The organism is Pseudomonas sp. B7 (assembly GCF_016735645.1).
Lineage (GTDB): Bacteria > Pseudomonadota > Gammaproteobacteria > Pseudomonadales > Pseudomonadaceae > Aquipseudomonas > Aquipseudomonas glycinae.
The window spans coordinates 343,914-400,887 of the sequence record NZ_JAERRE010000004.1; the positions used below are offsets into that span (position 1 = coordinate 343,914).

Here is a 56,974-nt window from a genome sequence, read left to right on the forward strand (position 1 = left end):
TTATGAAGGCTGGCAGCGCGTGCAGCCATGGCTGCTGCCACTGGCGCTGTTTGCATTGTGGCAACTGGCGGTCGACCAGCAATGGATCGATGCCAACATTCTGGTCAGCCCGTGGGTGGTGCTTGAGGCGACGAAAAACGGATTGCTCGACGGCACGTTGATTTCGGGCATGGCCCTGAGCCTGGGCCGCACCCTCGGCGGCTTGTTGATTGGCGGTGGCCTCGGCCTCGGGCTGGGTTTGTTGCTGGGTCTGTCGCGTACCAGCGAACGCGTGCTCGGCCCGACCCTCGCCGCCCTGCGCCAGATCGCGATTTTCGCCTGGGTGCCGCTGCTCACCGCGTGGTTCGGTCTGGGCGAACTGGCGAAATGGGTGTTCGTCGCCCTGGCCGCTTTCTTTCCGTTGTTTGTCGCGACCCAACGCAGCGTCGTCAACCTCTCGCCGCAACTCAACGAAGCCGCGCAGGTGCTGCGCCTGAGCCTCGCCCAACGCCTGCGCCGACTGGTGCTGCCGGGGGCCGCGCCGGGGATTTTCGCCGGCCTGCGCCTGAGCCTGATCTACGCCTGGCTCGGCACCATCGGCGCCGAATACTTCATGCCGTCCAACGGCGGCATCGGCAGCCAGATGATCGGCGCCCAACAACTGCTGCGCATGGACCTGATCATGGCCGGGATGCTGCTGGTCGGCCTCACCGGCGCCCTGCTCAACCTCATTGGCCAACGCCTGGAAATCCGCGCCACCCGCTGGAGACACGCATGAACGCACCGATTGTCAGCTTCAACCATGTAGGCAAATCCTTCGACGTCGACGGCTTCGAACTGGAGGCGATTCGCGAATTCAACCTCGACATTGCAGAAGGCGAATTCGTCGCCATCGTCGGCTCCAGCGGCTGCGGCAAATCCACCCTGCTGCGCTTGCTGGTCGGCCTCGATACGCAGTTTCGCGGGCAGATCAGCGTCGATGGCAAAGCCGTCAGCGGCATCGGCGGCGAGCGCGGCATCGTATTTCAGGAGCACCGTTTGTTCCCGTGGCTGACGGTGGCCGACAACATCGGCCTGGGCCTGGTCAACGAGCCGCTGGCGGCCTCCGAAAAGCAGCAACGCGTCAACGATTTCATCGAACTGGTGGGCCTGCGCGACTTCACCCGCGCCTACCCGCATCAACTCTCCGGCGGCATGGCCCAGCGCGTGGCGATTGCTCGCGGACTGGTAGCGAGCCCACGAATTCTGTTGCTCGACGAACCCTTCGGCGCCCTCGACGCGCTGACCCGCCAGCAGATGCAGGACGAACTGCTGGCGATCCGCGAGCGGGCAAAGATCACCACGATTCTGGTCACCCACGATGTCGAGGAAGCGATTTTCCTCGCCGACCGCGTGGTGGTGATGGAACCGCGTCCCGGCCGGATCAAGCAGGTGGTGGACATCGCCCTGCCCCATCCGCGCCAGCGCAGCAGTTTCGACTTCCATCAGCTGCGCGAAGAACTGCTGCACGAGCTGACCAGTGACGATCATTACCAACCGAGCGCACCGGTACAGATCCGCGATCTGCCGCTGTCGTTCATTGCCTGCTGAACAGGAGCCTGTCGATGCCACAACGTCCCAACTTTCTGGTGATTCTGGCCGATGACCTCGGCTTCTCCGACATCGGCGCGTTCGGCGGCGAAATCACCACGCCGAACCTCGATGCCCTGGCCAACAATGGCCTGCGCCTGACCGATTTTCACACTGCACCAACCTGCTCGCCGACCCGCTCGATGCTGCTCACCGGCACCGATCACCACATCGCCGGCATCGGCACCATGGCCGAAACCCTGACCCCGGAGCTGATCGGCAAACCGGGTTACGAAGGCTATCTCAACGATCGTGTCGTCGCGTTGCCGGAGTTGCTGCGCGAGGCCGGTTACCAGACCTTGATGAGCGGCAAATGGCACTTGGGCCTGACTGCCGAACTGGCGCCCCACGCCCGTGGTTTCGAGCGCTCGTTCTCGCTGCTGCCCGGCGCGGCCAACCACTACGGATTCGAACCGACCTACGATGAACACACGCCCGGCCTGCTGAAATCCACCCCGGCGCTGTACATCGAGGACGACAGGTTCATCGACGAATTGCCCAAGGATTTCTATTCCTCCGACGCTTTCGGCGACAAGCTGTTGCAGTACCTCAAGGAGCGCGACCAGAGCCGGCCGTTCTTCGCCTATCTGCCGTTTTCCGCGCCGCACTGGCCGTTGCAGGCGCCCGCCGACATCGTCGAAAAATATCGCGGCCGCTACGACGCGGGGCCGGAAGTGCTGCGCCTCGAGCGTCTGGAAAAACTCAAGTCACTGGGCCTGATCGAGCCGGATGTCGAACCGCATCCACTGATCCAGCTGACCGCGCAATGGGACGCGCTGAGCGATGAACAAAAACGGATTTCCGCCCGGGCGATGGAGGTCTACGCGGCGATGGTCGAGCGTATGGACTGGAACATCGGGCGCGTCGTCGATTACCTGCGCCAGCAGGGCCAGCTCGACAACACCTTCATCCTGTTCATGTCCGACAACGGTGCCGAAGGCGCGCTGCTGGAAGCCTTCCCGAAATTCGGTCCGGAGCTGGTGACCTACCTGAGCCAGCACTACGACAACAGCCTCGACAACATCGGCCGCGCCAATTCCTACGTCTGGTACGGGCCGAACTGGGCGCAGGTGGCGACCGCGCCGTCACGCCTGTTCAAGGCGTTCACCACCGAGGGCGGGATTCGCGTTCCGGCGCTGCTGCACTATCCGCAACTGCCGCTGAAGGGACAGATCAGCCATGGTTTCGGCACGGTGATGGACATCACGCCGACTATCCTCGATCTGGCCGGCGTGCGCCATCCCGGCAAGCAGTGGCACGGCAAACCGGTGGCGCCGTTGCGTGGTAAATCGTGGCTGGGTTTCCTGTCCGGCGAGACGGCGCAGGTGCATGACGAACACACCGTTACCGGTTGGGAATTGTTCGGGCGCCGGGCGATTCGGCAGGGTCAGTGGAAGGCGGTGTGGATCCCCGGGCCAGTGGGGCCGGCGACCTGGCAGCTTTACGACCTGGGGAGTGATCCGGGGGAGATTCATGACCTGGCGTCGAGTCAGCCGCAGAAGCTTGAAGCGCTGATCGAGCATTGGCAGCGGTATGTGGAGGAGACCGGGGTGATCTTGAGTGAGTCGCCGTTTCAGCCGGATTGAGATTTAGCTCAAGAGCTGCCCTCATCGGAACGCCGCCCGCCCAGCCCTCTCCCGGAGGGAGAGGGCTGGGGTGTTCCGCGTTATACATCGACCTGAAATACCGAGTCGATTATGGATTCGGCACATCAAGATCACGTCGGCGTACTTCCCCAATATCCCCCAATCAGTCCCCTCTCCCCCGGGAGAGGGTTAGGGTGAGGGCTGGATCTCCAGCCGAAAACACAAAGTCAGTTCACCTCGATCGCCTTACCCGCCAACCCTTCATTTTCCTTGCGAACAAACCTGTTCGCCCGCCCGAACGTCCCGAAATCGTTGAACCGAACCCCCATCTCCCGCATCACCTTGTGCGCCACCGGCACCGTCAGCTGGCGAATGTAAAACGGCTCCTTCACCACAAAATGATGAATCCCGTGACTGCTGCCGAAGTTGAAGCAGAACGCCTGCAACGGCCACAGCCACCACGGATTCAGCACCTGACATTGCTGAAGCACATTGCCCGGCTCCACATCCCCGTAGTAATGCATGTTCGAACTGATGAAGTGCAGGCAAAACGTGCGTAACACGTTCGGGCCAATGATCACCACGGCGGCGATATCGATCACTTGCATCACCGACAACGTGGTCGCCGACCATTCAATCGGCGAGCCCATCAGGTAGGCGATCCCGTTGGCGGCATGGAACCCGAGAAACACATACCACGCGCCCCAATGCACCAGTGCCAGCGGCGCGTAGACCTTCAGCGTGCGTTTGATGATGCTGAACTTGTGCGCCCAGGTCTTGGCCCGCAGCATGCGGATGAACGCTGACATCACGTTGTCGCCGACCATCAGCAACCGCGCGAAACCCCAAGGCTCGCCATTGGTGATCGCCCGTTCTTCCATGTCGGTTTCGGTACCAGACACCTTGTGATGATTGAGGTGCAGATGGCGGCGGATCCACGGATTGATCGTGCTCGGCCGCGCCAGCCACACCAGGCCCATCATCAGGTTGTGCGGCACCCGCTGTTTGCGGAAATACATGCTGTGGATAAGGTCGTGCTCAAGCTCATGGGTCAGCGAAGCGAAAAACGCGTTGAGCAACAGACACGCCCACCACGCCATGTGCCCGGTGACGTAGAGCGCCGCTGAACCGATCATTCCGGCCAGGGCAAACACCAGAATCCCCGCGCCGAGGGCGTCCTGATGGTTGAGAATCGGGTAGCGCTCGCGCAGCTCGACGCCTTTGGCCAGCACCACTTCGCGAATATGCGCTGATCGCTGGGCAGCATTGTGTCGCTGGGGACTTGCAGAAGTACGGTCCATGCTTCCATCCTCTGGTTATTGATGTTCGTATCCTGCCCCGCGCAGGGTCCGGACGCGGTAGCCGAGAACGCCAACCTGTTGACCGGAAGCGCCAACCAGCATGAAGGAACCGACTTCTCTCGCCAGCTGGACCCGTGCCCTGCGCAAGCAACTCGACGCGCTGGGGCTGGACAGCACTGCCCTGTGCCAGCAGGCCGGGCTCGATCCGCAATTGATGGACGACCCGAATGCCCGCTATCCGTTGTCCGCGACCACACGCCTGTGGGAAATCGCGGTGCAGGTCAGCGGCGATCCGGCGATTGGTTTGCGAGTGTCGCGGTTCGTCAGCCCCACGACGTTTCACGCGTTGGGCTATGCGTTGGTGGCCAGCGGCAGCCTGCGGGAAGTGTTCGAGCGGATCGTGCGTTATCACCAGGTGGTCAGCGACGCGCTGGAACTGGAGCTGACCCGCACCGAGGACCGCTACCGGTTTCACCTGAAAATCCCGGTCGGCAATCCGGCACCCGCCTTCGAAGCCATCGACGCGTTTGCCGCGATCTATGTGCGCACCTGCCGCAATCGCCTCGGCCGCGACTACGCGCCACTGGCGGTGTACCTGCGCCGCCCGGAACCGGCCGATGCGCATCAATGGCACAAGGTGTTCCGCTCGCCGGTGCACTTTTCCGCCGAAGAAGACCGCATCGAATTCGCCCTCGCCGACTTCGACAGCCACCTCGACGACGCCAACCCGGAACTGGCCGAGCACAACGAAGCGGTGCTCAAACGCACCCTCGCCCAGCTCAAGCCGCTGACCTGGGAGCGCAAGGTACGCGACGCCATCGAAGAACAACTGCCCGAAGGCGAACCCAGCGCCGAACGCATCGCCCAGGCCCTGCACTTGAGCCTGCGCAGCCTGCAACGGCACCTGGCGGACGAGGGTTGTCGCTTCGACACCCTGCTGAATGAAAGCCGCGAGAATCTCGCACTGCTGCACCTGCGCGATCCGCAATGCTCGCTGAGCGAGGTCAGTTATCTGTTGGGATTTGCCGACACCAGCAGCTTCAGCCGCGCGTTCAAACGCTGGACCGGGATGACGCCGGGGCAGTTTCGGGATCAGTTGCGCTGAGCGCAAATGGGTCGCTCAACCCTTGGTCAGACTGCGTTCAATCCCGGACTCCCACTGCTCGATCATTGCCGTACCCACCTCGGCGAATGACTGATGGGTTCGGCAATGCTCGAGCATTTCCGCCATCGCCGTCTGCATGCCATGAACAACCTGCTGCAGTAGTTCATTGCACCGGCCTTCAGTGAGATTGCACGCCGTACGGCCGAAGCGGATGAGCGCCTTCTGCTTGGGCCATGCCTTCGACCCGCCCAGCAGCAAGGCCAGGCTGTCGTTCCTGATGTAAACCGATGTGGTGATGATGTCGTAAGCCGGGGCCAGCCGGATCGAAGCCTGCGCACCGCAATGGTCATACAGCACACCGAAGTTCTTCAGGTGCGCATCGCCGTTTTTCAGTCCCGCTGACAGCGCCACGATCTTGAAAAAAGCCTCCAGCGCCTGACTCAACAGCGCAGGCGAAACAAAGGCCTTGATCTGTCGGGCAGCGCCTTCGTAAGAACCATCGTATTTGGCTCTGGAAGGCCAGCCGTTGAGTACGCAAAAGTCCTCGAAACCCAGATAGCCGTGCTCAATCAGGTCAAAACGCTCGACCACCAAAAACTTGCCCTGCTCACTCAATTCAAACTTTGGCACTTCAAGTCCGCTAAGCGCTGCGGCGCGCATACAGAAGTACTCGTTGGTCGCCAGCTCGGGAAACTCTTCGGGACGGAAGGCTTTGACCAGATGTGTGGAGCCTCGGTGAGTCAGGCGATCAACTGCTGCCGCACTGTCGCGCACCAGAACTTTGGGCTGCACGCCCGAAACCCCGGAGTATTGGCCGTACTTCTGTAGCAAATCATCGAACAATCCCTGGGCACCGTCATGCACCAAAAGCTCGGCCAATGATGTTTCGGGCTGACGCTCGGTTGCCGACTCGCTGGTAATCGCCAGCCGTCCCAACTGATGCGGTCCGACGATAGCGAGCAAGGCGAAATCATCAAAACCGCGCACTGCTTTACTGAAGCGTCGAACCAGTTCATCGCGCAGCGCGCCTTCCGGCAGATTCATTTCGAAGACGGGATGAATGCCCCGCTCCCAGCCGTAGCTCTCCAGCCGGGTCGGCATTGTCAGCGACACTGCATTCTCGTCGATGGCGTCCTCGCGATAACTGAACACACTGTCCATGCCCGGCTGCCCTCGACCGAGCGTTCCGACCGGGCTATCAGCGACGGTGATGTGCAAGCGATCTGTCGGCTCAGTCATGGAAATTGACCTTCTGCAACGCGTCGAGTGTCGGACGTTGTGCTCTCACGGGAATCGCTGTCAGCTCATAGCCAAAGCCGTTGAGGATCGCCTCGACTTTGCGCAGACCAATTTCAGAAATCGTATTGTTTTCGATACCCGAAATGGTGGCGCGGCTCATGCCGTAACGTTGCGCCAACGCTTGCTGCGAGAGTTTTTGCGCTTTGCGCAGAGTTCTGATCAGTTCGCCCAACTGTTCCATGACACACCAGTGCATTATATGCAGTGCAATAAAGCGTAATTAAAAGTATACGCATCGTATTCGATGCCAATTCAGGGCAAGTCTAGCTCATATAAAACGGCATGTGCGGGTCGATTAGCGACGGGTTACAAATCCAAGCTCAAAAACCGTACCCGTTGCACCACTGCTGACCCGCACCTGCCCACCATGCAACCGCATGATCGACTGCACGATTGCCAGTCCCAATCCGCCTGAGTCTCCCGGCTCCGCGCGGGACGGGTCGACGCGGTAGAAGCGGTCGAACAGTTTGCCCAGATGCTCATACGCGATGACCGGGCCGAGGTTGTGGACTTGCAGCCAGCACAGGCCTGGTTCATCGCGTCGGCGCAGGCTGACGACCGAACCGGCATCGGCATGGCGTACGGCGTTGGCCAACAGGTTGCCCAAGGCGCGTTGCAGCAGTTGCTGATCCGCCAGCAATTCTCCGCTGAACGTGTTTTCCAGACGGATTCCGCGGTCGTCGGCCAGAGCTTCGAAGTAGTCGCACAACTCTTCGCCGATTTGGTGCAGTTTCAGCGTGCGCAGATCGAGCGCGCGTTCAGCCTGCTCTGCGCGAGCGAGAAACATCAGGTTCTCGGCCATGCGCTTGAGCCGTTCGAATTCTTCCATGTTCGACGCCAGCACTTCCTGATACTCGGTGCTGCTGCGCGGGTGATTCAGTGCCTGGCCATTGCTGGCGAGCAAGGTGTGCAGGGGCGTGCGGATTTCGTGGGCGAGGTCGGCGGAAAACTGTGAGAGGCGCTGGAAGCCGTCGTCCAGCCGTACGAGCATGCCGTTCAACGCGTGTACCGGCTCCAGCAATTCCGCCGGCGTGCCGGCGGTGGGAACGCGTTGGTCGAGGCTGCGCAGGTCGATGCCGCGCAGCGCTTCACTCAACTTGCGCAAAGGCCGCAAACCTCGGCGCAACAGCACCAGGCCCAGCGTGAAGGCGAGCACGGCACCCAGTCCGACGGCCAGATACAAGCGCAGGCGATAGCTGCCGAGCATCTGCTCGCGTTCGCTCAAGATCTTGCCGGCGATCACGGTCAGCGCTTCACCGTTCGGCCCCTGGGCCTGACCTGACAACAGGGCCAACTCGACACCGTCCGCCGCCTGCCAGGTCAGCACATCGCGGCGTTGCGGCGGTTGATCCCGGGGGATGGCCTGTACCGGCGGCAGTGCGCGCTGGCGAGGGTTGATCGTGATCACATTCGAGCCGTCCGCGCGTTGCACCAGCAGCAGACTGTCGAGGTTGCCCAGCATGTTCTGGTACAGCCGTGGCCGCGCCTGCAAGGCGTCGAGGCTGTCGCTGTCGGCGAGCAGCGCGCGCACCTGTTCCAGACGGCCGAGCAAGGCCATGTCGTCGCGCCAGGCGATTTCCGAGGCCAGCGAGCGATACAGGAACACGCCAATCGCGCTGAGTACCAGCGCACAGACGACAGCGAACGCCAGGGCCAGGCGCCAGGCGATGGATCTAGCGCGCATCGTCGGGCGCTTCGAGTTGATAGCCGACCCCGCGCACGGTATGGATCAGCTTGGGCATGTACGGATCATCGACTTTCGAACGCAGCCGGCGCACCGCGACTTCGACCATGTTGGTGTCGCTGTCGAAATTCAGGTTCCACACTTGCGAAGCGATCAGCGTGCGCGACAACACCTCACCTTGGCGGCTGGCGAGCAGATGCAGCAGGGCGAATTCCTTGTTGGTCAGGGCAATGCGCTGGCCGCCACGGCTGACCCGGCGGCGCAGCACGTCGATTTCCAGGTCGGCGATGTTGTACGACTCGGCTTCACGCAGGGGGCCGCGCCGCAACAACGTGCGCACCCGCGCCAGCAATTCGGCGAAGGCGAACGGCTTGAGCAAATAGTCATCGGCCCCCAGTTCGAGGCCGCGCACGCGGTCTTCGATGGCGTCCTTCGCCGTCAGGAACAGCACCGGCGTGGCGCCGCGCTGGCGGATCAGCTGCAGCAGTTGCCAGCCGTTGAGGCCCGGCAGCATCACGTCGAGGATGATCAGGTCATATTCCTGCTGCTCAATAAAGTAGCGACCGTCGAGGCCATTCAGCGCCACGTCCACGGCAAAACCCGACTCTCCCAGCCCTTTGGCGATGAAGTTCGCGGTTTTGGCTTCATCTTCTACGACCAGCAAACGCATGGCACACCTCGATTGATCAGAGACACAGGCTAGGCGCCTTCGGCGACGTTGCCCATTACAAACTTGTAATCCGACTGACGAGGTTTCGACGGGGACCGGCGGATAAGGTGGTGGCCTTCGCTTTTGGAGCCTGCCCATGTCCGTCAAATACCTGCTTGCCAGCCTCGCGATCGGCCTCAGCGGCGCGGCGCACGCCACGCCTGAGCTGCCCCGTCACGCCGATCTCGATCTGAAAACCGCGCGGCTGCTGGCCGACGCGGCGCTGGAAAACTGCACCGCCACGGTGTCGGTGCTCGACCGTGGCGGCAACCTGCTGGTGACCTTGCGCGGCGACGGTATCGGCCCGCACAACACCGCCGCCAGCCAACGCAAGGCCTACACCGCGCTATCGACGAAATCCCCGACCCGATTGTTTGCCGAGCGCGCCCGCAACAACCCGGAAACCGCCAACCTCAACACCCTCGATGAGTTGCTGTTGCTCGGCGGCGGCATCCCTTTGTTTGCCGGGAAAGAACTTGTCGGCGCCATGGGCGTGGCCGGTTCCGGCGGTGGCGAACAGGACGAAACCTGCGCAATCAAGGCCGCCGAAATCGTCGGCCTGTCCATCAACCGTACTTGAACCGAGGAACATCACCATGACCCCACTGCGCATGACTTTCACCGCGCTTGGATTGAGCGCCTTTTCGAGCCTGGCGCTGGCCGCCGGCAACCCGCTGAGCGTACACGTACTCAATCTGGAAAACGGCCTGCCGTCGCCGGGCATCAACGTGACGCTGGAACGTCATGTCGGCCAGGACTGGCAGCCGCTGGCGCAGGGCACCACCAATGAACAGGGACGGATCGCCGAACTGTTCCCGGCGAACAAGCCGTTCGAGGCCGGTGAGTATCGGGTGGTGTTCAAGACTGGCGAGTACTTCGAGAAGGCGAAGCACGAGACGTTTTTTCCGGAGATTCCGGTGATCTTTAAAGTGAAGCAGACGGACCAGCACTATCACATTCCGCTGCTGCTCAGCCCTTATGGCTTCTCGACGTATCGCGGTTCGTAAAAACAACATCGCTCCCACAGGGAAACCCGTGTTCTTCAGAGGGTCGCCAGCGCGCGCAGTCGCACAGCGTCGAGGATTTCGATCTCGCCATAACTCAAGCCGATAATCCCCTGCCCCTGCAACTCCTTGAGGATCTGGTTGGTGGTCTGCCGCGACAGCGACAGCATCGACGCCAACTGCTCCTGAGGCAGTTGCAGCACGCGGCGCGGCGGGTCCAGTTCGCCATAGCCCTCGGCGATCATCAGCAAGCGATGAGCCAGACGTGCCGGGGCCGGCAGCAGGCTCAGCTGTTCGAGGTTGATGAAGGTCAGGCGCAGTTTGTGGCTCATCAGCAGAGCCAAGTGCCGCCAGTAAACGGGTCGCTCATCGAGCAGTTGCAGCAGTGTGGCCTGGGGAATGTTCAGCAGCGTGCAGGGCCCGACCGCGTAGGCATCGTGGGTGCGCGGCTGGCCGTCGAACAGGCAGATTTCGCCGAACCAGTGCGGCGCCTCCACCAGACTCAGCAACGCCTCCTTGCCCTGCTCGCTGACCGCGCCGATGCGCACTGCGCCATCGAGCACCGCGTACAGCCCGCACGGCGCATCACCGCGCTGGAACAGCCGCTGCCCCGCCGTCAGCCGCCGCTCCTTGGTTGCCGCCAGCAGACTATCCTGAAAGGACGAGGGCAGATGACTGAACCATTGCCCGGTCAGCAGGCGCTCGCGCCAGACCTTATCCATGCGTTCTCCGAAAGATTGTCGCCTGCCTGACAGAGCGAGCCGTGAACCCGGGGCATGATTCGATCACCCTACAGGAGGAACAACAATGAAAAGCCTCGTCGATCATTTGAGTCAATACGCCGCTTACCACCGTGACCCGCGCAACATCGCCAGCCACTTTATCGGGATTCCGCTGATTGTGGTGGCGGTGGCCGTGCTGTTGTCGCGACCGGAATGGTCGGTGGGCAGTTTGTGGATTTCCCCGGCGGTGATTGTTGCCCTTGCGTCGGCGTGGTTTTACCTGCGCCTGGAGCTGAAACTCGGGGTGTTGATGACCGTGTTGATGGGGCTGTCGGTCTGGGCCGGGCATGTACTGGCGCAGCAGAGCACCATGGTCTGGCTCAGCAGCGGTCTGGCGATGTTTGTGATTGGCTGGGTGATCCAGTTTGTCGGGCACCACTATGAAGGGCGCAAACCGGCGTTTGTCGATGACTTGAGCGGGTTGATTGTCGGGCCGCTGTTTGTGGTGGCCGAACTGGCGTTCCTGCTCGGGATGCGGCATGAGCTGAAAGAGCAGATCGAGGCGCGAGCGGGTGTGGTGCGGGTCAATCCGAATCGTGCGGCGGTCTGAACAACTGCCCGGCTCGATCGTTCCCACGCTCTGCGTGGGAATGCATACCGTGACGCTCCGCGTCACTGTGGACGCGGAGCGTCCATAGCGGCGTTCCCACGCAGAGCGTGGGAACGAGCGAGATCAAAGGCTGGCGACTTTCTGCCAGACCTTCGGCTTGAAGAACAACGTCTCCCCCTTGGCCAACCCGGTCAGGCTGTCGTGGTCTTTCACCACTTCCGCCTCGATCAGATCAGCCTGGCCCTCAACCTTCAACGTCACCCGCGTGGTCGCACCCAGCGGCCGGATATCGCGGACTTCGGCGGCGTGGTGATCCTCCAGTTCATGCCGCGACAGCGACACTTCGTGCGGGCGGAACAGCACGTGGTTGTCATCGCCCAGATGCAGACGGTTCGAATCGCCGAGGAAGTGATAGACGAAATCGCTGGCCGGGTTTTCGTAGACGTCGCCCGGTGAGCCGATCTGCTCGATCACGCCCTTGTTCATCACCACGATGCGGTCGGCCACTTCCATCGCTTCTTCCTGATCGTGGGTGACGAACACCGAGGTCAGGTTGATGTCTTCGTGCAGGCGCGCCAGCCAGCGGCGCAGCTCTTTACGCACCTTGGCGTCGAGGGCGCCGAACGGCTCGTCGAGCAGCAGCACTTTCGGCTCTACCGCCAGGGCACGGGCCAGGGCGATACGCTGACGCTGGCCGCCGGACAGTTGCTCCGGATAACGATCCGACAGCCAGTCCAGTTGCACCATGTTCAGCAGCTCGTGAACCTTGGTCGCGATCTGGCTTTCGTTCGGGCGCTGGTTTTTTGGTTTCATGCGCAGGCCGAACGCGACGTTGTCGAACACCGTCATGTGGCGGAACAGGGCGTAGTGCTGGAACACGAAACCGACGTTGCGATCCCGCACGTCGTGGCCGGACACATCTTCGCCGTGGAACACGATGTTGCCGTTATCCGGGGTTTCCAGACCGGCAATGATGCGCAGCAAGGTGGTCTTGCCGCAGCCGGACGGGCCGAGCAGCGCCACCAGTTCACCGCTGTGGATGTCCAGGCTGATGTTGTCCAGCGCCTTGAACGCATTGAAATTCTTGCTGACGTTACGCACTTCGATCGACATGAATTATTCCTCCGCGGCGCTGGCGCGCAGGCGGTTGATACGGTTTTCGCTCCACTGCTTGAGCAGCAGGATGAAGAGCGCCAGGATCAGCAACAGGCTCGCCACGGCGAACGCGGCCACGTGGTTGTATTCGTTGTAGAGGATCTCGACGTGCAGCGGCAAGGTGTTGGTCACCCCGCGAATGTGCCCGGAAACCACCGACACCGCACCGAACTCACCCATGGCCCGCGCAGTACACAGCACCACGCCATAGATCAGGCCCCATTTGATGTTGGGGACGGTCACATGCCAGAACATCTGCCAGCCATTGGCGCCGAGCAGGCGCGCGGCTTCCTCTTCCTGAGTGCCTTGTTCCTGCATCAGCGGGATCAGCTCACGGGCCACGAATGGCACGGTGACGAAGATCGTCGCCAGCACGATGCCCGGCAGGGCGAAGACGATCTGGATGTCGTGATCCTGCAGCCACGGCCCGAACAGGCCCTGGGCGCCGAACATCAACACGTAGACCAGACCGGCGATCACCGGCGATACCGAAAACGGCAGGTCGATCAGCGTCACCAGCATACTCTTGCCGCGGAACGAGTATTTGCTCACGCACCACGCGGCGCTGACACCGAACACCAGGTTCAGCGGCACCGACACCAGCACCGCAATCACGGTGAGTTTCAGCGCCGACAAGGCATCCGGTTCAAAGATCGCGGTGAAGAACGCGCCGAGACCATTCTTCAATCCCTGCGACACCACGATGAACAGCGGCAGCAGCAGAAACAGAAAGAAAATCAGCCAGCCGAGGCCGATCAGGATCCGCCGCGAAGTGGCGCTGCCACGGCGGGCGGCGTTGGCCGAGGACGCGGCCGCAATAGACGATTGGGACATGGTTCGCGCCTCCTTATGGGGTTTCGATGCGCCGCTGCAGCAAGTTGATCAGCAGCAACAGGACGAAGGAAACCACCAGCATCAATACGCCGATGGAGGTAGCGCCGGTGTAATCGTACTGGTCGAGCTTGACCATGATCAGCAGCGGCAGGATCTCGGTTTTCATCGGCATGTTGCCGGCGATGAAAATCACCGAACCGTACTCGCCAACGCCCCGGGCAAACGCCAGGGCAAAACCGGTCAACCAGGCCGGCAACAGCGCCGGCAGCAGGATGTGGCGGAACACCTGCAACGGTTTGGCACCCAGGCACGCCGCCGCTTCTTCGACTTCACGCGGGATGTCGGCCAGCACCGGCTGCACCGTGCGCACCACGAACGGCAGGGTCACGAAGGTCAGCGCCAACGTGATCCCGAGCGGGGTGTAGGCGATCTTGAAACCGAGGTCAGCGGCGAACTGCCCGACCAGCCCGGTCGGCGTGTACAGCGCCGTCAGGGCAATACCGGCCACCGCGGTCGGCAGGGCGAACGGCAGATCGATCATCGCGTCGATCACCTTGCGCCCCGGGAACGTGTAACGCACCAGCACCCACGCCAGCAGCGTGCCGATGATGCCGTTGATGATCGCGGCGCACAGCGCGGTGCCGAAGCTCAGCTTCAGTGCGGCGAGGACGCGGGGCGCGGAGATGATCGTCCAGAACTGATCCCAGGTGAGTTGGGCGGCGTGGACGAACATCGCCGCCAGCGGGATAAGCACAATCAGGCTGAGGTACACCAAGGTGTAGCCCAGCGTCAGCCCGAAGCCGGGTATGACGGGGGAGATACGACGCGACATAAAAGTCCTTGGTTTGAGAACGCACAAAGCCCCGACGGTTAAATCGGGGCTCGTTTATGACCTATTTCAGATTACTGCGCCTGATAGATCTGGTCGAACACGCCACCGTCGTTGAAGAATTTCGGCTGCGCGGTTTTCCAGCCGCCGAAGTCCTTGTCGATGGTCACCAGCTCCAGTTTAGGGAACTGCTGGGCGTACTTCGCCGCCACGTCCTTGTCACGCGGACGGTAGAAGTTCTTCGCCGCGATTTCCTGGCCGGCCGGGCTGTACAGGTGCTTGAGGTAGGCTTCGGCGATCTGCTCGTTGCCCTTCTTCTCGGCGTTCTTGTCGACCACCGCCACCGGTGGTTCGGCGAGGATCGACAGCGAAGGCACGACGATGTCGAACTTGTCCTTGCCGCCGTCTTCTTTCAGCGCCAGGAACGCTTCGTTTTCCCAGGCCAGCAACACGTCACCCTGACCGTTGTTGACGAAGGTGATGGTCGAGCCACGGGCGCCGGTGTCCAGAACCGGTACGTGTTTGAACAGGGTTTGTACATATTCCTTGGCTTTGGCTTCGTTGCCGCCATTGGCTTTCAGGCCGTAGGCCCACGCCGCGAGGAAGTTCCAGCGTGCACCGCCGGAGGTTTTCGGGTTCGGGGTGATCACCGAGACGTCGTTCTTGATCAGATCGCCCCAGTCCTTGATGCCTTTCGGGTTGCCCTTGCGCACCAGGAAAACGATGGTCGAAGTGTAAGGAGTGCTGGCGTCCGGCAGACGCTTCTGCCAGTCGGCCGGCAGGGTCTTGCCGAGCTTGGCGATTTCGTCGATGTCGCCGGCCAGGGCCAGAGTCACGACGTCAGCGCGCAGACCGTCGATCACCGCACGGCCCTGCTTGCCCGAACCGCCGTGGGATTGCTGGATTTTCACGGTGTCGCCGGCGTGCTCCGACTGCCAGTACTTCACGAATTCGGCGTTGTAATCCTGATACAGCTCGCGCGTCGGGTCATACGACACGTTGAGCAGTTCGTAATCCTTGGCAACCGCGGAACCGGCAAACACAGCGCTGGCCAGGGCGGCCAAAGCGTAACGGCGAATCGACGACATGGTGAAAGCTCCTGGAATTCTTGGTGGTGGCTTTTTCTTATGGATTGCTGGAATCGGGTTGCTCGTTCAACGACCGCAGCCTGTGGCAGCTTCTGCCAACAGCTCCCCGCAGGAGCTGCCGCAGACTACGAATCAGGCCGGTTTGTTACCCGGTTGCTGCAGACGGAATTTCTCTTTGCGTTCGATCTGGACCACTTGGGCGTTATGCACAGTGATTTCCACCGCGCCGAAACGCAGGTCGCGCAAGGCGCTCTGGATTTCGCGCAAGATGGTGCTTTCGTCCTGACCGTCAACGCTACGCAGGGATGCGCTCATGGTGCTGCTCCTTTGTATGGGATATGCCTGGCAGTGGGCGGCACTGCATTCGGCGTGGGAGCAATATAAGAGAGGCGCGGATATTCTTAAAAAGACTATTTAAGAATGTTTATATAACTGGAAAACATTATGTGATGCAGCAAGGGTTTGCGGCGGATTTGCCCGCCGGCAAACCCGCCGTACGCCCTCATCAACCGATCAAGGGCGCCCGGTTCCAGTCGATTTGCGCTTCCGGGACCGGCCGCCCAAACCAGTAGCCCTGCCCCAGATCACAGGCCTGGCCCAGCAGGAACGCCGCCTGTTCCACCTGCTCGATGCCCTCGGCATGCACCTGCATGCCCATGCTGCGGGCCAGGGCGATGATCACCCGGACGATCGCAGCGTCGTCCTCGTCCCACGGCAGGCCGGCGACGAAGCCCTGATCGATCTTGAGCTTCTGCACCGGCAGGCGCTTGAGCCGCAGCAACGACGAATAACCGGTGCCGAAGTCATCGATGGCCAGACGAATGCCCAGCTCGCGCAGCCGATGCATCTGCTCCAGCGCGACTTCCGGATCGTCCATCACCGCGCTTTCGGTGACCTCCAGTTCCAGATAAGCCGGATCCAGGCCAGTCTCGTGCAGCACCTGCGCAACCTGCTGATACAACTCGCGGCGAGCGAATAACCGCGAGGACACGTTGACCGCGACAAACGACAGCACCACCCCGGCCTGCTGCCATTGGCACATCTGCCGGCAGGCCTGCTGCATGACCCAGGCGTCGATCTCCGAGATCAGCCCGGTGCGCTCGGCAATCGGGATGAACTCCGCCGGCGACACCAGGCCCCGCTGCGGATGCTCCCAGCGCACCAGCGCCTCGACGCCGATCAGGCGACTGGTTTGCAGGTCGTGCACCGGTTGGTAGTAGACCCGCAGTTCCTGCTGCTCCAGCGCGCGGCGCAACTCGAAGGCGATTTCGACCCGCTGCTGGGCGTGAGCCGTGAGCTCTTCGGTGTACAGCGCGTAGCCATTGCGGCCGCTGCTCTTGGCCTTGAACAGCGCCGCATCGGCGTTGCGCAACAGCTGTTCGGCGCTCAGCGCATCGCTGGGAAACAGACTGATGCCGAGGCTGGCGTTGATGAACAGTTCATGGCCGTCGAGGCAGAACGGCTCCTTGAGCGCATCGAGAATACGCTGAGCCAGCGCTGCCGCCTGTGCCGGCTGTGGACAACTTTCCAGCAGAACCGCGAATTCATCGCCGCCCAGCCGCGCCAGGGTGATGCCCGGCCCGAACAACGCCTGCAAACGCGCGGCGACCGCCTTGAGCAAACGGTCACCGATAGTGTGGCCAAGACTGTCGTTGATCAGTTTGAAATGGTCCAGATCGATCATCAGCAGCGCGCAGCCGCGCTTGTGGGTCTGCGCCGATGCCAGCGCCTGTTCGGCGCGGTCGCTGAACAGCAGACGGTTGGGCAGGTCAGTCAGCGGATCGTGGTGGGCCAGGTGCTTGAGTTCGTGTTCGGAATCCTTGATTGCGCTGATGTCGGAAAACACCGCGACGTAATGGCTGAGCCGGTTGTCATCGTCACGAATGACCCGGATCGTCTGCCATTGCGGGTAGATTTCACCGCTCTTGCGCCGGTTCCAGATCTCGCCGCTCCATTCGTCCCGCGCCTGTAAAGAAGCGAACATCGCTTGATAGAACCCCGGCGGATGATGCCCGGACTTGAACAGGCTGGGCTGCTGGCCGATGACTTCATCGCGCTGATAACCGGTGATTTCCATGAACGCGCGATTGACGTGCACGATCAGCCCCTGCCGGTCCGTGACCAGCACGCCTTCGCGGGTGCAATCGAATACCGCAGCGGCCTGACGCAGGCGTTCGCGATCTGCCTGGCGTTCACGCAATCGGGCGCCGATGCCCAGGCATTCGAACAGCCGCGCCCGGGCCAGGAAGATCAACCCGGCGCTGAGCGCCACGAACAGGTAGCCGTTGATCAGTTGCCAGCGCAGCAACTCGTCAGAGCTATCGAAGAAACTGTTCAATAAATAACCAGTACCTTGCAGCCAGACCACGGCAAGGACCAGGTAAAGCAGCGCTGCACGCAAGGCATCGCGGTAAGTGGCAGACATTCGGCCGTCCATGTCCCTACAAAAATGTCGGGATTATAGGTCAAGAAACATCCAGCCATATCTTATCTGAAAGGGCGACTGGTTTTATCTGTGTGCTTGGTGATAATGCAACGGCTGTTTTTTCTTTATCGAGGGCCCTATAGCCTATGTGGTACGAAGGTTTTCTTGGCTTGTCGGCCTGGTCGCTGGTCGCCGTCACCCTGGTGATGACCCACGTGACGATCGTTGCCGTCACGGTCTACTTGCACCGCTACTCGGCCCATCGCTCCCTGGAGCTGAATGCCGGGCTGAAGCATTTCTTCCGTTTCTGGCTGTGGCTGACCACGGCGCAGAACACCCGCGAGTGGACTGCCATCCACCGCAAACACCACGCCAAATGCGAAACCGAAGACGACCCGCACAGCCCGGTCGTCAAGGGTCTGTCCACCGTCCTGTGCAAAGGCGCAGAGCTGTATCGCGAAGAAGCGCAGAACCCGGAAACCCTGCGCATCTACGGCAAGAACTGCCCCGAAGACTGGATCGAGCGCAACCTCTACAGCCGCTACCGGCTGCTGGGCGTGGCGATCATGGCCGTCGTCGACCTGCTGCTGTTCGGCACCATCGGCATCACCATCTGGGCGATCCAGATGATGTGGATCCCGGTCTGGGCGGCCGGTGTGGTCAACGGCCTCGGCCATGCCGTCGGCTACCGCAACTTCGAATGCCGCGACGCGGCGACCAATCTGGTGCCGTGGGGCATCCTGATCGGCGGCGAAGAGCTGCACAACAACCATCACACCTACCCCAACTCGGCCAAGCTGTCGGTCAAGAAGTGGGAGTTCGACCTCGGCTGGGCCTGGATCCAGGTCTTCAGCTTCCTGCGTCTGGCCAAGGTGCAACGGGTCGCCCCGATCGCCCACCGCGTCGAAGGCAAGGGCAGCCTGGACATGGACACCGCCATGGCGATCCTCAACAACCGCTTCCAGATCATGGCCCAGTACCGCAAGCTGGTGATCGGCCCGCTGGTCAAGCAGGAACTGGCCAAGGTCGATCATTCCGTACGCCACCAGTTCCACCGGGCCAAACGTCTGCTGTCGCGGGAAACCAGCCTGCTGGAAGATCGCCACCACGCGCGCATCCAGAGCATGCTCGAGCACAGTCAGGCGCTGAAGGTAATCTACGAGAAACGTCTGGCCCTGCAGCAGATCTGGGTCAAGACCAGCGCAAATGGCCACGACATGCTCGCCGCCATCAAGGAATGGGTACACGAGGCCGAGGCCAGCGGCATCCAGTCCCTGCGTGAATTCGCCGACCAGTTGAAAACCTACTCGCTACGCCCTGCCGCCGTCTGATGCCGTTGATCGGTGCGCCCGGTTCCCGTGCGCACCCTTCGGAACTTCACCCCCGATCCCCTATCTCAAAGACACTTCGCCACCCCCGGCGGGCTTTCCCGTGGCCGTTGTCGACTGATCGGCACGCCCTTTGAGATTCGTGTCGATGGTCAACAACAATCAAAAAGACTCATCCCCTCCCCAGTGGCCCGAGGCCGCGCAAACCCTGATGGCATTGATGCACGCCCAGGGCGAAGTCGCCCGACTGAGCGAACGCGAGCAGCTGTTCAGTTCGCTGCTGGTCAGCGTCAACGCCGTGCTTTGGGCCTTCAACTGGGAAACCCGTCAGGTGTTGTACGTCAGCCCCGCTTACGAGCGGATCTTCGGTCGTTCCGCCGGCCTGTTGCTGGCCGACTACAACCAGTGGCGCGACAGCATCTACCCGGATGATCTGGAATACGCCGAACGCAGCCTCGCCGAAGTGCTGCATAAAGGCGCCGTAGAAGACCGCGAATACCGGATCATCGCCGCCGACGGCCAGGTTCGCTGGATCAGTGACAAGTGCTTCATCAACCGTCAGGACGAACCAGGGCAACCGGTGATCATCGTCGGCATCGCCGAAGACATCACCGACAAGAAGCAGATGGAAACCGAGCTCCAGCGCCTGGCCACCACCGACGTGCTGACCCAGAGCAGCAATCGCCGGCACTTCTTCGAATGCGCCCACCGGGAATTTGAACAAGCCCGCCTGCAAGGCGCGCAAATGGCGTTCCTGCTGCTGGACATCGATGACTTCAAGGTGATCAACGACACCTACGGCCACCCCGAGGGCGACAATGTGCTGCAACGGATCGCCGAATGCGGTCGCGCCTCGCTACGTCGGGGCGACCTGTTCGGGCGGATTGGCGGTGAGGAATTTGCGGCGGTTTTCCCGGGCTGTGCGCCGGACATGGCGATGCAGGTGGCCGAACGGTTGCAACGGGAAATTCAGCGGCTGAGCTTCAATCACGCCGATCAGACCTTCGGCATCACCGTCAGCCAGGGCCTGACCAGCCTCACCCCGGAAGACGAAAGCCTCGACACCCTGTTCGCCCGCGCGGACGCAGCGATGTACGAGGCCAAACGGCAGGGCAAGAACCGGATCATTTCCGCCTGATTCCCGACCGGATGCGCAATCAAACCGCTATTTGCGCATCCGCATCAGCTCCGGCAGGCCGATCTTGAGCAACCGCGCCGTGCGGCTCTTCGCCAGCTCCTCAACGCCCTCATGCTCGGTCAGCCGCGCCATCTGCGCCGCCATGTTCATCACCAGCGCCTCGCGGGAATAGACCCCGCCACCGAGCTGGTAGACCGAGGCAATCAGCTCGCGCAGCTCCAGCGGCAACCGCCAGCGGGTGCGCAACGCCGAACCGTACGCCGCACCGAATTCCGCCAGCGCATCGCCGACTTCCTCCAGTTCATCCAGCTCACCGCCGGCCTGCTTCCACTCCTGCAGACAACGCAGCAACGCCAGATCGCCGAGGCGATGGAGCATCCCGGCGCAGTAGCAGCGCTCCTGATCCAGATCGAGCAGCCGCGCCAGCGTACGGGCGTACTCGGCGGTGTGCAGCGACAGGCCCCAATAGCGCTCGGCGTAATCCGCCAGGCATGGGTCGCTGAGCCGGGCGCTGCGTTTGAGTGCAAGGCCAAGAATCAGATTCATGCTCTGTCCGGTGCCCAGTCGATGCAGCGCCTGCGCCAGGGTCTGCACCGGCGCGCCATGGTGCTGGGCGGCGCTGTTGGCGGCGGCGATCAACACGGCGGTGATCTGCGGATCGGTGCGGATTTCCTCTTCCAGCAGCTTCAGGTCCAAGCCGTTGGGATTGAGGCTGCGCTTGACCGCCACCTGCACGTCGGTCATCAGCGGTGCGCCGTCGGCCTGCTCGCGGCGGCGTTCGAGGAACACCGAGAGGGTCATGCCTGGCGCCAGTGCAGGCACTTCACAGAATACTTCCTCGCCGGCATTGAGCAGCAGCCCTTGCAAACGCTCGGTCAGGCTTTCCATGTTCAGGGGTTTGGCCAGGTAGGCTGTCGGCGCCAGCGGCAAGGCTTCGCGCACGCTGGCGCTGTCGTTGCGACTGCTCATCAGAATGAACGGCAGCGGCGGGTTGCGTTTGCGCTGGCGCACGCTGCGCAACACGTTCAAGCCATCGACGCCGGGCAACTCCCAGTCGACGATCGCCAGGTCATAGGGCACTTCGCTGAGCAGCGTCATTGCCTCCTGGCCATCGGCGCACAGATCCAGCCGCGCGTCGCAACGCACATTCAGCAACACTTGTTTGAGCAGGTCACGAGACCACGGGTCGGCCTCGGCAATAAGGACTCTTGGTACAGCGGGTAAATCGACGGCCGTCATGCTCGCCCTCCCTTGCAATGCTTGAACCTTAGCCAATGCTGGCGTTTCGGTACAACCTGAAAACCGCGCAAGTGTTTCTCCAGGCATGAAAAAACCCGCCGAAGCGGGTTTTTTGTCGATCCGATCACACGGTGCTACGGATTACAGCTCCGAGAAGCACTCTTCGATGATCGCCAGGCCTTTGTCCAGTTGCTCGTCCGGCGAGGTCAGCGGTACCAGGACGCGCAGAACGTTGCCGTAGGTGCCGCAGGACAGCAGGATCAGGCCCTTGTCACGCGCCTTGGCCACGACAGCCGCGACGGCGGTCGGGTTTGGCTTGTGGCTGTCGCCGTTTTCGAACAGCTCGACTGCGATCATGGCGCCAAGGGCACGGACTTCGCCGATCACCGGGTACTTGGCCTGGATGGCCTTGAGGCCAGTGACCAGACGCTCGCCGACAGCCTTGCAGCGGTCCAGCAGTTTTTCTTCTTCGAACACTTCCATCACGGCCAGGGCCGCGGCGCAAGCGATCGGGCTACCGGCGTAGGTGCCGCCCAGGCCACCTGGCGCGATGGCGTCCATGTATTCGGCCTTGCCGCAGACACCGGCCAGCGGGAAGCCGCCAGCGATGGATTTGGCGAAAGTGGTCAGGTCGGCAGCAACGCCCATCTGTTCCATGGCGAAGAACGTGCCGGTACGGCCAGCGCCGGTCTGCACTTCGTCAGCGATCAGCAGGATGCCGTGCTGGTCGCACAGGGCACGCAGACGCTTCATGAATTCTTTCGGCGCGACGTAGAAACCACCTTCACCCTGCACAGGCTCGATGATGATCGCGGCGATGTCTTTCGGCTCGGCGTCGTTCTTGAAGATGCGCTCGATGGAAGCGATCGAGTCGTCGATGCTCACGCCGTGCAGTTCGTTCGGGTACAGCGCGCGGAAGATGCCGCCTGGCATCAGGCCCATGCCGGCCGAGTAAGGCACGACTTTACCGGTCAGGCCCAGGGTCATCATGGTGCGACCGTGGTAAGCGCCGGTGAAGGCGATCACGCCAGCGCGGCCAGTGGCGGCACGGGCGATCTTGACGGCGTTTTCAACGGCTTCGGAACCGGTGGTCACCAGCAGGGTTTTCTTGGCGAAGTCGCCCGGTACGCGAGCGTTGATTTTCTCGCACAGCTCGACGTACGGCTCGTAAGCCAGCACCTGGAAGCAGGTGTGGGTCAGCTTGTTCAGCTGCTCGGTCACGGCGGCGATGATTTTCGGGTGCACGTGGCCGGTGTTCAGTACGGCGATACCGCCGGCGAAGTCGATGAATTCACGACCTTCAACGTCGGTCACTGTCGCGTTCTTCGCGGACTCGGCGAAGATCGGGTGAATCTGGCCAACACCACGTGGAACAGCTGCGGTACGACGGGCCATCAGTTCAGCGTTAGTCTTGCTCATTACAGTCCTCATTCGCCGCTCATCGGGCGGCGTGGTTCAAGGATAAAGCGGGAGGAATCGGCGGTGGCAGCATGCGATGATCGACTGCCACGGCGTTCCCGGCCGCAGAGAAAATTCCGGTTTGAAACGACGCAAAGGGACAGCGCTCTCGTGCCCTTTGCGTTTACAGCGATCTTCTACCGAGGCTTAGATGCCCAGGCAGAGGTATTTGATTTCCAGGTAATCTTCGATGCCGTACTTGGAGCCTTCACGACCCAGGCCCGAGGCCTTGATGCCGCCGAACGGCGCGACTTCGTTGGAGATCAGCCCGGTGTTGACGCCGACCATGCCGTATTCCAGGGCTTCAGCCACACGGAACACACGGCCCAGGTCGCGAGCGTAGAAGTACGAGGCCAGACCGAACTCGGTGTCGTTCGACATCGCGATCACTTCGGCTTCGTCTTTGAAGCGGAACAGCGGCGCCAGCGGACCGAAGGTTTCTTCCTTGGCCACCGCCGCGTCTTTCGGCACGTTGGTCAGGATGGTCGGCTCGAAGAAGTTGCCTTCCATCGGCTTGCCACCGGCCAGAACGGTTGCGCCTTTGCTCACCGCGTCAGCGATGTGCTCTTGCACCTTGGCCACGGCTTTCTCGTCGATCAGCGGGCCGGTGGTGGTGCCTTCTTCCAGACCGTTGCCGATCTTCAGCTTGGCGACTGCCACTTTCAGCTTCTCGGCGAACGCGTCGTAGACCGAATCCTGAATGTACAGACGGTTGGCGCAGACGCAGGTCTGGCCGTTGTTGCGGTACTTGGAAATGATCGCGCCTTCGACGGCCTTATCCAGGTCCGCGTCGTCGAACACGATGAACGGCGCGTTGCCGCCCAGTTCCAGGGAGACTTTCTTGATGTCCTTGGCGCATTCCGACATCAGCTGACGACCGATTTCGGTCGAGCCGGTGAAGGACAGTTTGCGCACGATCGGGTTGCTGGTCAGCTCGCTACCGATATCGCCGGCGCTGCCGGACACCACGCTGAACACACCTTTAGGGATGCCGGCGCGCTGGGCCAGTTCGGCCAGAGCGAATGCGGAGAACGGCGTTTGCGAAGCCGGCTTGAGCACCATGGTGCAACCGGCGGCCAGCGCAGGACCTGCCTTACGAGTGATCATCGCCGCCGGGAAGTTCCACGGGGTGATGGCAGCGGTCACGCCGATCGGTTGTTTGATCACGATCAGGCGCTTGTCCGGCTGGTGGCCCGGAATCACGTCGCCGTAAATGCGCTTGGCTTCTTCGGCGAACCACTCGATGAACGAAGCGGCGTAAACGATTTCGCCCTTGGCTTCGGCCAGCGGTTTGCCTTGCTCGAGGGTCATCAGGCGAGCGAGGTCGTCCTGGTGCTCGATCATCAGTTCGAACCAGCGACGCAGTTTGCCTGCACGCTCCTTGGCGGTCAGTGCACGCCAGGCCGGAAGCGCCTTGTCGGCGGCTTCGATGGCGCGGCGGGTTTCGGCAGCGCCCATCTTCGGCACGGTGCCCAGAATCTCGCCAGTGGCCGGGTTGTTGACCTTGATCGTCTGACCGTTGTCCGCGTCGACCCATGCGCCATCGATGAAGGCTTGCTGGCGGAACAACTGGGTGTCTTTAAGCTGCATGTCGGCTTTCCTTAACAGCACCGCGCAAGGCGCGGAGCAAAATTATGATTGTAGAAAGGCGCCTCGCAAGGCTGCCGTCAGGGAAATCATTCACCGGGCTGGCACATCAATAGCGCACGACTCAAAACGCGTGCGGCTCAGCACCTGGATAAGGAGCGTTTGAAATCTCAAACGAATCCTAGGTTCAAAGGGGTTGAAGGACAATAGGGCGTTCGAAAAAAAGAACAAAAACGCCGCAATTGCTGAACATTTCAGATCAACGTACCAACAGCTCGGGTCGCAGGGAAACCATAGAACAGCCTCCCCAAAGCGCCAAGCGAGCCTTTTGCAGGACGTTACAGCTTTATGGAATGCAGTGCTTTTCAACCGACACGCGCACTGACAATACGCACCAAAACCCGGCATGGACGCCCCGAGCCGACCTAGGTATGATGTCGCCCGCTGCACCAGTAGCTCAGCTGGATAGAGTACTGCCCTCCGAAGGCAGGGGTCGTGGGTTCGAATCCCGCCTGGTGCGCCATTGATTTAAACGAGAAAGCCCCGGACTGTGATGGTCCGGGGCTTTTTTGTGCCTGCCGACTGGCGACTCACTCCGTCGTCCAGTCAAACTCGTCGTATTCATCATCGTCTTCTTCGTCCTCGATCAAGTCATCATCGAGAACGTCTTCCTCCAGATCCTCTTCGGCCTGCTTGGCCAGAAGAAACTCCTTGCGACTCTCCGTCACTGCCCGCCGCAGTTCCTCACCCTTGACCGGGCAGTTGAGCATTTGGGCGATGCGGTCGATTTTTTGGGCCACGGCATCCTCCAGCGCATCGGCAATGACCCGATAGTGCGCGTTTTTGCGGGTCAATGCCAAATGGCGGATGGCTGATACGGTCAGTTCTTGCGGATTTTTTCCAGCCGCAGGTCGAGATTCACGTTCGGGTAGCGCTTGTGCAGGTTACTGAACAGGCTGTCGGCCGCTTGCGACTGGCCCGACTCGCGCAGGCGCAGGACTTCGCGCAGTTGCTCGTCGAGACCGTTGACCGGGGCGGCGGCACGCTTGCTGACCTTGGCTTCGTCCAACGTGTCGGCGCGGATCGATTCGCTCTGCATCGGCGCCGCCATTTCCGCCATCGGCGCGGGGGCCATTGCGGGTGCAGGCGCGGAAAGCGCGCCGGCGGGCGCCGACAACGATCGGGCCACGGGCGCAGCCGGTTTCGCGGCGGGGGCGAAATCGAATTGAGCCACGGGCTCCGGCGCGCGCTGCACCAGCGACAGCATCAGCGCGATGCCGACCAGGCTGGCAAAGGCCACCTGGTAGCGCGGTTGCTGACAGGCCTTGAGCCAGCGCTGCCACAGGCTCTGCCGTGGTGCCGGGGTTTCATGACGGGCGGCGTTGAGGATCAGCGCATCGAGATGTGCCGGCGGTTCGGCGTTGTGCTGTTCGCGCACGTGCTTGAGCACTTGCTCTTCGGGTGTCGGGCGGGCGTCCGTCATGTCAGTACCTCCTCGGCCAGCAGCCGACGCAGTTTTTGCTGGGCGTAGCGCAAGCGGCTCTTGACGGTTTCCAGCGGTGTTTCGGTGAGGCTGGCGATTTGCGCCAGGTCGAGGTCGCCGTGGGCACGAAGCAGAAACACTTCGCGCTGGTCGGCGGGCAAGGATTGCAGAGCGCTCTCCAGGCGCTCGCTGTCGCGGCTGAGGTTGAGCAGTTGTTCGGGATCCGAGGCATCGTCGCTGACGGCGTGGAATTGCTCGTCGTAGCTGTCATGCAGCGGTTGTCGGGCGCCGTGCTTGCGCCAGTGGTCAATCAGGCGATTGCGGGCAATCTGGAACAACCACGTACGAAAGGTCGCCCGGCCTTGTGGCTGACTGCTACTGCGGATCAGGCTCAGCCAGGTCTCCTGGAACACCTCGTCGGCCAGTTCCGGTTTGCCGCTCAAACCGAGCAGAAACCGGTAAAGACTCTGCCGATGGCGGGCGTACAGGATCTCGAACGCCTTGCCGTCACCCTCGCGATAACGGGCCAGCAGCGATTCGTCGCTGCTGGCCTCAAGGCTGTCGGCGAAAGCAAACAGCTGTGTGATGAAGCCTTTGAGGCGGCTCACTATTCAATCCGTCGCTCAGTGGACATTCCGTTGGAGGCGGTGGAGGTACGCAGGCTCTGCGCCAGTTCCACCAGTTGCACGAACTCGTTGCGCAAGCCGAAGCGGTCATCGCCGCGGGCACCGCGGGCCAGGGCTTCGGTGTCCTTGAGGCTGAAATCGCCGGTGTAGCGGCCGTCCTTGAGTTGCTGGGAAAACGCAGCGACGGCGGCAGCAAAGCGCAGGTCTTCACTGGCTGGTGCAACCTGACTGGCAATCGGCCGCTCGATCAGCAGACTTTTCCCACCCTCAGGCTTTTGATATCGCACGCGCAGCATTGCCAATTCTCCTCTCTTCTCGGAAACCACTGCATCGGTTTTTCCGTAACGCAGCGGTTCCAGCCAGCCCTTCTCGCCTGTCGGGACAATTTCATACAACGCCGTCACCGTATGGCCTGCACCGATTTCACCGGCATCAACCTTGTCATTGCTGAAATCCTCACGCTTCAACGCGCGATTTTCGTAGCCGAGCAGCCGGTATTCGCTGACCTGCGCCGGGTTGAACTCGACCTGCAACTTGACGTTTTTCGCCACCACGGCGAGGGTCGAACCGAGTTGATCCACCAGCACCTTGCGCGCTTCGCGCAGGTTGTCGATGTAGGCGTAGTTGCCGTCACCGGCATCGGCCAGTTGTTCCATCAGATGTTCATTGTAGTTATCCACACCGAAACCCAGGGTGGTCAGAGAAATCCCGGTCTTGCGTTTATCCACAGCCATTTGTTTCAGGCTATCGAAGTCGCTGGTGCCGACGTTGAAGTCACCGTCGGTGGCCAACAGGATGCGGTTGATGCCTTTGGGGATGAACGCCTGCTGCGCCATCTGATAAGCCAGTTCGATGCCTGACGCACCAGCAGTCGAGCCACCGGCGGTCAATCGCTCGATGGCTGTGCGAATTTTCGCCTTTTCCCGTCCGGAAGTCGGCTCCAGCACCACGCTGGATTCACCGGCATACACCACCAGCGATACCCGATCCTGTTCGCGTAATTGATCGACCAGCAATTTCAGGGTGCTTTTGACAAGTGGCAAGCCTTCGCGGCGGTCCATCGAGCCGGACACATCCACCAGAAATACCAGATTCGCCGGGGCCAGTTCCGCCACCGCACGGTCGGACGCTTTGATGCCGATACGCAGCAAGCGGGTGTGCGGGTTCCACGGTGAAGCAGCCAGTTCGGTGGTCACGCCGAAGGGCGAGCCATCGCTCGGCAACGCGTAGTCGTAAGGAAAGTAATTGACCATCTCCTCCAGCCGCACCGCGCCTTCCGGCGGCAGTCGACCCTGATTGAGCAGGCGCCGCACATTGGCGTAGGCGCCGGTGTCGACATCGGCGCTAAAGGTCGAGACCGGGGTTTCGGTGACGCTGTGGATCGGATTGTCGGCCAGCTTGGCGTACTGCTCGCGCTGTTCGTCGCGATAGCCCTGTGGATAACTTTCACCGGCCGGCATCGGTGCAAAACTGGCGATCGGAGCCGTCAGTGCACTGCGCTTGGCCATCGCGCTATCGGCCATGACCGCTTCGGGCTGCACGGAGGACTTCAGTTCAGTCTGCGCCGGAGGCGGCGCGACGGTGGTTTCCGGGCTGGAGGAAACGCCGCAACCGGCAACCACCAGCAACACACTGGCAGCAAGGGGGCGCAGAAGCGTGGAAGGAAGGGACATGGGGGCTGACCTCGGGGAAGAATTGATCCATTCATCCCCTGAGACGGGCAGCCCTTTGCGTTCGGGTTAAACCTCGCCGAATTTTTTTCAGCGGTGATAACGCCGCACCGCACTGCTGTTGCGCAGCACGTGGCCTTTGATCTTTTCCATCAGCTGGGCGCGGGTCAGGCCGGCGGCCAAGGCGTCCGGGGCCAGATCCAGGGCGTAGATCTGGATGATGTAGTGGTGCGCGCTGTCGCCAACCGGCGGGCATGGGCCGACGTAGCTGGTGGTGCCTTTGCTGTTGGTGCCACCGACGCCTTCAAGGGCCGATTTGGCGCCAACGCCGGCGGGAATCTGCCGGGTCGTGGCCTTGATGCCGTAGTGAATCCAGTGATCGACGCCCGCGCCTTTCTGGCCGTCCGGATCGTGCATGACGATGGCGTAGCTCAGGGTTCCGGCCGGGCCGGCATTCCAGCTCAGGGCCGGCGACTGGTTCTTGCCACCGCAACCGGCCGCATCGCTGGCCGCCGCCGAGGTGAACAGACGGTTATCCGACACACCGGGAATGCTGAGGGTGAAACGCTCCTGGGCCTGCGCAGGAAACTGCACGCAAAGGGCGACGGCAACGGCCGCCAGCCAAGGGTTGAGAGAGGTCAATCGGGTCATTCCGGGAGCACCTTGTGCAGTTGGGCCTTCGTCGGCCTGCAAACTATAGCCGTACCGTTCGTGCCGTGGCAGTGGCAAATGGCTGAACCTCGCAATGCGGCCCAAACTCGTAAGAGAAATGCCTGTGAGGAGCACGACCATGACCCTGCACCGTGTCGCCCGTTTCGCCGATGTGCCTGAAGACCGTGGCCTGGAGGTAAAGATCGGCGACTGCAAGATCGTGCTGCTGCGCGTTGCCGGCCAATTGCGCGCCTTTCAGGGGCAATGCCCGCACGCCGGCGCGCCGCTGGCGGAAGGCGCGTTGTGCCACGGCCGGCTGATCTGCCCTTGGCACAAGGCAGCCTTTCGCGCCGAGGATGGCGCCCTGTGCGAGCCTCCGGCGCTGGACAGCCTCAAGCGTTACCCGCTGGAGCTGCGCGGCGACGAGGTGTGGGTCGATGACCAGCCGCTGCCGGATCCGCACACCCCGCCGCAGGACGATCCGCGCACCTTCGTCATCGTCGGCGCCGGTGCCGGGGGAACGGCCTGCGCCGCCGCCCTGCGGGAAAAAGGCTTCGGCGGGCGAATAGTGCTGATCGACCGCGAGCCGGACGCCGGCTACGACCGAACGGTGCTGAGCAAATTCGTGCTGTCCGGGGAAATGCCGGCGGCGGAAACCCCGCCGCTGCGCGATGAAGACTTTTACCGCGAGCAGCACATCAACCGGGTTTCAGGCGAGGTCAGCGGGCTCGATGCCGATACCAAGACTCTTCACCTGAGCGATGGCCGCACACTGAATTACAGCGCGGCGGTACTGGCCACCGGCGCAACGCCCAATGCGCTGGAACTGCCCGGCGTCGACCTGCCCCAGGTGTTTGTCCTGCGCTCCAAAGCCCAGGCGCAATACATCATGGACGCCGCCCAATCCGGTCAGCGGGCGGTGATCATCGGTGACAGTTTCATCGCGCTCGAATGCGCCTCGGCCCTGCGCCAGCACGGTCTCGAGGTGACGGTGCTGGCGCGTCACGCAATTCCCTTCGCGGTGCAATTCGGTGAAGCCGTCGGCAAGGCGATCCGGGCACTGCATGAAGAAAACGGCGTGAAATTCATCACCGATCACGAAGCCAGGGAGATCACCGGCGACGGCAAGGTCGAGGCGGTGTTGCTCGACAACGGCCTGCGCTTGTCGGCGGATCTGGTGTTGGCGGGAATCGGCGTGCATCCGGCCACCGAAGCGTTCGGCGATCTTCCGCGCGAGGACGATCAATCATTGTTGGTCGATGCCAGCCTGCGCGTCACCGAGAGCCTGTGGGCCATTGGCGATATCGCCACCTTCCCGTTGAACGGCAAGCCTCAACGTATCGAACACTGGCGTCTGGCCCAGCAGCACGCGCGGATCGCCGCCGCCAACCTGCTCGGTGGCGAGGAGCATTACCTCGACGTGCCGTATTTCTGGACCTGGCATTTCGGCCGCAACTACGACTATCTCGGCCACGCCGAGGGCTGGGATGCGGTCGAATTTATCGGCAAACCCGAACAACCGCCGTTTATCGGTCTGTTCGGGAGCAAGGGCGTTGTAGTGGCAGCGGTCGCCTGCGAAGAGGAACGTGCAATGGCGCTGCTGGCCGAGCGCATGAAGCAACCGCTGCCGATGGATGAAGCCTGGCGGCTGATTCGCGCCGTCAGGTGATCCGGTTAAGCGGCTCGCGGTTGTCGTCGTCCTCGGCGTGCAGAAAGATCACCCGAGGATGTTCCAGCGGGGCCAGCGGTGATGGCAGCTCCTGCGGCTGAACCGGCCACAGATGCGGCACCACATGACTGACATCGCCGTCCTGATCGTTGTGGATGGTCATCACGCCCGGCCCGCGCAGTTTCTGAAAGCGCTCGTCGCACAGTTTGAAGCTGCGGCTCAGCCCTTCATCGTCGACCACCGGGGACGGCAGGCGGCGCTGGGCGAAGCTGCGGCTCTTGCGTTGCTGATAGCGCGCCCAGCCGATCAGGATCACCGCGTTGACCACCGCCACCCACAGGTAAATCTGCAAGGTGCCGAGGGCTTCGAACGCCGAGTTGTCGAGGCGTGGCCCACCTTCGTGAGTATCAATCAGCGGCCACAGACCGCGTACCAGCAGATACAGCAGGCCGATCCAGGCCAGCACGGTGAAGAACGCATCGAGCAGCACCAGAAACGGTCGTTGCCGGGTCCGGATGATTTTCATTTGATAACCTCCTCTTCATCGTCCCCGAGCGGCTTGATACCCCGGTCGGGACTGACCCAGCGCGCACGTTTCTGGTGTTGGCCGAACAAGACTTTGGGGAAACTGACCAGCGTGGTCAGCAGGCTGACGAGCCAGAACGCGATCGGGTACCACACCACCCAGAACATGGTCCTGCCCAGGCCCGGCTCATAACGCCGGTCGATGACGATGCTGACCGCGAACTGCACCAGGCAGACAAACGCCAGCAGCAAACCGGTGAAGGCTGGCGGCATCAGGTGATCGACGGCAATCGCCTCAGGCATGACCACGAACTTGCCGACGGCCCAGAAGATCACCGACAACAGGAACGTGAACGCCCAGCCGGTCGACAGGCAGTATTCGAACAGCAGCGGCCACAGGTAACGATGGCGGTACTGCCAGATCCCGCGAATGTTCTTGAACAGCACTTCGGCACCACCCTGGGCCCAGCGCAGGCGCTGCTTCCACAGACCGCGCAGGGTTTCCGGCATCAGGATCCAGCACAGGGCACGGGGCTCGTAAAAGATGCTCCAGTGGTCCAGTTGCAGCTTCCAGCTGATGTCGATGTCTTCGGTGATCATGTCCGGGCTCCAGTAGCCGACCCGGTTCAGCGCCGTGCGGCGGAACGCAACGATCACACCCGACACAGTGAAGATCCGCCCGAACACCCGCTGTGTGCGTTTGATCAGCCCGATGATCGACGAGAACTCGCCGACCTGAACCCGCCCGACCAGAGTCGAACGCGTGCGGATCCGTGGGTTGCCGGTCACCGCGCCCAGTCGTGCGTTGTCGAGCATCGGCGCTACCAGATAAGCGGCGGTGTTCGGCGCCAGCAGCGCATCACCGTCGATGCACACCAGATATTCGCTGCGCGCCGCGATGGCGCCCATGCGCAGGGCCACGGCCTTGCCCTGGTTTTCCGCCAGATGCAGCACCCGCAGCCGTGGGTCTTCCTTGGCCAGCGCATCCAGCACTTCGGCGGTGTTGTCCCTGGAGCCGTCGTTGATCGCGATGACTTCGATGTTCGGGTAATGCTGCGCCAGCGCCGCGTGGATAGTGTCGGCGGCGTTATCGCCCTCGTTGTAGCAAGGGATCAGGATCGAAATCAGCGGTTCGCCTTCCAGCGGTGGCGGCAGGGTGTCGTCCTTCCACGGCCAGTGCCGTTCCCAGTGCAGCCAGAAATACAGGCCACCGGAAATCCACAACCCGGACATGAACAGCGGGTAGAAGAACACGAAGTCCATCAGGAATTGCCCGGTGACCAGGAAGATCAGCCCCAGCGGCACGCCGAGGACGATCGCCAGAACAAGCAGGGCCAGCAGTCTATCCAGCATGTCATGGGTTCCATTTGTTGGAGAGCGCAGGCCGCACGGTTTTCAGGTCCGGCAGGTTCTCGAGAAAGTTGTCCGGGTAGTAGCCGAAACTGGTGGCGCCCTGACGCTTGAGGCGGCTCATCCAGTCGGCCAGTTTCGCGCCGTCGATATCGGCCTGGTTCTTTTTCGTCCAGTCCCGGGCCTGCAATTCGAACACCGTGCGATCCAGCGCACCGGGGCGCTGTTTGATCTTCGCCACCAGTTCTTCGAGCCACGGGCCGGACTGCGCATACGTCTGTTTTTCCATGAGCGGCATGGCCATCGGCGCCGTCCAGTCGTAAGTCCCGAGGAAGTCGTCGAGGTTCTGCGCGAACCACGCTTCGCTGTGCGGATTGAGCACCGGCTCGGCGAAGATGTTGCGCGCGGTGAGCACTTGCGGGCCACGAATCGCGCGCACCTTGGCGGTCAGCTCATTGGTGAAGTCGATCAGGTAGCGGCTCTTGAAGCGCGTCCAGCGCTGCATGGCCGCCGGATCGTCACGCAGGGCGGCGATCGAGTCCGGCAAACCGTTCGCGGCATAAGCCTTCAGCGCCTGCGGGCCGGCGTCTTCGAAGTCCGAAAGCACTGCGTCGTCGTGATAGAGAATGCCGTCGACCGAAGTCAGGCGTGCCACGTCTTCGTAGATCTCGCCGATGATCCGCCGCACTTCGGGATCGAACGGCGACAGCCGTTTGTATTGATCCGGGTCGACTGCGGTCGTGCCGGTCTTCGGATCCCAGCGCGTCACCCGTGGCAACTTCGAATCCAGCTCGAAACTCAGCACCGGCATCCACGCGAAAACCTTCACGTGAGCCCGGGTGCGCAATTGCCAGGCGACGCGGTCGAACAGGTCGGCGCGCATCGGCAGATGACGGTTGGGGAAGTACAGCGAATGGACCAGGCCATCGCCCTTCGGATCGGCGAAGGCTTGCAGGAACACGGTGTTGGCGCCCATGTCGGCCATGCGCTGGATCAATTTGCCGAGGTTGATTTCCTGCTGCGCCGGGTCCGGGTCGTAGACGTTGTCCAGATCGACGTGGACCACGCGCATCACGAAATCCGCTTGCACGCCGACCACGCTGTTGGCGAAGTGCTCGCCGTCAGGGTCGGAAGCCACCAGGAAACGCGGCCCGCTCATCAGGTTGTCGAGGGCATCGAGGCCGTCATCGAGGGTCAGGGCCATTTCATAGCCCTCTTCGCTGACCACGGTCAGCGAGGTTCCGTCAGCCGTCCCGTAAGGCCAGACCCAAATGCGCGGTTTTTTACCGGTGTTCTTGCGGATCTTCTCCGAGATCGCCTGCACGTCGGCGCGGATCCGCGCCTGGAAATCGGCTTCGGATTCGTAGCGTTTGCTCACCGGATCGTAGCGTCGGGTCGCGGCCGCCGGCTGCAGGTTGCCTTGCGGGTTGGCGAGGATGCCTTTGTGGCTGGCGTCGGTGTGGGCGGCGATTTCCACCAGGCCCGATTGCGAGATTTCCCGCACCTGAGCCCAGGTCAGGAAGTCCGAGCGCGGACGCGGTGTACCGGCGAAATCCACCGGTTGGTTCAGCGGCGTGTCGATCCAGGTGCCGACCGGCGCCAGCAGCGCATGCCAGTTGTAGGCGCGCAACACCGGCAACACTCGGGTGTAGAAGCTTGAGTAACCGTCGTCGAAACTGAGCAGGATCGCCTTGGGCGGCAGTTCCGGCCCGCCTTTGCGCGCGGCCATGATCTGATCGACCGTCACCGGTTGGTAGTTGTTCTCCCGCAGCCAGGCGAGTTGCTCAAGCAGGCGCTCGGTGCGCACCGCCACCACCGCCTGATCGGGGTCACGGTCTTCGACGTCGTGGTAGGCAATGCCCAGCACGTGATTTTTCGGCCAGGGCTTTTCATTGGCCGCCAGCGGTCGCTCGGACGGCGGCACGAAGGCCGGAGCTTGCTGGGCGCAGGCGCTGACCAGCAGCACTCCCAGCAGAAGGATGAAACGCGAAATCAAAGGCATCTTCAAACTCTTCTAGAAGCGGAAAGTGAGGTCGACGAGCAGACGCAGATCGGTTTCCCGGTCACCGTCGTAGGGCCGGTTGATCACGCTGAACAAACCGCCCACCTCGAACACGTCGTTCCAGGCGTAGCGCTGGCCGTAACCGAGCAATGCCATGCCGCCGGTGCCGTGATCACGCTGGCTGTAAGTCCCCGCACCGGCCTGGAACTGCTGGCTCCAGGCGGTTTCGTAGCGGTGGTACAGCACGTGATTGACGTTGAGCAGCGGCATGACACTGAAGTCCGACTTCGGGTTGAAGTACGGCACGTCATCGGACTTGGAGTTGTGGCTGGTGCCCACTTCCAGGCCCGCGTCGACTTGCAGGTTCGGCGCGCTGTAGACGCCCTCTTTTCCGGTCAGCAAGGCTTCGACGCGGTTGTTGCCGTCGCTGAAGTGCGACGGGCTGACCGCCAGCCGCCACTCGCGGCTCTCGTTGGCGCGCCAACGGATGAAACCGCTGCCGCCGTTGGCCTTGATGTCGCTGTTCAATGCCCGCAGCGGGGTTTCGGCCGAGAGGTATTCAAGGCTGCCGCCGTATTGCCAGTGATCGTCGATGTCGCGGGCAATCGCCAGGCGAGCGCCCTGCTTGTCGCCGAAACCATAGGAATGGTTCGACACCTCGGCTTCAAGGGTCATGTCGCGGGTGCGACGTTCCAGGCCGACACGCTGGAAGCGGTGGTGGCCGGTGCCTTCGGCAAAATCGCCGGTGGCGTATCCGGCCCCGGCGAACACTCGCCAGTCCTCATCGATCGGCGGGCTGTAAAGGGTGGTCTGGATGCCGAAATCCCGGCTACCGGAGACCGCGCCGGCATCGCCACCGCTGCCTCCGTTAGCCTTGCCGCCATAGGCTTCGACACGCAGCTCGGACATGTCGTGCACTTCACGCTCGCGGGCCAGACGCTGGACCTGACGGTTGTCGGGGAAGCGCGCCACCACGTCATCGGTCAGCGCATCCATTTGCCGCCATTCCTGCAAGTCCATCGCGGTGCGAGCCTGCGCGACTTCCAAACCCGTGTCGCGCGGCGCGATGCTCTCGGTTTCCTTGAGCTGGTTTTCAGCGCGGCGCGGCCAGTTTCGGGCCAGGTACAGATCGGCCTGGGCCAGGCGCAGGCCGATGTTGCCCGGCGCCTGATCCACCAAGGTCTGCAAGCGCTCCTCGCCGTGAGGCAGGTCGGAGCCATAGGTGCCGGCCTGTGCCGCCAGTTGCTGGGCGTCCATCCATTCGTCGTTGGGGTTGCCGATCGGCAGGCCCTTGAGTTCGACGCGCGGCTTCTGCGCACTGGCCTGATCTTCAGCGACTTTGCGCGCCTCTTCAGCGCGGTCGCTTTCCAGCAGCGAGTAATACAGCGCCGTGGTGTCTTCGAGTCGGTCACCGACATCGGCATCTGGCGCTGCCAGCACCTGACGGTAGAGATCGGTGGCGATTTCCGGCTGGCGCTGATCCAGATAGGACGCCGCCACCCAGCGCAGGGCGTAGGTCGGGATCTTCACGCCTTCGGCTTGCAGCTTCTGATATTCGCTGATGACTTCGGCGGTGCGCGCCCGTGCCTTGAGTGCGCCCAAGCGGTCGATGCGCCAGCGGGTCACGTCGTCGTGGGCGGTGGCGTCCGGAGTCCAGGTGGCGAGGAGCTGGTCGTAGTCGGCCAGGGCGCGGTCGGCGATCACGTAGCGTTCTTTTTCGCTGCGGGTGGCCAGTTCGGCGAGGCGCACGCGTTCAGCGGCCAGATCGCCTGCCAGACGCCGCAAGGTGACCGGATCGATCAACCCCGGACGCTGTCTGGCAAGACGCAGCGCCGGCTCCGGCAGACGCGCCTTTTGCAGGGCGACCACGTATTCGCGGGCGACCTCGGGTTTGTTGCCGGCGCGGATGAAGGCCTGGTCGTATTCGAACAGCGCGTCGTACGGCTTGCCGGCGCGATTCAGGGCGTAGCCCAGCGCCAGTCGGCGGGAAGGATCATCGGGTTTGGCGGCGACCAGCGAACGGGCGCGGATCACGCCTTCGTCAGGCTTGCCGGAGTCGGCCTGGGTCAGCGCCAGACCGAGTTGCAGGTCAGCGTTGTCCGGCTCCAGCGTCAGGGCCTTGTTGTAGACCTGGATCGCCTGATCCCAGCGTTTCAGGTTGCGGTAGGCCCGGGCGGTGGCGGTCAGCGCCTGAACCGGCAGTGCACGCTCACGGCCCTGAGTCTCGTAGACCTGCACCACTTCGGCGTCGAGCCCGGCCCAACTGGCGATTTGCAGGTGATCGCTGACTTGGCCGGTGCTGGCCTGGGCCGGCGGCACCTGACGCAACACGCTCAGCGCGGGCGTGTAATGCCCGGCCCGGGCGTCAAGCACCATTTGATCGTAGGCCGTGTCGGCGAACGCGAACGCCGGCCAGAGCAACTGGCTGCACAGCGCGACTCGAAACAAAGGGCGTAAACCACGATGTAATACAGGACCATCAATACGCGGCATTCGTCAGCATCCTTACATGGCCAGCCGGGTAGCAACGCCCCCCTTGCCCAATTCGTAACGGAGGCCAGGTCGATTTGCCTGGCCAAGCTTATCCAAGCAGTCTTGCACGCAAGCGTAGGTCAATATTCAGAACACAATAATTGTTCAGATTCGTGACGATGGCTGGCCCCGGCTAACCGTTAACCCGGATGCCAGAAAGCAAAACGCCCGGCGTCTGCGGGTGCAGAGGCCGGGCGTTTCGGTGACGCGTGGGGCGTTTACTGAGGCTGTTCGATACTGCCGAACTTGCTCATCAGGAAGCCCACGAACTGCTCGACGGTCATCTTCTGGCCGTTGAATTCAACCTGATTGGCGGCGTAATGCAGCTTGGTGACAACGTTGGTGCCATCCAGTGTCGCCAACTGCGAACCAACGGCCATGCCGGCGAACATGTCAGCGCCAGCGCTGGCCTGGTCAACGATGGCCTTGGCATCGGTCTGGCCATCGATTTGCGCCTGCACGCTGAGCAGGTCGACCAGCATCGGCTTGGACACCAACACATTGATGTCCAGCAGCGCGATCAACTGTTTGCCCAGTTGATCCGGTGGCAGGTCCATCGACGCAGGCTTGGTCAGATCAAGCACCAGATTCGCCCGGCTTTCGCCGTTGGCGGTTTTCAGCGACAGGTCTTCCAGCGCCAGTTGCGGCCCGGCCGCCAGCAGTTTCTGCAGGTCGGCCTTGACCTGGGTCGACTCGGCCTCGGTCAGGTTCAGCTCCGGTGCCGGCAGGCCGGCGGCGGTGGCTTCGGCAGCGGCTTTTTCGTAAGGCTGCAGCTTGGTCTGGTAGATCTGCATCAGCGACATCGCCGACGGGATGTCGAGGTTTTTCAGGCTCATGGCCAGGTTGGCCGAACCGATCTTCTTGTCGTTGAGGGTTACTTCAGCGACCTTGTAGTCGGCACGGCCGGAGGCGTTGCTGCCGTTCTCTTCGGTACGGTTCTTCATTTCGAAGTTCTTCACACCCAGCACCGACTGCTTGGCGCCGAAGGTGGTCTTGCTGCTGGTCAGTTCCAGGGTGTTCTCGCCGGTGTAGTAGCCGTAGGTGCTTTTGGCGAGATTGCTGGCCAGGGTCAGGCCATTGAGTTCGATCTGCACCGGCGTCTGGTCTTCGGCGACCGTGCTCAGGTGCAGGCTGTCCATGTAACCGTTGGCTTTGACCTTCTGGGCCTGGGCGCTGGCGGAAATATCCATGTTCAAGCCGGAAAACTTCAGGTTCGACTTATCATCCAGCGCGGTTTCCAGTGGCAGCAGTTCGAGGTTGCCGGTGGTGGACTGGTCGTAGCCGATATTGACCACACCTTTGAGCGGCGCCGCGCCCTTGGTGGCGGCAAACCATTTTTCGGTGATCGGGGTCTTTTCCAGTTCGAAGTGACTGGTGGCCATGACCGGCAGCCATTTCAGCGAAACCAGACGCGAGAACGGCAGCGGGCCGTGTTCGATGTGGTCGACGAACAGCAGCTCGACCGGCGCTTCGCCGAACATTTCACCCTCGCCCTTGAGGCGATAGTGCGCGGTGCTGCTGAAGGTGTTGCGCTCCAGCGACACCAGCTCCAGCGATGCACTGCCGTTGGAGCCGGCCATGGCGGTCTGCAACTCGCTGTTGGCATTGGCGACGGCATTATTCAGCACGCCTTCGATTTTGGTGCCGGTGTACCAGGCCCCGCCTACGCTGATGGCGCCAATGGCCACAACAATTCCGAGAAGCACGCCTGCTGATTTATTCATGAATGACCTGATCGATTTCCGTGGCTGAAAGTGTGGTCGTCTTCCCTGAACCCGTGACCGGGCCGTGGCGCGACTCCGCTGAATTTAGCGGTGGAGATTAGCACCGGGCGCGCCTGGCAGCCCAATGTTTAAAGGTTAAAGAGTGTCGACAAGACATGGACAAACAAAAAGATCGCCGGGTTCGGCGATCTTTTACTGATCAGGAATATTGCACCTCGATTTCATCGAGCTGATGATCGAAGCTTTTCAGCCGCGCGGTCCAGGTGTACACCAGCACTTCGAAATCCCGGTCGATCACCGCTCCGCCCGGCCCGTCGCTGCGCGGGTCGCAAAAATCCAGTTGATAACGCTCGCGGGCCATGGCTGTGGCGACGTCCGACAGTTCGCGGGCGTTGTTGAGCCAGTGCCAGCCGTCGCCGGCAACTTGTCGGTCGAGGGCCAGACATTGTTTTTTCAGGGCTTCGAGGCTTTTTTCCAGCGGCGTGCCAGTGAGCTCGCCCATGACTTCGGCGAAGGTACGCCCCGGCTGCCAGTAGCCGCCCCAGAAATAGCGGTCGAACACGGTTTCGACTTTGCGCAGCGCAACTTTGGTGTCCCAGATCAGCAGCAGTGTCTTGCTTTGCTCGAGCTGGCGTTTCTTGAGTCGTTGGGTCTGCACCAGCGCCGACGCCACGACCACGATCGCCATGACTGCGATCAACGCCACGGTGCTGTCGAGGAAGACCATTGCCTTGTCAATCTGATGAGCCAGCATGATGCCGTAGAAATAGGTGGCCGACAGCAGCACCAGGGCTACCAGGGCGCACCAGAAGCCGAGAGCGTAAGGGTTTTTCATTATTGGTTTCCCCTAGACCTGCGCTAGCGATGTGCACTGAAAAGGCGCCTGGTTCGGGGCGCCCTTTCAATACTTCAAAGCATAGCAACGGCCTCAGGGTTTGCTGGCGCTCGAGGCTTGCGTTCGTCCGCTTTCCCAACCGCCGCCCAGGGCGAGGAACAAATCGATCTGGCTCATGGCAACCTGGGTGTTGGCCGCGGCCAGTTGCGCGGTGACATCGGTGTAGGTGCGGGTGGCCTGCAGGTCGGCGAGGAACGACTCGCGGCCGGCCTGGAAGAAGCGGTGCGTCTGGTCCGCCGCCAGTTTTGCCGACTGTTCGGCATCGGCCAGTGCATCGCGGCGTTGCAGCAGCGCGGAGTACTGGGACAGACCTGTCTGGGTTTCGCGGATGGCGTTGAGCACCACGCCGTCGAAATGCGCCAGCGCGCCCTGGGTCGTGGCTTCGGCTTCGCGGATGCGGGCCCGGGCGCCGTTGGTCGGCACACTCCAGCTCAGCGACGGGCCGAAGCCCCAGCGGTTGGTGGACGGTTTGCCAAGGTTGTCCAGAATACCGACGGTGCCGATGGTCGCGCCGAAACTGATGTCCGGGTACAGCTCGCCGGTGGCGATGCCGATCCCGGCGGTCGCGGCCGCCAGACGCCGCTCGGCCTGGCGGATGTCCGGCCGACGTTTGAGCAGCGCGGCGCCGTCACCGACTGGCACCAGCTGGGCGATTTTCGGCAGCTCGGCGCAGGTCGCGGTGCCGGCCGGCAGTTGATCGACAGGCTTGGCCAGCAGCATCGACAGCCGGAACAACCCGGCCTGCCGCGCCGCCTCATAACGCGGCATGTCGGCGCGCAAGGATTTGAATTGGGTCTGCGAACGGGTGACCTGGGTTTCGTCGCCACGCCCGGCATCGCGCAGGCGCTGGATCAGGGTGGTGCTCTGGGATTGCAGGTCGAGAGAATGCTGGGCGATTTCCCGTTCCTCGTTCGCCGCGCAGACCTGGGTGTAGGCCCGAACCACGTCGGCGACCAGGGTGATGCGCGCCGTGTCGGCAGCGGCCTGAGTCGCATCGGCGTTGGCTTTGGCCGCTTCGATCCCGCGTTGCAGCGTGCCCCACAGATCGAACTGGTAGGACGCGCTGATACCGATATCACCGATGTTGGCCACCGGCACTTTTTCCGGCAGCAGGAACGCCTCGCCGGATTCCTGCAAGCGTTGCGCACCCATCTTCACGCCGCCGCTCCAGCCACCGGCCGCTTCGGCTTCATCGACCTGCGCACGGGCCCGCGACAGGTTCGCCGCCGCCACCCGCAGATCGGTGTTGGACGCCATGGCCTGCTGCACCAGTTGATCCAGACGCGGATCCTGATACAGCCGCCACCAGTCCGCCGGCACCGGGGCCGACACCACCGGTTTGCCGGCCACCGCCAGGTCGCCCTGGAAATCCTTGCGCTGGATCGCCGCATCTTCGGGCACGTGATAGTCCGGCCCGACCATCGAGCAGGCCGATAGCATCACACCCAAACCGGCGATGATCAGAGCCCTGCTCATTTCGCGGGCTCCTGCGGTTGATCGTCGATGATCGACACGGTGGCGGTACGCCCGGCGATCATGCGGAAGTCATCCGGCACATCGTCGAAGGCAATGCGCACCGGAATCCGCTGGGCCAGACGCACCCAACTGAAGGCCGGATTGACGTTGGGCAGCAGGTTGCTGCCGCTCGAACGGTCACGGTCTTCGATACCGGCGACGATGCTTTCGACATGCCCGCGCAGGCGAGCACGGTCACCGATCACGCGGATATCCACCGACTGACCGATGTGGATGCCGTCGAGTTTGGTTTCTTCGAAATAGCCGTCGATGTGGAACGAATTGCTGTCGACCACCGACAGCACCGGACGCCCGGCAGTAACGAATTCCTGCGAGCGCGGTGCACGGTCGTTGACGTAGCCGTCCACCGGACTGCGGATCACCGAGCGGTCGAGATTGAGCTGAGCGCTGTCCACCGCCACCAGCGCTTCGGCCAGGGCCGATTGCGCGCGGGCCACTTTCGACAGGCTTTCTTCCAGCTGTTCGGCTGGCACCAGGTTGCCCAGACCACGGTTACGCTTGGCTTCACGCTGCGCCTGAGCGAGGGTTTCTTCGCGATCAGCGACCGCCGCCCTGGCCTGGCGCAACGTCAGTTTGAAACGATCCTGGTCGATGCTGAACAGCACCTGGCCGCGTTTCACCAACTGGTTGTCCTTCACTTCGACCTGCTGGATCAGCCCGGACACGTCCGGGGCGATCTGCACGATGTCGGCGCGAATGTGGCCGTCGCGGGTCCAGGGCGCGAACATGTAATACATCACCATGCGCCAGACCACGACGACGGCGAAAGTCACGATCAGCAGCGTCAGGACAACGCGACCGAGGGTCAGAAACGGTTTTTTCATGTCATCAGGTATCGACTGAGTGAATCCACGCCGTACAGCATCACGGCGTAGAGAGCCACGTTGAACAATGCCCGGTGCCAGACCAGACGGTAGAAATGCAGGCGTGTGAGCACGCCGTGTACCAACACAAACAGCACATAAGTGATGCCCATCAACACCAGCAGGGTCGGCAGGAATATGCCGCTGATGTCCAGATCACCGATCATAGGGGCGCTCCTTCGGGCAGCGGTTCTTCGGGCTCTGCGTTGGAAACGAATTCCACGCCGGGCAACAGCGCCAGGCGCAAACCGCTCAAGGCATGCAACAGGTTGAGTCGGGTGTCTTCATCGCCGTGGCCGCTGAGCGCACGGCGGGTGCGATCCATGGTCATCAGCAGGGCGCTCGGCGCCGGCAGGCGTTCCCCGGCCTTGAGACAGGCCCGGAAATACTCGCCAACCTCAGCCACTACTTGCTTGAGCAGCGCGTTCGGCGCGCCCGTCACTCGCGGCGTATAGGCGAGCAGGTCGAGCAGGTTCAGCCCCACGCGCACTTCGCGCATGGCGATGCCGGTGTCCTGCCCGGTCAGCGCCAGACGCGGCAGGTGCTGCATCAGGCGGTCGAGCAATTGCACGCCGAGTTGTCGATGTTCGGCGAGGTTCGCCGGTTCGGTCATGCTGACGATGTCTTTCCAGCTGAAACGGGTCAGGCGTTTGGCCGCCAGTTCGGCGCCGAACGGCCGGGCGATCAGGGTCCAGATAAACGCGAACAACAACCCAATCGGGCCCGCCAGGTTGGAATTGACGAAGGCAAAGAAGTCCGCGTCGTAAGCACCGGAAATACTGATGAACGACGAGGTGTTGACCAGCGTCAGCAGCATGCCGAGGTAGAAACGGGGCTGCACCGTCAGGGTGCCGACACAGATGAACGGCACCGCGAACGCCAGCACCAGCATCGGAAAGTCATGCAGGTTCGGCAACACCAGAAACAGGTACAGGCTGGCGAACAGCACCGACATCCCGGTCCAGAAAAAGAACCGGTAGATCTGCGGCGCCGGGTCGTCCATCGAGGCGAAGAAACTGCACGACACCGCCGCCAGAATCACCGCGCTGCCGCCGTCGGTCCAGCCGAGCAGGATCCACAGTACCGAGGCGACGATGATCGCCAGGATGGTCGAGGCCACCGAATACAACATCAGCCCGCGGTCGATGAATGGCGTCAGGCGACCGAGGCGCCAGTGACGATACACCGCGCGCCAGCTGTCCTGGCGCTCGCACAGGATTGCGTCCTGCAGGCTGCGGCAGTCCTGCCACAGATCGATGAACTCGCCGAGGCGATACAGCGCGTTGGAAAACAGCAACTGCTTGCGATCTTCGAGGGCTTCGGCGCTCGGTTGCAGCGCTTCGAGCTGATCCCGCAGCGCTTGCCAGCGTTCCAGATCGGCGTCTTTGTGGCCAAGCCATTCGCGGGTCGAGATGAGCAGTGGTGCGAACTTTTCCACCAGCTCGGGCGTGCGCCGTTCGAGGGCGTAAAGCGAGTCTTCAAGGGCGTCGATCACCGGCAGCAGGTGGATCATCCGCCCGCGCAGTTCCTTGGTGTTGCGCACCGTCTGCGGACGCGCACCTTCGTGCGGCAACTGGCCGATCATCAATTCCAGGCTGTTGAAACTGCCGACCATTGCCATGCGCAGGGCTGCGACCGCTTCGGGCTGCACGTCGCGGCTGAGGAATTTCAGGCTGTAGGTCGTGGCGTCGGCGAACCATTTGCCCACGGCATCGTTGAACACCGGTGCCAGGCGCCGTGGCCAGAACATCGCGCCGACCACCGCCGCCACGGCGATGCCGAGGAAGATCTCTTCAGTTCGCGACTCGGCCACGTCCCACACCGCCAGCGGGTTATCCACCACCGGTAGAGCGATCAACGGCAAGGTGTAGCCGGCCAGCATCAGCGCGTAGTTGTTGGCGGTGCGCAGGTGCAGGGACAGGAACAGCAGAATCCCCGTCCACAAGGCGATGACCACCACCAGCACGTACGGGCTCTGGACGAACATCGGCACGAACAGCACCGCCGCCGCTGCACCGAGAAACGTGCCGATCGCCCGATACAGCGCCTTGGAACTGGTCGGGCCGAGGAACGGACTGGAAACGATGTACACCGTGGCCATCGCCCAGTACGGACGCGGCATCTGCATGAGCAAGGCGATGTACAGCGCGGTCATCGAGGCCGCGAACGTGCGGATCCCGTAGAACCAGTCCCGCGCGGGGGGCATGCCGGAAAAGAACCCGTTCACGGATTGATCACCGTTGGCGGAGTGGCCGCCTCGAAAGCTCTCAGTACTCGAAGCGTAGCCTCCAGATCGCGCTGGTCGATGCCTTCGAGCACTTCATGACGCAGACGCACCAGTTGCGCCTCCACCGCTTGCACCAGCTCACGGCCGGTGTCGGTCAGGCTCAGGCATTTGGCGCGACGGTCCTGGGCATCTTCGGTGCGGCAGACAAAACCGGCGTGACACAACTGATCGAGCAGGCGCACCAGCGACGGCGACTCCATCCCTGCCGCCTGCGCCACCTGAACCTGGCGCACCCCCTCGCCCAGCCGCCCGATCATCAACAACGGGACGGCGCAGGCTTCGGAAATTCCATAGTTGACCAGCGTGGTCTGGCAGATCTTCCGCCAATGCCTGGCGGCCACCACCATGGCACTGCTGATGTTCATCTGGAGAGCGTCGAGGTTATTCGGCACGAGGGAATGCACACACTGTTAGTTTGCTAACTATCAATATCGCATTGGTGGGGAAATTCAGTCAAGTTTTGAAACAAATTCATGTCCGAAGGCGAATTCAGAAAAAATATCTCAACCTGACTTTTGCGCTGATTTTTTACAGCTCACAAATTTTTTTACATTTCGGTCTTTTCGATCATTTTTTTTACATTCCCCGCCCCTTCCTCAACATTACATCCAACTGATCCACCACCTCCGCCCAATCCGCATCATCGAGAATCTCGTCACGCAGGAAATCCGCCTGGCTCTTGCTCCAGAAAAACGCGTCGCACAGGTGCAGTTCCGGTTTGAGCGGGGAATGGGTGGCGATGAACTGGTCGATGCTGACCGGGTCGTTGTCCAGGCCGAGTTGCTTGAACAGGGATGGGAGGCTGTGCGTCGGGTTTTCCATGTCGGAACTCCTGCGAGATTTATAGGGTGTGAAAGATTTTTCGCGAGCAGGCCCGCTCCCACAGGTTTAGCGCAGAACCTGTGGGAGCGGGCTTGCTCGCGATTGGCGTCGGCACAGACGCTAAAAAAGCTACTGACTCAACTCCCGCACCTGCGCATGCGGCACCATTTTCAGGAATTCGGGCATGCTCATGTGCAGCAGGTTGTTGTGGTTGCCGGCTTCCAGGTAGATGTCTTTCTGCCGGGTCAGCAGCGGGTCGATGACCATGTCCAGGCCGTATGAATCGCCCAGTGGCGGTACGGCACCGCGTTCGCAGTCGTCGAAAATGTGAGCCAGATTGCTTTCGCGGGTGATTTGCCATTCGCCGCTGCTGCGCACCTTGCTCAAGTCCAGGTGGCGGCTGGCGGGCAGCACCGCCATCAGGTAGTGCCCGTGACGGTCGTCCAGGATCACCGATTTGGCCACCCGCTCTGCGGCAATCCCGGAGACCCGCGCCGTTTCCAGGCTGCTGGACGAGTGCGGGTGGGTGACGATGTCATATTCGCATTGCGCCCGGTTGAGGCTGCTCTGCACTTTCTTGGCCATACGCATGATGCACCTCGGTGCCCGCCGACGCTGCGCGGCGGACGGTAATGAAACGCTGTGGCTGTCCTTGAAAGTCTAGTCCGGCAAGCCACGAGCACCGGGAAATCCGCCCACTGGCGGGGCAGGCAGACTGATCAAAAATCCTCCAGCCGCAGCCTCAACTAGACTGTAAGAACAAGCCCTGACTCTCGCGGAGGGTCACGTGAACATCCGTTGCTGTGCGCTTGCCCTGTTGCTGCTGAGTGGATCGGTGATTGCGGCGGACACCCCGTTTACCGCTGTCAGCCCGGTCGGTCTGTGGCTGATCATCCTGGGCATCACGTTTCTGATCGCCGAAGCCGCGCTGCCCAACTACGGGGTGATCGGCCTCGGCGGCATCGTCATGTTCGTGATCGGCGCGCTGATCCTGAGCAACGCCGAACTGCCGGTACCGATGATGATCGGCCTCGGCCTGGTCAGCGCCCTGTTGCTGATCGCACTGTTGATCCGCGCCCTGAAAACCCGACCGCGCCACCCGGTCAGCGGCGATGCCGGCCTGCTCGGCAGTGTCACGGCGGTGACCGTGGTGCAACCGGAAGACAGCCGCAACGGCTGGGTGCAGTTGCAGGGAGAACGCTGGCAGGTGCTGAGCGCCACGCCGCTGCACACCGGGCAACCGGTGCGGGTGGTCGGGCGCAAGGGTCTGTTGCTGCAAGTGGCCGCGACTGACGCGGCACCGCTCGGAGAGTGATCATGGGTCTGCAAATCGGTTTTGTCGCGCTGCTGCTGTTGCTGATCGCCCTGGCCGGCTCGACGTTCCGCATCCTGCGCGAATACGAACGCGGGGTGGTGTTCCAGCTCGGACGCTTCTGGCAGGTCAAGGGGCCGGGGCTGATCCTGCTGATCCCGGTGGTGCAGCAAATGGTCCGGGTCGACCTGCGCACCATCGTCCTCGACGTGCCGCCGCAGGACGTGATCACCCGCGACAACGTGTCGGTGAAGGTCAACGCGGTGCTGTACTTCCGCGTGCTCGACCCACAGAAAGCGATCATCCAGGTTGAAGATTTCCTCATGGCCACCAGCCAACTGGCCCAGACCACCCTGCGCGCGGTCCTCGGCAAACATGAGCTGGACGAACTGCTGGCCGAACGCGAACGCCTGAACATCGACATCCAGCAAGTGCTCGACGCCCAGACCGACGCCTGGGGAATCAAGGTCGCCAACGTCGAAATCAAGCACGTCGATCTCAACGAATCGATGGTGCGCGCCATCGCCAAGCAGGCCGAAGCCGAGCGGGAACGGCGAGCCAAAGTGATCCACGCCGAAGGCGAATTGCAGGCCTCGGAAAAACTCATGCAGGCCGCCGAAATGCTTGGTCGCCAGCCCGGCGCCATGCAACTGCGCTACATGCAGACCTTGAGTTCGATCGCCGGCGACAAGAGCTCGACCATCGTCTTTCCGTTGCCGATCGAACTGCTCAAGGGTATGGCGGATCTGTCGGCGAAATCGTGAGCGCACGCAAGCGTTCCAGCGCGACATAGGGCGCACGGGCGCAATCTTCGATCCGTGCCCGCAACAGCGCCGATGCCTCCCGGCGTTTGTGTTCGCCATCGACGACAAAGGGTTGTGACGGCTGCTTCGCGTGCTGCGCCGTCGCTGTCAGCGCCTGTTCACACTGCGTGGCGCTGAGCCCGAAAAACCGCGCCAGCCGCCCGCTCATCGCGTCGGGCAATTCGCTGTAATTGACCGCCAGCCCGGCAGACTCACGACAATGCACGCACCCGGCCTCCAGCAGACGCCCCAGGCGCCGGGCGATGAAGTCCTCACGCCCCTCGAAGGGCAAATCATCGTCCAGCACACAATCGCCGAGCGCCCCCGGCACCATGTGCAGGCCGGGGCGACGCAGGTGCGAGACGGCGATTTCCAGTGGATCGCGATAGACAAACAGCCACGGCGTATCGGCAAAACACTCGCGCAGCAGCGGCCATTCGCCGATGTTCCAGGCGTCGAGTTTGATGACCAGTCGCTGCTCCGTGCCGCGCCGACGCTGACCGTACGCCGAGAGCAGTCCGACGATGGCCGCGCGGCGCTCTTCGTCCGGCAGATCGCTGCGCAACAAGGCATCAAGGGGCGGCGGCTCCGAGACTACGATGTGATCATCGAGCCGGGCGAGCATCTGACTGATCAGCGTCGAGCCACACCGCGAGGCGTGCAGGATGAACGCGCTCGGCAGCAGCCCCGGACTGAGCGTTTGCCAATCCATGAGCGCCGACAAGGGTGTTTGCCGGCGAAACGCCTGATTGAACGGCAGGTGCAACGCGTCTTCGACGGCCTCACGAAAGAACGGCTGATGCAGCGGGGTGTCACCAAACCAGCACCAGTCGACCTGCCATTGCTCGGCGGTTTTCCAGACGCGGATCGGCAACCAGCCGTCGAAATTCACAGGCGCCATTGCTCGTTCCATGACCGACGACCGTTGCGCATCGCCGCCAGCAGCTCTTCACGGGAAAAATGCAGGCCTCGTTCAGCGGCCAACGCCAGCGTCTGGACAGTGAATGCTTCGGGGTCGTGCAATGCCTGCAACGTTGCGGACAACAGCGGTTCTGTGACAAGCAATCGTTGAAAGCGCTGAAGCGCTGTTTCCGTGGCATCAGGCAGCGGAGTGCTCGGCAAACCGTCGGCAATCATCTGCTCCAGCCAAGGCGAGGGGCGGCAATCGAGCACCAGATGAACCCGTGCCGTGCGGTCGCGATTGTCGACCCGATGCGGCCGGGCAAGATCAAGAAACCAGCATTCCCCGGCCCTCATCGGCATCCGCTGGCCGTCGAGCCAGAAGTCCACGGCAGGCGGACTGAGCAGCGGAATGTGCAGGCGCAAATCGGCGTCCGCGCCCTCAAGGTCGTAGTCGCGATGTTCATGAATCTGTCCGCCCGGTCCCAGTCGCAACAGCCGAGCACTGACGATTTCCAGCGGCAGATCCCGCAGGGCCTGCTGCCAGCGACGGTCATTCAGCCAAGGGGGGCGTTGAACGGGTTCGGCACTGCCGGGGGACAGTTCGGTCAGCGCGTCGGCGGCGGAAATCAGCGCCACACCGCTCCAGTCGCCGGCGAAATAAGCGGTGTTGAAATGACCGCGCCAGGCAGCGTCGTCAATCGCCGCCAGCGCCTGCAACAGCAATGGCAGATCCGCGGTCAGCGGCAACCGTGAGAACGCCGGCCGGCTCATGCCTTGGGCAACACCGCGGATTCGCCGAGCCAGGTCAGCAACCGGTCGAGACAGGATTCGACCGTCAGCGTGCCGGTGTCGAGCACCAGCGAAGCCTGGGCCGGCGCCTCGTAAGGCGCCGACACGCCGGTAAACCCGGCCAGCTCGCCACGCCGGGCCCGGGCGTAATGCCCTTTCGGATCGCGCTGCTCGCACACCGCCAGCGCGGCGCTGCACCAGACCTCGCGATAGTCCTCGCCCAAACGACGGGCAAACACCTCGCGTAGATCCGCCAGCGGCGCGATCATCGCCAGAATCACGATCTGCCCGTTCTCCACCAGCAACGCCGCCAGCTCACTGGCGCGGCGGATGTTTTCCAGGCGGTCGGCATCGGTAAAACCCAGGTCACGGTTGAGCCCGACGCGCAGGCCATCGCCATCGAGCACCACACTTTGCAGACCACGACTGAACAACTCGGCATGCAACGCCTGGGCAAGGGTCGATTTGCCCGCCGCCGGCAAGCCGGTCAGCAGCATTGCCGTGCCGCGATGGCCGTTGCGGGCCTCGCGTTGGGCACGGCTGATGCTGGCGGTCGGCGCCAATACGTCACTGCGCGGAGGCATGGGCCACCGGCAGCGAAATATCCCCCGAGGCCCACGCGGCTTCGCGGTTGGCCAGCGCGGTGGCGATCGACTGCACTTCGGTCGACTGCACCTGATCCGGCAGCGGATCGAGGCCGGCGCTGGCGAAGATCTGCCCGTAAGCATTGCGCAGATCGGCGTAGGACAGGTCGCGACGCAGATCGGCCTGCAAGGTGTTGAGTTCGCCCTGAATCAGGTCCAGCTCACCAATGCCGTCGGCCTGACGACGGTTGCGCAACTGACCGACGATTTGCCCGTCGATGTCCGACAGTTGCTGGTTGGTCTTGAACTGGCGCAGCGCCTCCTGATAGTTGGCGTTGGCCACGTAGAGCTGCGCCAGCACTGCAATCGACATCGCCTGACGCCGCGCGGCAGCCACTTCTTCACCGGCCTTCGCCACATCGATAGCCGCCGGGGCAGAGATCACGTTGAACAGGTTCCAGGTGACTTTGACGCCGTAGTCGGCCCAGCCCTGCTCAACCAGGAACGAGTTGCTGTCGTAATGCCCGCCGGCGGAGAACTCCAGACCCGGCAGCAGACGCAGCATGGCCTTGCGGGTTTCGGCGGCGCTGATCCGGGTCTGGTAATCCTGCTCGCGCAGTTCCGGACGGCTGGTCAGGGCTTCCTGCTCGAGTTTGCTCAGATCGACCTTGAGTTCGGGGATCCGGTAACCGTCATCGGTGGCCAGGGTCAGGTTGGTGCCCAGCGGCAGGTTGATCAGGGTCGCCAGTTCGGTTTTTGCCAGCGACAGCGCGCGGCGTTGTTCTTCCAGTTGCCGGGTCGCTTCGATCAGCGAACGCTGATAACCGAGCGACTGCACCGGATCACCGATGCGCTGTTCGCTCATGCTTTCGCTGTTACGGCGGGCGGTGTCGACTCGCGCCATCAGGCTGTCGATCTGCTTGAGCAGACGTTCGGCAGCCATCGCCCGCCAATAGGCCGAGCGCACGTCCTGAACGATGGTGTTGATCACCTTGCGCCGGCGCTCCTGAACGATCAGGCGCTGGTCGCCCTGCTGCTTGGCGCTGATGTAGCTGACACCGAAATCGAGGACGTTCCAGACCATGGTCAGGTCGGCGACGTCACGGTCGCGGTCCTGTGAGGTCGACGGTTCCAGAGACTGAGTGCCGGTACGCACACTCTGGCTGCTGGAGGCGCTGACGTTGTTACGCCCGACGTAACCGGCGTCCAGCGCCATGCGCGGCAGCATGTCGAAACTGGCGAGGTCGAGCTGCCGCTTGGCCAGCGCTTCCTCCATGATTTTCAGGCGGCCTTCGAGGTTGTATTTCACCGCGCGGGCCATCGCCTGGTGCAGGGTCAGCGGACCGCTCAGCGGTTCCTGGCCCTTGTACATGCTTTGCAGGTCGGCCCGGGCCCTTTGTTCGCTGACACTGCGCTCGATTGGTTCACTGGTCACTGCACATCCGCTGATCGCCAGTGCCAGCAGGCTGGCGCCGAACAACTTCTGAATTTTCTTCATCCCTGGATCGCCCCTAGGTCCCGCACATATGTGAGTTGTTGTGTGTTGTCAGGCCGGCATTTCGCTGATGCCGATCTGTTGCAGTGCGGCGGCCAGGTTGTCGACCCGGTGCTGCTCGCTGTCCTTGATCTGTTGCAGTTGCTGGCCCAGGGTCGGCGCGCCGAACACACCGCGCAGGCCCTGGGAAATATCGCCGCCCTTGATCGACTGGCTGCCGAAGGCATTCAGCGAATCGCGATCGGCGCTGCTGTCCTGATTGAACAGGCTCGACAGCGTGCTGCTGCCGAACACCCCGCCATCGCCACCGCCAAACCCGAGGAAGCCATGACCGGAGCCGTCACCGCCGTTGTCACTGCTGGTGAACACCTGGGCAATGAAGCTCGGGCTCAGCGCACCGCGATTAATGAAAATATCCCCCAGTGGACGGATGCCGTTGCCGATCACCCGTTGCTCGAACAACGGCGCGAAAGTCAGCGGTGAACCGAGGTCGCCAGTGGGCGCGGTGAAGACGATCGGCTGCAGCGGAACGTTCGGCGGTGGCGGCGGCGCGACCGGATCGCTGCTGCGGAACTCCGGATCCGGTGTCACCACGATCAACGGAGTAGTCGGTGTCACAGGAGGCACAGGCACCGTGTTGATCACGTAATTGCCGGAACTGCTGACGCTGCTGCCGCTGTTGCCCGACAGGTCGCTGACCCCGGCCGTGTTGATGCTGATCGCATTGCTGGCGCTGTTGACGTTGGCGTTCGGCGTCAGGGTCGCGGTCCAGGTCTTGCCACCGTCGCTGCTGCTCAGGTTGGACAGAGTGCCGTTGGCCACGCTGAGGTCCGACAGGTCGAAACCGCTGACCGCTTCGTTGAAGGTGATGGTCACCTGCGAAGTCTGACCGACGCCCAGGTTCGGATTGGCGATCACCACCGTGGCGGTCGGCCGTTCGCTGTCGAGGGCGTAGTTGTTCGACACCGCCACCGTGCTGCCGGCGTTGCCCGCAAGGTCGGTGACGTTGCTGGTGTCCAGCGCGATGAAGTTGCTCGGGTCGGTGACATTCGCGGTCGGCGTGAAAGTCGCGGTCCAGGTCTTGCCGCCGTCACTGCTGGTCAGGTTGCTGAGGTCACCGTTGGTCACGCTAAGGTCGGACAGGTCGAAATTGCTCACCGCCTCGCTGAAGGTGAAGGTCACCGTGGTGCTCTGACCGATGCCCAGATTCGGATTGGCGACCACGATGTTCACCGTCGGCCGGGTCGCGTCGAGAATGTAGTTGTTGGAGATGGCGATGCTCGCCCCGAGGTTGCCGGCCAGGTCCTGGACGCCGCCAGTGTCGATCAGGATCAGGTTGGTCGGATCGTTGACGTTGGCTGTCGGCGTGAAGGTTGCGGTCCAGGTCACGCCGCCGTCGCTGCTGGTCAGGTTTGACAACGAACCATTGGCGACGCTGATGTCCCCCAGATCGAACCCGATCACCGCTTCGTTGAAGGTGAAGGTCACGGTGGTGGTTTCACCGATACCGAGGCGGTTATCGGCAACCACAATGGTGGCGGTTGGCAGCGCGGTGTCGATGGCGAAGTTGTTGGAATCGGTGGTGCCGATACCGCTGTTGCCTGAGACGTTGGTCACTCCGGCATTGTTCAGGCTGATCAGGTTGGTGGCGTCAGTGACATTGGCAGTCGGGGTGAACGTCGCGGTCCAGGTGATGCCGCCGTCACTGCTGCTGACGTTGCTCAGCGTGCCGTTGGCGATGGTCAGGTCACTGTTGTCGAACCCACTGACCGCTTCGCTGAAAGTGATGGTCACCAGCGAGGTTTCCCCGGCCTTGAGCGCAGGGTCGGCTACCACGATGGTGGCAGTCGGCACCTGGGTCTGCACTTGGTAATTGGCCGAGTTGGTGGTGCCAGTGCCGGTGTTGCCGGCCAGGTCGGTGGTACCGGTGTTGTTCAGGACAATCAGGTTGGTCAGGTCGCTGACACCGATGTTCGGCGTGAAGGTGGCCGTCCAGGTGAGGCCGCCGTCGCTCGACGAGACATTGCTCAGCGTGCCGTTGGCGACGCTCAGGTCGGAGTTGTCGAAACCGGTCACCGCCTCGCTGAAGGTGATGGTCACCAGCGCGGTTTCGCCGGGACGCAGGTCAATGTCGCTCATGACGATGGTCGCCGTCGGACGCTGACTGTCGACCGCATAGTTGTTGGAATCGGTGGTGCCGCTGCCGGCGTTGCCTGCCAGGTCGGTGATGCCGGTGTTATCCAGGGTGATCAGGTTGGTGGTATCGGTGATGCCCGCCGCCGGCGTGAACGTCGCCGTCCAGGTGATGCCGCCGTCGCTGCTGCTGACCGCGCTCAGCGTACCGTTGGCGATCGTCAGGTCGGCGTTGGTGAAACCGGTCACGGCTTCGCTGAAGGTGATGGTCACCAGGCTCGTCTGGCCGACGCCGAGTGCTGTGTCGGCGACCACGATGGTGGCGGTCGGACGCACCGTGTCGATTGAATAGTTGTTCGAATCGGTGGTGCCGCTGCCGGCATTGCCCGACAGGTTCTGCACGCCAGTGTTGTCCAGCGTGATCAGGTTGGTGGCGTCGGTGATGTTGGTGGTCGGCGTGAACGTGGCCGTCCAGGTAATGCCGCCGTCGCTGCTGCTGACCGCGCTGAGCGTGCCGTTGGCGATGGTCAGGTCGGCGTTGGTGAAACCGGTCACGGCCTCACTGAAGGTGATGGTCACCAGCGAGGTTTCGCCGATCTTCAGACTGGGGTCGGCGACGATGATGGTCGCGGTCGGCAGCACAGTGTCGATGCTGTAGTTGTTGGAGTTGGTCGTGCCGCTGCCGGCGTTGCCCGCCAGGTCGGCGATGCCGGTGTTGGCCAGGGTGATCAGATTGGTGGCGTCATGGATGCCCACGGTCGGCGTGAAGGTCGCCGTCCAGGTAATGCCGCCGTCGCTGCTGCTCACTGCGCTCAATGTGCCGTTGGCAATCGTCAGGTCAGCGTTGGTAAAGCCGGTCACCGCTTCACTGAAGGTGATGGTCACCAGTGAGGTTTCACCGGCGCTGAGGTTGCTGTCGGCGACCACGATGGTCGCGGTCGGCCGTACCGTATCGATCGCGTAATTGTTCGAATCGGTGGTACCGCTGCCGGCGTTGCCCGCCAGGTCGGCGATGCCGGTATTGTCCAGGGTAATCAGGTTGGTGGTGTCGGCGATGCTGGCGCTCGGCGTGAACGTCGCGGTCCAGGTGATGCCGCCATCGCTGCTGCTCACCGCGCTCAACGTGCCGTTGGCGATGGTCAGGTCGGCGTTGGTGAATCCGCTCACTGCCTCGCTGAAGGTGATGGTCACCAGCGTGGTTTGACCGATACCAAGGGCCGTGTCGGCGACCACGATGGTGGCAGTCGGACGGACCGTATCAATCGCGTAATTGTTCGAGTCAGTGGTGCCGCTGCCGGCATTACCTGAAAGGTTCTGCACGCCGGAGTTGTCCAGCGTGATCAGGTTGGTGGCGTCGGTGATGCTGGTGGTCGGTGTGAAAGTCGCCGTCCAGGTGATGCCGCCGTCGCTGCTGCTCACCGCGCTGAGCGTGCCGTTGGCGATGGTCAGGTCGGCGTTGGTGAAACCGGTCACCGCCTCGCTGAAGGTAATCGTCACCAGCGAGGTCTCGCCGATTTTCAGCGCGTTGTCGGCAATGACGATGGTCGCGGTCGGCAGCACGGTGTCGATGCTGTAGTTGTTGGAGTTGGTCGTGCCGCTGCCGGTGTTGCCCGAAAGGTCGGCGATGCCGGTATTGGCCAGCGTGATCAGGTTGGTCGCATCGTTGACACCCACGTTCGGCGTGAAGGTGGCCGTCCAGGTGATGCCGCCGTCGCTGCTGCTAACGGCGGTCAGCGTACCGTTGGCAACCGTCAGGTCGGCGTTGGTAAAGCCGGTCACCGCTTCGCTGAAGGTGATGGTCACCAGTGAGGTTTCACCGGCGCTGAGGTTGCTGTCGGCGACCACGATGGTGGCGGTCGGACGCTGGGTGTCGATGGCGTAGTTGTTGGAATCGGTGGTGCCACTGCCAGCGTTGCCCGCCAGGTCGGCGATGCCGGTATTGTCCAGCGTGATCAGGTTGGTGGTGTCGGTGACGCTGGCGCTCGGGGTGAACGTCGCGGTCCAGGTGATGCCGCCATCGCTGCTGCTGAGCGCGCTCAACGTGCCATTGGCGACCGTCAGGTCGGCGTTGGTGAAACCGCTGACCGCTTCGCTGAAGGTGATGGTCACCAGCGAGGTTTCACCGATCCGCAGGTTGTTGTCGGCCACCACGATGGTCGCGGTCGGGCGCACGGTATCGATGGCGTAGTTGTTGGAGTCGGTGGTGCCGCTGCCGGCGTTGCCGTTCAGGTCTGCAATGCCGGTATTGTTCAGCGTGATCAGGTTGGTCGCGTCGGTGATGCTGGCGGTCGGCGTGAAGGTCGCCGTCCAGGTAATGCCGCCGTCACTGCTGCTGACCGCCGTCAAGGTGCCGTTGGCGATGGTCAGGTCGGCGTTGGTGAGCCCGGTGATCGCCTCACTGAAGGTGATGGTCACCAGCGAGGTTTCGCCGATCCGCAGGCTATTGTCAGCCACCACGATGGTCGCGGTCGGACGCGCGGTGTCAATCGCGTAATTGTTGGAATTGGTGGTGCCGCTGCCGGCGTTGCCGGCCAGATCGACGACCCCGGTGTTGTCCAGGGTGATCAGGTTGGTGGTGTCGGTAATGTTGCTGGTCGGCGTGAGCGTGACGGTCCAGGTGATGCCGCCGTCGCTGCTGCTCAGGCCGCTCAGGGTGCCGTTGGCCACGGTCAGGTCGGCGGTGGTGAAACCGCTGACGGCTTCGCTGAAAGTGATGGTCACCAGCGAGGTTTCACCGGCCGCCAGATTGGTGTCGGACACCACAATGGTTGCCGTCGGCCGCACGGTATCGATCGCATAATTGACCGAATCGGTGGTGCCGGTGCCGGCGTTACCGGCAAGGTCGGCGATACCGGTGTTGTCCAGGGTAATCAGGTTGGTGGTATCGCTGATGCTGGCGGTCGGGGTGAACGTTCCGGTCCAGGTGATGCCGCCGTCGCTGCTGCTCACTGCGCTCAACGTGCCGTTGGCGATAGACAGATCGGCGTTGGTGAAACCGGTCACCGCTTCACTGAAGGTGAAAGTCACCAGCGACGTATCGCCGATCTTCAACGCCGTATCGGACATCACGATGGTCACGGTCGGCCGCTCGGTGTCGATGGCGTAGTTGACGGAGTTGGTCGTACCGACACCCGCCACGCCGTCGTTGATCGCGGTCACCCCGGTGTTGTCGAGGGTGATCAGGTTGGTGCTGTCGGTGATGTTGTTGGTCGGCGTGAAGGTCGCCGTCCAGGTCAGGCCGCCATCGCTGCTGCTGACCGCTGTCAGCGTGCCGTTGGCAATCGTCAGGTCGGCGTTGGTGAAGCCGGTGACCGCTCGGCTGAAGGTAATGGTCACCAGCGAGGTTTCGCCGATTTTCAGGGCCGTGTCGGCCATCACGATGGTCGCGGTCGGCGGCTCTACGTAAGCGGTGTTGAGCGTGCCGCCGTTGTTATAGATCGCCGCGAAGGCCAGCGGTACAGAGCCCGTCACGCCGCCACCCAGTTCTGCACCACCGGAGCCGCTGCCGGCCGCGTTGCCGCTGATGGCGCTGAAGTTGGCGGCGGTGATCAGTACCGTGCCGCCCTGGTTCCAGATCGCGCCGACACCTCGTCCGCCGTCGCCGCCGTTCA

At 62.4% G+C, this 56,974-nt stretch carries 50 protein-coding genes and 1 tRNA gene (2 of these 51 only partly in view); 13 read left to right on the forward strand and 38 right to left on the reverse strand.

Annotated elements, in window-relative coordinates; genetic code table 11:
• The 3 genes in view from JKA62_RS12530 to JKA62_RS12540 are tightly spaced (at most 14 nt apart) and all read left to right on the forward strand, a layout consistent with a single transcriptional unit that may run on beyond the window.
• On the forward strand, window positions 1-757 hold the 3' end of the coding sequence (locus tag JKA62_RS12530; protein ID WP_201817972.1) for an ABC transporter permease. The gene continues 842 nt to the left of window position 1, outside the view; only the last 757 of its 1,599 coding nucleotides appear in the window; its start codon lies beyond the left edge, outside the window; its stop codon occupies window positions 755-757.
• Window positions 754-1,569 (forward strand): ABC transporter ATP-binding protein, encoded by an 816-nt coding sequence (locus JKA62_RS12535; RefSeq protein ID WP_201817974.1) that lies wholly within the window; start codon window positions 754-756, stop codon window positions 1,567-1,569. Before JKA62_RS12530 ends, JKA62_RS12535 begins: the two co-directional genes overlap by 4 nt.
• 14 nt (window positions 1,570-1,583) lie before the next feature.
• Entirely contained in the window at window positions 1,584-3,194 is a 1,611-nt protein-coding gene (locus JKA62_RS12540; RefSeq protein ID WP_201817976.1) for an arylsulfatase, read from the forward strand.
• A gap of 227 nt (window positions 3,195-3,421) precedes the next feature.
• Here the strand turns inward: JKA62_RS12540 and JKA62_RS12545 are convergent, their stop codons facing one another.
• Window positions 3,422-4,495 (reverse strand): fatty acid desaturase, encoded by a 1,074-nt coding sequence (locus JKA62_RS12545; RefSeq protein ID WP_011331916.1) that lies wholly within the window; start codon window positions 4,493-4,495, stop codon window positions 3,422-3,424.
• A 100-nt stretch (window positions 4,496-4,595) separates the two neighbouring features.
• Between JKA62_RS12545 and JKA62_RS12550 the strand changes: the two genes are divergently transcribed.
• Window positions 4,596-5,600 (forward strand): AraC family transcriptional regulator, encoded by a 1,005-nt coding sequence (locus tag JKA62_RS12550; RefSeq protein WP_011331915.1) that lies wholly within the window; start codon window positions 4,596-4,598, stop codon window positions 5,598-5,600.
• 15 nt (window positions 5,601-5,615) lie between these two features.
• Here the strand turns inward: JKA62_RS12550 and JKA62_RS12555 are convergent, their stop codons facing one another.
• From JKA62_RS12555 to JKA62_RS12570, 4 genes are all read right to left on the reverse strand, one after another.
• On the reverse strand, window positions 5,616-6,839 hold the full coding sequence (locus JKA62_RS12555) for a type II toxin-antitoxin system HipA family toxin (RefSeq protein WP_201817978.1): 1,224 nt from the start codon (window positions 6,837-6,839) through the stop codon (window positions 5,616-5,618).
• Window positions 6,832-7,080 carry a helix-turn-helix domain-containing protein gene (locus JKA62_RS12560; protein WP_085647915.1) on the reverse strand — a complete coding sequence of 83 codons (249 nt, stop codon included), beginning with the start codon at window positions 7,078-7,080 and terminating at the stop codon, window positions 6,832-6,834. The genes JKA62_RS12555 and JKA62_RS12560 overlap by 8 nt, the downstream gene beginning before the upstream one ends.
• A gap of 114 nt (window positions 7,081-7,194) precedes the next feature.
• The gene (locus JKA62_RS12565; RefSeq protein ID WP_201817980.1) at window positions 7,195-8,583 is read right to left on the reverse strand and encodes a heavy metal sensor histidine kinase; all 1,389 of its coding nucleotides are present in this window, start codon (window positions 8,581-8,583) and stop codon (window positions 7,195-7,197) included.
• Window positions 8,573-9,253 carry a heavy metal response regulator transcription factor gene (locus tag JKA62_RS12570; RefSeq protein ID WP_011331911.1) on the reverse strand — a complete coding sequence of 227 codons (681 nt, stop codon included), beginning with the start codon at window positions 9,251-9,253 and terminating at the stop codon, window positions 8,573-8,575. The genes JKA62_RS12565 and JKA62_RS12570 overlap by 11 nt, the downstream gene beginning before the upstream one ends.
• A 136-nt stretch (window positions 9,254-9,389) precedes the next feature.
• On the opposite strand from JKA62_RS12570, the gene JKA62_RS12575 reads away from it, so the two are divergent.
• Together JKA62_RS12575 and uraH are read left to right on the forward strand one after the other, a co-directional pair.
• Window positions 9,390-9,872, forward strand: a complete 483-nt coding sequence (locus JKA62_RS12575; protein WP_201817982.1) for a GlcG/HbpS family heme-binding protein — start codon at window positions 9,390-9,392, stop codon at window positions 9,870-9,872.
• A gap of 16 nt (window positions 9,873-9,888) precedes the next feature.
• Window positions 9,889-10,299, forward strand: coding sequence for a hydroxyisourate hydrolase (gene uraH / locus JKA62_RS12580; RefSeq protein WP_064592647.1), 411 nt, complete (start codon window positions 9,889-9,891; stop codon window positions 10,297-10,299).
• Between the two features lie 35 nt (window positions 10,300-10,334).
• On the opposite strand, the gene JKA62_RS12585 is transcribed toward uraH, so the two are convergent.
• Window positions 10,335-11,018 carry a Crp/Fnr family transcriptional regulator gene (locus JKA62_RS12585; protein ID WP_201817985.1) on the reverse strand — a complete coding sequence of 228 codons (684 nt, stop codon included), beginning with the start codon at window positions 11,016-11,018 and terminating at the stop codon, window positions 10,335-10,337.
• A gap of 85 nt (window positions 11,019-11,103) precedes the next feature.
• Between JKA62_RS12585 and JKA62_RS12590 the strand changes: the two genes are divergently transcribed.
• Window positions 11,104-11,628, forward strand: coding sequence for an Mpo1 family 2-hydroxy fatty acid dioxygenase (locus JKA62_RS12590; protein WP_201817987.1), 525 nt, complete (start codon window positions 11,104-11,106; stop codon window positions 11,626-11,628).
• Window positions 11,629-11,751: 123 nt separating this feature from the next.
• Here JKA62_RS12590 and JKA62_RS12595 read toward each other — a convergent pair whose 3' ends face one another.
• The 6 genes from JKA62_RS12595 to dibA all read right to left on the reverse strand — a co-directional run bounded on the left by JKA62_RS12595 (window position 11,752) and on the right by dibA (window position 17,959).
• Window positions 11,752-12,741 (reverse strand): sulfate/molybdate ABC transporter ATP-binding protein, encoded by a 990-nt coding sequence (locus tag JKA62_RS12595; protein WP_064592629.1) that lies wholly within the window; start codon window positions 12,739-12,741, stop codon window positions 11,752-11,754.
• A gap of 3 nt (window positions 12,742-12,744) precedes the next feature.
• Window positions 12,745-13,617: a sulfate ABC transporter permease subunit CysW gene (gene cysW, locus JKA62_RS12600; protein ID WP_011331905.1), complete on the reverse strand. Its 873-nt coding sequence runs from the start codon at window positions 13,615-13,617 to the stop codon at window positions 12,745-12,747.
• Window positions 13,618-13,630: 13 nt separating this feature from the next.
• A complete protein-coding gene (gene cysT, locus JKA62_RS12605; protein WP_007952818.1) occupies window positions 13,631-14,449 on the reverse strand; it encodes a sulfate ABC transporter permease subunit CysT in 819 nt (272 codons plus the stop codon).
• 71 nt (window positions 14,450-14,520) lie between these two features.
• On the reverse strand, window positions 14,521-15,534 hold the full coding sequence (locus tag JKA62_RS12610; protein ID WP_011331904.1) for a sulfate ABC transporter substrate-binding protein: 1,014 nt from the start codon (window positions 15,532-15,534) through the stop codon (window positions 14,521-14,523).
• A 132-nt stretch (window positions 15,535-15,666) separates the two neighbouring features.
• A complete protein-coding gene (gene oscA / locus JKA62_RS12615; protein ID WP_007952821.1) occupies window positions 15,667-15,849 on the reverse strand; it encodes a sulfur starvation response protein OscA in 183 nt (60 codons plus the stop codon).
• Window positions 15,850-16,039: 190 nt separating this feature from the next.
• Window positions 16,040-17,959 (reverse strand): phosphodiesterase DibA, encoded by a 1,920-nt coding sequence (gene dibA, locus JKA62_RS12620; protein ID WP_041475103.1) that lies wholly within the window; start codon window positions 17,957-17,959, stop codon window positions 16,040-16,042.
• A gap of 146 nt (window positions 17,960-18,105) precedes the next feature.
• Between dibA and desA the strand changes: the two genes are divergently transcribed.
• Window positions 18,106-19,290: a delta-9 fatty acid desaturase DesA gene (gene desA, locus JKA62_RS12625; RefSeq protein WP_011331902.1), complete on the forward strand. Its 1,185-nt coding sequence runs from the start codon at window positions 18,106-18,108 to the stop codon at window positions 19,288-19,290.
• A 145-nt stretch (window positions 19,291-19,435) separates the two neighbouring features.
• Entirely contained in the window at window positions 19,436-20,425 is a 990-nt protein-coding gene (locus tag JKA62_RS12630; protein WP_011331901.1) for a GGDEF domain-containing protein, read from the forward strand.
• 27 nt (window positions 20,426-20,452) lie between these two features.
• On the opposite strand, the gene JKA62_RS12635 is transcribed toward JKA62_RS12630, so the two are convergent.
• From JKA62_RS12635 to gabD, 3 genes are all read right to left on the reverse strand, one after another.
• A complete protein-coding gene (locus JKA62_RS12635; RefSeq protein ID WP_039772982.1) occupies window positions 20,453-21,664 on the reverse strand; it encodes a response regulator in 1,212 nt (403 codons plus the stop codon).
• A 141-nt stretch (window positions 21,665-21,805) separates the two neighbouring features.
• Complete coding sequence (gene gabT / locus JKA62_RS12640; RefSeq protein WP_007957613.1) at window positions 21,806-23,083, reverse strand: 4-aminobutyrate--2-oxoglutarate transaminase; 1,278 nt, start codon at window positions 23,081-23,083, stop codon at window positions 21,806-21,808.
• Window positions 23,084-23,269: 186 nt separating this feature from the next.
• Complete coding sequence (gene gabD / locus JKA62_RS12645; RefSeq protein WP_064592619.1) at window positions 23,270-24,712, reverse strand: NADP-dependent succinate-semialdehyde dehydrogenase; 1,443 nt, start codon at window positions 24,710-24,712, stop codon at window positions 23,270-23,272.
• Between the two features lie 443 nt (window positions 24,713-25,155).
• Between gabD and JKA62_RS12650 the strand changes: the two genes are divergently transcribed.
• Window positions 25,156-25,232 (forward strand) — tRNA-Arg (locus JKA62_RS12650).
• Window positions 25,233-25,299: 67 nt separating this feature from the next.
• On the opposite strand, the gene JKA62_RS12655 is transcribed toward JKA62_RS12650, so the two are convergent.
• From JKA62_RS12655 to JKA62_RS12675, 5 genes are all read right to left on the reverse strand, one after another.
• Window positions 25,300-25,569, reverse strand: coding sequence for a hypothetical protein (locus JKA62_RS12655; protein ID WP_011331897.1), 270 nt, complete (start codon window positions 25,567-25,569; stop codon window positions 25,300-25,302).
• A 20-nt stretch (window positions 25,570-25,589) separates the two neighbouring features.
• Window positions 25,590-26,192 (reverse strand): hypothetical protein, encoded by a 603-nt coding sequence (locus tag JKA62_RS12660; protein ID WP_011331896.1) that lies wholly within the window; start codon window positions 26,190-26,192, stop codon window positions 25,590-25,592.
• Entirely contained in the window at window positions 26,189-26,770 is a 582-nt protein-coding gene (locus tag JKA62_RS12665) for an RNA polymerase sigma factor (protein WP_041475485.1), read from the reverse strand. The genes JKA62_RS12660 and JKA62_RS12665 overlap by 4 nt, the downstream gene beginning before the upstream one ends.
• 29 nt (window positions 26,771-26,799) lie before the next feature.
• Window positions 26,800-28,491, reverse strand: coding sequence for a vWA domain-containing protein (locus tag JKA62_RS12670; RefSeq protein ID WP_011331894.1), 1,692 nt, complete (start codon window positions 28,489-28,491; stop codon window positions 26,800-26,802).
• Window positions 28,492-28,578: 87 nt separating this feature from the next.
• Entirely contained in the window at window positions 28,579-29,139 is a 561-nt protein-coding gene (locus JKA62_RS12675; protein ID WP_011331893.1) for a YbhB/YbcL family Raf kinase inhibitor-like protein, read from the reverse strand.
• Window positions 29,140-29,278: 139 nt separating this feature from the next.
• Between JKA62_RS12675 and JKA62_RS12680 the strand changes: the two genes are divergently transcribed.
• Window positions 29,279-30,808: an FAD-dependent oxidoreductase gene (locus JKA62_RS12680; protein ID WP_011331892.1), complete on the forward strand. Its 1,530-nt coding sequence runs from the start codon at window positions 29,279-29,281 to the stop codon at window positions 30,806-30,808.
• Here the strand turns inward: JKA62_RS12680 and pgaD are convergent.
• The 13 genes from pgaD to JKA62_RS12745 all read right to left on the reverse strand — a co-directional run bounded on the left by pgaD (window position 30,801) and on the right by JKA62_RS12745 (window position 45,935).
• Window positions 30,801-31,334: a poly-beta-1,6-N-acetyl-D-glucosamine biosynthesis protein PgaD gene (gene pgaD, locus JKA62_RS12685; protein ID WP_011331891.1), complete on the reverse strand. Its 534-nt coding sequence runs from the start codon at window positions 31,332-31,334 to the stop codon at window positions 30,801-30,803. The genes JKA62_RS12680 and pgaD overlap by 8 nt on opposite strands.
• Window positions 31,331-32,686 (reverse strand): poly-beta-1,6-N-acetyl-D-glucosamine synthase, encoded by a 1,356-nt coding sequence (gene pgaC / locus JKA62_RS12690; RefSeq protein ID WP_201817989.1) that lies wholly within the window; start codon window positions 32,684-32,686, stop codon window positions 31,331-31,333. Before pgaC ends, pgaD begins: the two co-directional genes overlap by 4 nt.
• A 1-nt stretch (window position 32,687) precedes the next feature.
• The gene (pgaB, locus tag JKA62_RS12695) at window positions 32,688-34,685 is read right to left on the reverse strand and encodes a poly-beta-1,6-N-acetyl-D-glucosamine N-deacetylase PgaB (protein ID WP_201817991.1); all 1,998 of its coding nucleotides are present in this window, start codon (window positions 34,683-34,685) and stop codon (window positions 32,688-32,690) included.
• Between the two features lie 12 nt (window positions 34,686-34,697).
• Window positions 34,698-37,178 carry a poly-beta-1,6 N-acetyl-D-glucosamine export porin PgaA gene (gene pgaA / locus JKA62_RS12700; RefSeq protein ID WP_201817996.1) on the reverse strand — a complete coding sequence of 827 codons (2,481 nt, stop codon included), beginning with the start codon at window positions 37,176-37,178 and terminating at the stop codon, window positions 34,698-34,700.
• Window positions 37,179-37,435: 257 nt separating this feature from the next.
• Window positions 37,436-38,941 (reverse strand): YdgA family protein, encoded by a 1,506-nt coding sequence (locus tag JKA62_RS12705; protein WP_011331887.1) that lies wholly within the window; start codon window positions 38,939-38,941, stop codon window positions 37,436-37,438.
• 199 nt (window positions 38,942-39,140) lie between these two features.
• Window positions 39,141-39,776 carry a hypothetical protein gene (locus JKA62_RS12710; RefSeq protein WP_011331886.1) on the reverse strand — a complete coding sequence of 212 codons (636 nt, stop codon included), beginning with the start codon at window positions 39,774-39,776 and terminating at the stop codon, window positions 39,141-39,143.
• 93 nt (window positions 39,777-39,869) lie between these two features.
• The gene (locus JKA62_RS12715; RefSeq protein ID WP_201817999.1) at window positions 39,870-41,312 is read right to left on the reverse strand and encodes an efflux transporter outer membrane subunit; all 1,443 of its coding nucleotides are present in this window, start codon (window positions 41,310-41,312) and stop codon (window positions 39,870-39,872) included.
• Complete coding sequence (locus JKA62_RS12720; RefSeq protein ID WP_201818004.1) at window positions 41,309-42,196, reverse strand: efflux RND transporter periplasmic adaptor subunit; 888 nt, start codon at window positions 42,194-42,196, stop codon at window positions 41,309-41,311. Before JKA62_RS12720 ends, JKA62_RS12715 begins: the two co-directional genes overlap by 4 nt.
• Window positions 42,193-42,402, reverse strand: a complete 210-nt coding sequence (locus JKA62_RS12725; RefSeq protein WP_007957657.1) for a DUF1656 domain-containing protein — start codon at window positions 42,400-42,402, stop codon at window positions 42,193-42,195. The genes JKA62_RS12720 and JKA62_RS12725 overlap by 4 nt, the downstream gene beginning before the upstream one ends.
• Window positions 42,399-44,462 (reverse strand): FUSC family protein, encoded by a 2,064-nt coding sequence (locus tag JKA62_RS12730; protein ID WP_011331883.1) that lies wholly within the window; start codon window positions 44,460-44,462, stop codon window positions 42,399-42,401. Before JKA62_RS12730 ends, JKA62_RS12725 begins: the two co-directional genes overlap by 4 nt.
• Entirely contained in the window at window positions 44,459-44,887 is a 429-nt protein-coding gene (locus JKA62_RS12735) for a MarR family winged helix-turn-helix transcriptional regulator (RefSeq protein WP_011331882.1), read from the reverse strand. Before JKA62_RS12735 ends, JKA62_RS12730 begins: the two co-directional genes overlap by 4 nt.
• A 211-nt stretch (window positions 44,888-45,098) precedes the next feature.
• Entirely contained in the window at window positions 45,099-45,344 is a 246-nt protein-coding gene (locus tag JKA62_RS12740; RefSeq protein ID WP_011331881.1) for a DUF2789 domain-containing protein, read from the reverse strand.
• Window positions 45,345-45,473: 129 nt separating this feature from the next.
• Complete coding sequence (locus JKA62_RS12745; RefSeq protein WP_007957669.1) at window positions 45,474-45,935, reverse strand: aminoacyl-tRNA deacylase; 462 nt, start codon at window positions 45,933-45,935, stop codon at window positions 45,474-45,476.
• Between the two features lie 196 nt (window positions 45,936-46,131).
• Between JKA62_RS12745 and JKA62_RS12750 the strand changes: the two genes are divergently transcribed.
• Window positions 46,132-46,659 carry an NfeD family protein gene (locus JKA62_RS12750; protein WP_201818007.1) on the forward strand — a complete coding sequence of 176 codons (528 nt, stop codon included), beginning with the start codon at window positions 46,132-46,134 and terminating at the stop codon, window positions 46,657-46,659.
• Window positions 46,660-46,661: 2 nt separating this feature from the next.
• Complete coding sequence (locus tag JKA62_RS12755; protein WP_007957673.1) at window positions 46,662-47,420, forward strand: slipin family protein; 759 nt, start codon at window positions 46,662-46,664, stop codon at window positions 47,418-47,420.
• Here the strand turns inward: JKA62_RS12755 and JKA62_RS12760 are convergent.
• The 5 genes in view from JKA62_RS12760 to JKA62_RS12780 are tightly spaced (at most 48 nt apart) and all read right to left on the reverse strand, a layout consistent with a single transcriptional unit that may run on beyond the window.
• Window positions 47,386-48,360, reverse strand: a complete 975-nt coding sequence (locus JKA62_RS12760; RefSeq protein WP_041475102.1) for an aspartyl beta-hydroxylase — start codon at window positions 48,358-48,360, stop codon at window positions 47,386-47,388. The two genes, JKA62_RS12755 and JKA62_RS12760, sit on opposite strands and share 35 nt — an antisense overlap.
• Entirely contained in the window at window positions 48,348-49,133 is a 786-nt protein-coding gene (locus JKA62_RS12765) for an aspartyl/asparaginyl beta-hydroxylase domain-containing protein (RefSeq protein ID WP_201818010.1), read from the reverse strand. Before JKA62_RS12765 ends, JKA62_RS12760 begins: the two co-directional genes overlap by 13 nt.
• Window positions 49,130-49,735, reverse strand: coding sequence for an adenylyl-sulfate kinase (cysC, locus tag JKA62_RS12770; protein WP_201818013.1), 606 nt, complete (start codon window positions 49,733-49,735; stop codon window positions 49,130-49,132). The genes JKA62_RS12765 and cysC overlap by 4 nt, the downstream gene beginning before the upstream one ends.
• Window positions 49,719-51,233 (reverse strand): TolC family protein, encoded by a 1,515-nt coding sequence (locus tag JKA62_RS12775; RefSeq protein WP_201818014.1) that lies wholly within the window; start codon window positions 51,231-51,233, stop codon window positions 49,719-49,721. The genes cysC and JKA62_RS12775 overlap by 17 nt, the downstream gene beginning before the upstream one ends.
• A 48-nt stretch (window positions 51,234-51,281) precedes the next feature.
• Window positions 51,282-56,974, reverse strand: partial view of an Ig-like domain-containing protein gene (locus JKA62_RS12780; RefSeq protein WP_442962199.1) — the 3' portion only. The gene runs 1,528 nt beyond the window's last position; only the last 5,693 of its 7,221 coding nucleotides appear in the window; its start codon lies beyond the right edge, outside the window; the stop codon is at window positions 51,282-51,284.

Coding starts and splice junctions, on each gene's coding strand:
- JKA62_RS12535 (WP_201817974.1), top strand. CDS start 754: ATGAACGCACCGATTGTCAGCTTCAACCATGTAGGCAAATCCTTCGAC.
- JKA62_RS12540 (WP_201817976.1), top strand. CDS start 1,584: ATGCCACAACGTCCCAACTTTCTGGTGATTCTGGCCGATGACCTCGGC.
- JKA62_RS12545 (WP_011331916.1), bottom strand. CDS start 4,495: ATGGACCGTACTTCTGCAAGTCCCCAGCGACACAATGCTGCCCAGCGA.
- JKA62_RS12550 (WP_011331915.1), top strand. CDS start 4,596: ATGAAGGAACCGACTTCTCTCGCCAGCTGGACCCGTGCCCTGCGCAAG.
- JKA62_RS12555 (WP_201817978.1), bottom strand. CDS start 6,839: ATGACTGAGCCGACAGATCGCTTGCACATCACCGTCGCTGATAGCCCG.
- JKA62_RS12560 (WP_085647915.1), bottom strand. CDS start 7,080: ATGGAACAGTTGGGCGAACTGATCAGAACTCTGCGCAAAGCGCAAAAA.
- JKA62_RS12565 (WP_201817980.1), bottom strand. CDS start 8,583: ATGCGCGCTAGATCCATCGCCTGGCGCCTGGCCCTGGCGTTCGCTGTC.
- JKA62_RS12570 (WP_011331911.1), bottom strand. CDS start 9,253: ATGCGTTTGCTGGTCGTAGAAGATGAAGCCAAAACCGCGAACTTCATC.
- JKA62_RS12575 (WP_201817982.1), top strand. CDS start 9,390: ATGTCCGTCAAATACCTGCTTGCCAGCCTCGCGATCGGCCTCAGCGGC.
- uraH (WP_064592647.1), top strand. CDS start 9,889: ATGACCCCACTGCGCATGACTTTCACCGCGCTTGGATTGAGCGCCTTT.
- JKA62_RS12585 (WP_201817985.1), bottom strand. CDS start 11,018: ATGGATAAGGTCTGGCGCGAGCGCCTGCTGACCGGGCAATGGTTCAGT.
- JKA62_RS12590 (WP_201817987.1), top strand. CDS start 11,104: ATGAAAAGCCTCGTCGATCATTTGAGTCAATACGCCGCTTACCACCGT.
- JKA62_RS12595 (WP_064592629.1), bottom strand. CDS start 12,741: ATGTCGATCGAAGTGCGTAACGTCAGCAAGAATTTCAATGCGTTCAAG.
- cysW (WP_011331905.1), bottom strand. CDS start 13,617: ATGTCCCAATCGTCTATTGCGGCCGCGTCCTCGGCCAACGCCGCCCGC.
- cysT (WP_007952818.1), bottom strand. CDS start 14,449: ATGTCGCGTCGTATCTCCCCCGTCATACCCGGCTTCGGGCTGACGCTG.
- JKA62_RS12610 (WP_011331904.1), bottom strand. CDS start 15,534: ATGTCGTCGATTCGCCGTTACGCTTTGGCCGCCCTGGCCAGCGCTGTG.
- oscA (WP_007952821.1), bottom strand. CDS start 15,849: ATGAGCGCATCCCTGCGTAGCGTTGACGGTCAGGACGAAAGCACCATC.
- dibA (WP_041475103.1), bottom strand. CDS start 17,959: ATGTCTGCCACTTACCGCGATGCCTTGCGTGCAGCGCTGCTTTACCTG.
- desA (WP_011331902.1), top strand. CDS start 18,106: ATGTGGTACGAAGGTTTTCTTGGCTTGTCGGCCTGGTCGCTGGTCGCC.
- JKA62_RS12630 (WP_011331901.1), top strand. CDS start 19,436: ATGGTCAACAACAATCAAAAAGACTCATCCCCTCCCCAGTGGCCCGAG.
- JKA62_RS12635 (WP_039772982.1), bottom strand. CDS start 21,664: ATGACGGCCGTCGATTTACCCGCTGTACCAAGAGTCCTTATTGCCGAG.
- gabT (WP_007957613.1), bottom strand. CDS start 23,083: ATGAGCAAGACTAACGCTGAACTGATGGCCCGTCGTACCGCAGCTGTT.
- gabD (WP_064592619.1), bottom strand. CDS start 24,712: ATGCAGCTTAAAGACACCCAGTTGTTCCGCCAGCAAGCCTTCATCGAT.
- JKA62_RS12660 (WP_011331896.1), bottom strand. CDS start 26,192: ATGACGGACGCCCGCCCGACACCCGAAGAGCAAGTGCTCAAGCACGTG.
- JKA62_RS12670 (WP_011331894.1), bottom strand. CDS start 28,491: ATGTCCCTTCCTTCCACGCTTCTGCGCCCCCTTGCTGCCAGTGTGTTG.
- JKA62_RS12675 (WP_011331893.1), bottom strand. CDS start 29,139: ATGACCCGATTGACCTCTCTCAACCCTTGGCTGGCGGCCGTTGCCGTC.
- JKA62_RS12680 (WP_011331892.1), top strand. CDS start 29,279: ATGACCCTGCACCGTGTCGCCCGTTTCGCCGATGTGCCTGAAGACCGT.
- pgaD (WP_011331891.1), bottom strand. CDS start 31,334: ATGAAAATCATCCGGACCCGGCAACGACCGTTTCTGGTGCTGCTCGAT.
- pgaC (WP_201817989.1), bottom strand. CDS start 32,686: ATGCTGGATAGACTGCTGGCCCTGCTTGTTCTGGCGATCGTCCTCGGC.
- pgaB (WP_201817991.1), bottom strand. CDS start 34,685: ATGCCTTTGATTTCGCGTTTCATCCTTCTGCTGGGAGTGCTGCTGGTC.
- pgaA (WP_201817996.1), bottom strand. CDS start 37,178: ATGCCGCGTATTGATGGTCCTGTATTACATCGTGGTTTACGCCCTTTG.
- JKA62_RS12705 (WP_011331887.1), bottom strand. CDS start 38,941: ATGAATAAATCAGCAGGCGTGCTTCTCGGAATTGTTGTGGCCATTGGC.
- JKA62_RS12710 (WP_011331886.1), bottom strand. CDS start 39,776: ATGAAAAACCCTTACGCTCTCGGCTTCTGGTGCGCCCTGGTAGCCCTG.
- JKA62_RS12715 (WP_201817999.1), bottom strand. CDS start 41,312: ATGAGCAGGGCTCTGATCATCGCCGGTTTGGGTGTGATGCTATCGGCC.
- JKA62_RS12720 (WP_201818004.1), bottom strand. CDS start 42,196: ATGAAAAAACCGTTTCTGACCCTCGGTCGCGTTGTCCTGACGCTGCTG.
- JKA62_RS12725 (WP_007957657.1), bottom strand. CDS start 42,402: ATGATCGGTGATCTGGACATCAGCGGCATATTCCTGCCGACCCTGCTG.
- JKA62_RS12735 (WP_011331882.1), bottom strand. CDS start 44,887: ATGAACATCAGCAGTGCCATGGTGGTGGCCGCCAGGCATTGGCGGAAG.
- JKA62_RS12740 (WP_011331881.1), bottom strand. CDS start 45,344: ATGGAAAACCCGACGCACAGCCTCCCATCCCTGTTCAAGCAACTCGGC.
- JKA62_RS12745 (WP_007957669.1), bottom strand. CDS start 45,935: ATGCGTATGGCCAAGAAAGTGCAGAGCAGCCTCAACCGGGCGCAATGC.
- JKA62_RS12755 (WP_007957673.1), top strand. CDS start 46,662: ATGGGTCTGCAAATCGGTTTTGTCGCGCTGCTGCTGTTGCTGATCGCC.
- JKA62_RS12760 (WP_041475102.1), bottom strand. CDS start 48,360: ATGGCGCCTGTGAATTTCGACGGCTGGTTGCCGATCCGCGTCTGGAAA.
- JKA62_RS12765 (WP_201818010.1), bottom strand. CDS start 49,133: ATGAGCCGGCCGGCGTTCTCACGGTTGCCGCTGACCGCGGATCTGCCA.
- cysC (WP_201818013.1), bottom strand. CDS start 49,735: ATGCCTCCGCGCAGTGACGTATTGGCGCCGACCGCCAGCATCAGCCGT.
- JKA62_RS12775 (WP_201818014.1), bottom strand. CDS start 51,233: ATGAAGAAAATTCAGAAGTTGTTCGGCGCCAGCCTGCTGGCACTGGCG.